The organism is Streptomyces sp. NPDC057939 (assembly GCF_042887545.1).
In the GTDB taxonomy this organism is placed as follows: Bacteria; Actinomycetota; Actinomycetes; order Streptomycetales; family Streptomycetaceae; genus Streptomyces.
On the sequence record NZ_JBHVPG010000038.1, the window covers coordinates 1 to 54,595 of the forward strand.

Annotated in this window: 55 protein-coding genes and 1 tRNA gene (1 of these 56 cut by a window edge); 28 read left to right on the forward strand and 28 right to left on the reverse strand. The window is 71.9% G+C overall.

From position 1 onward, the window contains the following. Window positions 1–172: 172 nt before the first annotated feature. On the reverse strand, window positions 173–1,735 hold the full coding sequence (locus ACFVS6_RS30650) for a GAF domain-containing protein (RefSeq protein WP_389708933.1): 1,563 nt from the start codon (window positions 1,733–1,735) through the stop codon (window positions 173–175). After that, window positions 1,732–2,769, reverse strand: a complete 1,038-nt coding sequence (locus ACFVS6_RS30655; protein WP_385572292.1) for a rod shape-determining protein — start codon at window positions 2,767–2,769, stop codon at window positions 1,732–1,734. The genes ACFVS6_RS30650 and ACFVS6_RS30655 overlap by 4 nt, the downstream gene beginning before the upstream one ends. A 219-nt stretch (window positions 2,770–2,988) precedes the next feature. Between ACFVS6_RS30655 and ACFVS6_RS30660 the strand changes: the two genes are divergently transcribed. After that, on the forward strand, window positions 2,989–3,693 hold the full coding sequence (locus tag ACFVS6_RS30660) for an esterase/lipase family protein (protein ID WP_389708935.1): 705 nt from the start codon (window positions 2,989–2,991) through the stop codon (window positions 3,691–3,693). A 134-nt stretch (window positions 3,694–3,827) separates the two neighbouring features. On the opposite strand, the gene ACFVS6_RS30665 is transcribed toward ACFVS6_RS30660, so the two are convergent. Continuing rightward, window positions 3,828–4,424 carry a hypothetical protein gene (locus tag ACFVS6_RS30665; RefSeq protein WP_389708937.1) on the reverse strand — a complete coding sequence of 199 codons (597 nt, stop codon included), beginning with the start codon at window positions 4,422–4,424 and terminating at the stop codon, window positions 3,828–3,830. A 78-nt stretch (window positions 4,425–4,502) separates the two neighbouring features. Between ACFVS6_RS30665 and ACFVS6_RS30670 the strand changes: the two genes are divergently transcribed. Then, window positions 4,503–5,246, forward strand: coding sequence for a hypothetical protein (locus ACFVS6_RS30670; RefSeq protein ID WP_389708939.1), 744 nt, complete (start codon window positions 4,503–4,505; stop codon window positions 5,244–5,246). Between the two features lie 12 nt (window positions 5,247–5,258). On the opposite strand, the gene ACFVS6_RS30675 is transcribed toward ACFVS6_RS30670, so the two are convergent. Then, window positions 5,259–5,681, reverse strand: a complete 423-nt coding sequence (locus ACFVS6_RS30675) for a MarR family winged helix-turn-helix transcriptional regulator (protein ID WP_389708941.1) — start codon at window positions 5,679–5,681, stop codon at window positions 5,259–5,261. Window positions 5,682–5,797: 116 nt separating this feature from the next. Between ACFVS6_RS30675 and ACFVS6_RS30680 the strand changes: the two genes are divergently transcribed. From ACFVS6_RS30680 to ACFVS6_RS30690, 3 genes are all read left to right on the forward strand, one after another. Beyond that, the gene (locus tag ACFVS6_RS30680) at window positions 5,798–6,820 is read left to right on the forward strand and encodes an NADP-dependent oxidoreductase (protein ID WP_389708943.1); all 1,023 of its coding nucleotides are present in this window, start codon (window positions 5,798–5,800) and stop codon (window positions 6,818–6,820) included. A 65-nt stretch (window positions 6,821–6,885) separates the two neighbouring features. Beyond that, a complete protein-coding gene (locus tag ACFVS6_RS30685) occupies window positions 6,886–7,308 on the forward strand; it encodes an organic hydroperoxide resistance protein (RefSeq protein WP_383999646.1) in 423 nt (140 codons plus the stop codon). A gap of 68 nt (window positions 7,309–7,376) precedes the next feature. Beyond that, on the forward strand, window positions 7,377–8,213 hold the full coding sequence (locus tag ACFVS6_RS30690) for an EI24 domain-containing protein (RefSeq protein WP_389708945.1): 837 nt from the start codon (window positions 7,377–7,379) through the stop codon (window positions 8,211–8,213). A gap of 35 nt (window positions 8,214–8,248) precedes the next feature. Here the strand turns inward: ACFVS6_RS30690 and ACFVS6_RS30695 are convergent, their stop codons facing one another. Next, a complete protein-coding gene (locus ACFVS6_RS30695) occupies window positions 8,249–9,148 on the reverse strand; it encodes an NAD(P)-dependent oxidoreductase (protein ID WP_389708947.1) in 900 nt (299 codons plus the stop codon). A gap of 96 nt (window positions 9,149–9,244) precedes the next feature. Between ACFVS6_RS30695 and ACFVS6_RS30700 the strand changes: the two genes are divergently transcribed. Then, window positions 9,245–9,601 (forward strand): winged helix-turn-helix transcriptional regulator, encoded by a 357-nt coding sequence (locus tag ACFVS6_RS30700; RefSeq protein WP_389708949.1) that lies wholly within the window; start codon window positions 9,245–9,247, stop codon window positions 9,599–9,601. A 122-nt stretch (window positions 9,602–9,723) separates the two neighbouring features. Here ACFVS6_RS30700 and ACFVS6_RS30705 read toward each other — a convergent pair whose 3' ends face one another. From ACFVS6_RS30705 to ACFVS6_RS30715, 3 genes are all read right to left on the reverse strand, one after another. Next, window positions 9,724–10,461 (reverse strand): carbon-nitrogen hydrolase family protein, encoded by a 738-nt coding sequence (locus ACFVS6_RS30705; protein ID WP_389708951.1) that lies wholly within the window; start codon window positions 10,459–10,461, stop codon window positions 9,724–9,726. Next, a complete protein-coding gene (locus ACFVS6_RS30710) occupies window positions 10,458–11,393 on the reverse strand; it encodes an endonuclease/exonuclease/phosphatase family protein (RefSeq protein WP_389708953.1) in 936 nt (311 codons plus the stop codon). Before ACFVS6_RS30710 ends, ACFVS6_RS30705 begins: the two co-directional genes overlap by 4 nt. 61 nt (window positions 11,394–11,454) lie before the next feature. Beyond that, window positions 11,455–12,036 carry a TetR/AcrR family transcriptional regulator gene (locus ACFVS6_RS30715; RefSeq protein WP_389708955.1) on the reverse strand — a complete coding sequence of 194 codons (582 nt, stop codon included), beginning with the start codon at window positions 12,034–12,036 and terminating at the stop codon, window positions 11,455–11,457. Between the two features lie 152 nt (window positions 12,037–12,188). Here ACFVS6_RS30715 and ACFVS6_RS30720 point away from each other — a divergent pair, with 152 nt between their 5' ends. Further along, complete coding sequence (locus ACFVS6_RS30720) at window positions 12,189–14,678, forward strand: glycoside hydrolase family 3 protein (protein WP_389708956.1); 2,490 nt, start codon at window positions 12,189–12,191, stop codon at window positions 14,676–14,678. 210 nt (window positions 14,679–14,888) lie between these two features. Here ACFVS6_RS30720 and ACFVS6_RS30725 read toward each other — a convergent pair whose 3' ends face one another. Then, window positions 14,889–15,791 carry an SGNH/GDSL hydrolase family protein gene (locus tag ACFVS6_RS30725; RefSeq protein WP_389708958.1) on the reverse strand — a complete coding sequence of 301 codons (903 nt, stop codon included), beginning with the start codon at window positions 15,789–15,791 and terminating at the stop codon, window positions 14,889–14,891. 248 nt (window positions 15,792–16,039) lie between these two features. Between ACFVS6_RS30725 and ACFVS6_RS30730 the strand changes: the two genes are divergently transcribed. Continuing rightward, window positions 16,040–16,534: a DUF3145 domain-containing protein gene (locus ACFVS6_RS30730; protein WP_281206281.1), complete on the forward strand. Its 495-nt coding sequence runs from the start codon at window positions 16,040–16,042 to the stop codon at window positions 16,532–16,534. Window positions 16,535–16,617: 83 nt separating this feature from the next. On the opposite strand, the gene fabF is transcribed toward ACFVS6_RS30730, so the two are convergent. The 5 genes from fabF to ACFVS6_RS30755 form a co-directional block, all read right to left on the reverse strand. Continuing rightward, window positions 16,618–17,883, reverse strand: a complete 1,266-nt coding sequence (gene fabF / locus ACFVS6_RS30735; RefSeq protein ID WP_389708961.1) for a beta-ketoacyl-ACP synthase II — start codon at window positions 17,881–17,883, stop codon at window positions 16,618–16,620. A gap of 80 nt (window positions 17,884–17,963) precedes the next feature. Next, entirely contained in the window at window positions 17,964–18,212 is a 249-nt protein-coding gene (locus ACFVS6_RS30740) for an acyl carrier protein (protein ID WP_281206279.1), read from the reverse strand. A gap of 55 nt (window positions 18,213–18,267) precedes the next feature. After that, a complete protein-coding gene (locus ACFVS6_RS30745; RefSeq protein ID WP_389708963.1) occupies window positions 18,268–19,272 on the reverse strand; it encodes a ketoacyl-ACP synthase III in 1,005 nt (334 codons plus the stop codon). A gap of 19 nt (window positions 19,273–19,291) precedes the next feature. Further along, complete coding sequence (locus ACFVS6_RS30750; RefSeq protein ID WP_383999671.1) at window positions 19,292–20,209, reverse strand: ACP S-malonyltransferase; 918 nt, start codon at window positions 20,207–20,209, stop codon at window positions 19,292–19,294. Window positions 20,210–20,298: 89 nt separating this feature from the next. After that, the gene (locus tag ACFVS6_RS30755) at window positions 20,299–21,510 is read right to left on the reverse strand and encodes a CdaR family transcriptional regulator (protein ID WP_281206276.1); all 1,212 of its coding nucleotides are present in this window, start codon (window positions 21,508–21,510) and stop codon (window positions 20,299–20,301) included. Window positions 21,511–21,591: 81 nt separating this feature from the next. Between ACFVS6_RS30755 and ACFVS6_RS30760 the strand changes: the two genes are divergently transcribed. Beyond that, the gene (locus ACFVS6_RS30760; protein ID WP_389708965.1) at window positions 21,592–22,251 is read left to right on the forward strand and encodes a pirin family protein; all 660 of its coding nucleotides are present in this window, start codon (window positions 21,592–21,594) and stop codon (window positions 22,249–22,251) included. A gap of 34 nt (window positions 22,252–22,285) precedes the next feature. Here the strand turns inward: ACFVS6_RS30760 and ACFVS6_RS30765 are convergent, their stop codons facing one another. Continuing rightward, window positions 22,286–23,101: a serine hydrolase domain-containing protein gene (locus ACFVS6_RS30765; protein ID WP_389709062.1), complete on the reverse strand. Its 816-nt coding sequence runs from the start codon at window positions 23,099–23,101 to the stop codon at window positions 22,286–22,288. 96 nt (window positions 23,102–23,197) lie between these two features. Between ACFVS6_RS30765 and ACFVS6_RS30770 the strand changes: the two genes are divergently transcribed. Together ACFVS6_RS30770 and ACFVS6_RS30775 are read left to right on the forward strand one after the other, a co-directional pair. Continuing rightward, the gene (locus tag ACFVS6_RS30770; RefSeq protein ID WP_389708967.1) at window positions 23,198–23,590 is read left to right on the forward strand and encodes a MerR family transcriptional regulator; all 393 of its coding nucleotides are present in this window, start codon (window positions 23,198–23,200) and stop codon (window positions 23,588–23,590) included. Beyond that, the gene (locus ACFVS6_RS30775; RefSeq protein WP_389708969.1) at window positions 23,587–24,627 is read left to right on the forward strand and encodes an aldo/keto reductase; all 1,041 of its coding nucleotides are present in this window, start codon (window positions 23,587–23,589) and stop codon (window positions 24,625–24,627) included. Before ACFVS6_RS30770 ends, ACFVS6_RS30775 begins: the two co-directional genes overlap by 4 nt. A gap of 61 nt (window positions 24,628–24,688) precedes the next feature. On the opposite strand, the gene ACFVS6_RS30780 is transcribed toward ACFVS6_RS30775, so the two are convergent. The 3 genes from ACFVS6_RS30780 to ACFVS6_RS30790 form a co-directional block, all read right to left on the reverse strand. Then, the gene (locus ACFVS6_RS30780) at window positions 24,689–25,534 is read right to left on the reverse strand and encodes a DUF4429 domain-containing protein (RefSeq protein ID WP_389708971.1); all 846 of its coding nucleotides are present in this window, start codon (window positions 25,532–25,534) and stop codon (window positions 24,689–24,691) included. Window positions 25,535–25,632: 98 nt separating this feature from the next. Beyond that, window positions 25,633–26,772 (reverse strand): alpha/beta hydrolase, encoded by a 1,140-nt coding sequence (locus ACFVS6_RS30785; RefSeq protein WP_389709064.1) that lies wholly within the window; start codon window positions 26,770–26,772, stop codon window positions 25,633–25,635. Between the two features lie 284 nt (window positions 26,773–27,056). Further along, complete coding sequence (locus tag ACFVS6_RS30790; RefSeq protein WP_389708973.1) at window positions 27,057–27,734, reverse strand: TetR/AcrR family transcriptional regulator; 678 nt, start codon at window positions 27,732–27,734, stop codon at window positions 27,057–27,059. Between the two features lie 118 nt (window positions 27,735–27,852). Here ACFVS6_RS30790 and ACFVS6_RS30795 point away from each other — a divergent pair, with 118 nt between their 5' ends. Together ACFVS6_RS30795 and ACFVS6_RS30800 are read left to right on the forward strand one after the other, a co-directional pair. Beyond that, window positions 27,853–29,460: an MFS transporter gene (locus tag ACFVS6_RS30795; protein ID WP_389708975.1), complete on the forward strand. Its 1,608-nt coding sequence runs from the start codon at window positions 27,853–27,855 to the stop codon at window positions 29,458–29,460. Between the two features lie 200 nt (window positions 29,461–29,660). Then, a complete protein-coding gene (locus ACFVS6_RS30800; RefSeq protein ID WP_389708977.1) occupies window positions 29,661–30,053 on the forward strand; it encodes a peptidase inhibitor family I36 protein in 393 nt (130 codons plus the stop codon). Here ACFVS6_RS30800 and ACFVS6_RS30805 read toward each other — a convergent pair. After that, window positions 30,034–30,861: a potassium channel family protein gene (locus ACFVS6_RS30805; RefSeq protein ID WP_389708979.1), complete on the reverse strand. Its 828-nt coding sequence runs from the start codon at window positions 30,859–30,861 to the stop codon at window positions 30,034–30,036. The genes ACFVS6_RS30800 and ACFVS6_RS30805 overlap by 20 nt on opposite strands. An 85-nt stretch (window positions 30,862–30,946) precedes the next feature. Beyond that, window positions 30,947–33,694, reverse strand: a complete 2,748-nt coding sequence (gene aceE, locus ACFVS6_RS30810; protein ID WP_389708981.1) for a pyruvate dehydrogenase (acetyl-transferring), homodimeric type — start codon at window positions 33,692–33,694, stop codon at window positions 30,947–30,949. Window positions 33,695–34,120: 426 nt separating this feature from the next. On the opposite strand from aceE, the gene ACFVS6_RS30815 reads away from it, so the two are divergent. From ACFVS6_RS30815 to ACFVS6_RS30840, 6 genes are all read left to right on the forward strand, one after another. After that, window positions 34,121–34,546 carry a DUF3052 domain-containing protein gene (locus tag ACFVS6_RS30815; RefSeq protein ID WP_281206266.1) on the forward strand — a complete coding sequence of 142 codons (426 nt, stop codon included), beginning with the start codon at window positions 34,121–34,123 and terminating at the stop codon, window positions 34,544–34,546. A 209-nt stretch (window positions 34,547–34,755) separates the two neighbouring features. Further along, window positions 34,756–35,214 (forward strand): peroxiredoxin, encoded by a 459-nt coding sequence (locus ACFVS6_RS30820; protein WP_385572275.1) that lies wholly within the window; start codon window positions 34,756–34,758, stop codon window positions 35,212–35,214. A gap of 126 nt (window positions 35,215–35,340) precedes the next feature. Then, entirely contained in the window at window positions 35,341–35,916 is a 576-nt protein-coding gene (locus ACFVS6_RS30825) for a TerD family protein (protein ID WP_281206264.1), read from the forward strand. A 95-nt stretch (window positions 35,917–36,011) separates the two neighbouring features. Beyond that, window positions 36,012–36,587 (forward strand): TerD family protein, encoded by a 576-nt coding sequence (locus ACFVS6_RS30830; protein WP_362878215.1) that lies wholly within the window; start codon window positions 36,012–36,014, stop codon window positions 36,585–36,587. Window positions 36,588–36,612: 25 nt separating this feature from the next. Next, on the forward strand, window positions 36,613–37,731 hold the full coding sequence (locus ACFVS6_RS30835; protein WP_389708984.1) for a DUF475 domain-containing protein: 1,119 nt from the start codon (window positions 36,613–36,615) through the stop codon (window positions 37,729–37,731). A gap of 126 nt (window positions 37,732–37,857) precedes the next feature. Beyond that, the gene (locus ACFVS6_RS30840) at window positions 37,858–38,598 is read left to right on the forward strand and encodes a Tellurium resistance (RefSeq protein ID WP_389708986.1); all 741 of its coding nucleotides are present in this window, start codon (window positions 37,858–37,860) and stop codon (window positions 38,596–38,598) included. Window positions 38,599–38,686: 88 nt separating this feature from the next. Here ACFVS6_RS30840 and ACFVS6_RS30845 read toward each other — a convergent pair whose 3' ends face one another. Next, window positions 38,687–39,478: a TerD family protein gene (locus ACFVS6_RS30845; protein WP_389708988.1), complete on the reverse strand. Its 792-nt coding sequence runs from the start codon at window positions 39,476–39,478 to the stop codon at window positions 38,687–38,689. 194 nt (window positions 39,479–39,672) lie between these two features. Between ACFVS6_RS30845 and ACFVS6_RS30850 the strand changes: the two genes are divergently transcribed. Genes ACFVS6_RS30850 through ACFVS6_RS30865 form a run of 4 tightly spaced genes read left to right on the forward strand, consistent with a single transcriptional unit; the run spans window position 39,673 to window position 45,033 of the window. Continuing rightward, window positions 39,673–40,848, forward strand: coding sequence for an HpcH/HpaI aldolase/citrate lyase family protein (locus tag ACFVS6_RS30850; protein ID WP_389708990.1), 1,176 nt, complete (start codon window positions 39,673–39,675; stop codon window positions 40,846–40,848). A 44-nt stretch (window positions 40,849–40,892) separates the two neighbouring features. Then, window positions 40,893–43,559, forward strand: coding sequence for a phosphoribosyltransferase (locus tag ACFVS6_RS30855; RefSeq protein WP_389709066.1), 2,667 nt, complete (start codon window positions 40,893–40,895; stop codon window positions 43,557–43,559). Next, complete coding sequence (locus tag ACFVS6_RS30860; protein ID WP_389708992.1) at window positions 43,556–44,377, forward strand: HAD family hydrolase; 822 nt, start codon at window positions 43,556–43,558, stop codon at window positions 44,375–44,377. Before ACFVS6_RS30855 ends, ACFVS6_RS30860 begins: the two co-directional genes overlap by 4 nt. Further along, window positions 44,374–45,033 (forward strand): O-methyltransferase, encoded by a 660-nt coding sequence (locus tag ACFVS6_RS30865; protein ID WP_389708994.1) that lies wholly within the window; start codon window positions 44,374–44,376, stop codon window positions 45,031–45,033. Before ACFVS6_RS30860 ends, ACFVS6_RS30865 begins: the two co-directional genes overlap by 4 nt. A 210-nt stretch (window positions 45,034–45,243) precedes the next feature. Here ACFVS6_RS30865 and ACFVS6_RS30870 read toward each other — a convergent pair whose 3' ends face one another. The 3 genes from ACFVS6_RS30870 to ACFVS6_RS30880 form a co-directional block, all read right to left on the reverse strand. Then, a complete protein-coding gene (locus tag ACFVS6_RS30870; RefSeq protein WP_389708996.1) occupies window positions 45,244–45,468 on the reverse strand; it encodes a zinc ribbon domain-containing protein in 225 nt (74 codons plus the stop codon). An 85-nt stretch (window positions 45,469–45,553) separates the two neighbouring features. Beyond that, a complete protein-coding gene (locus ACFVS6_RS30875) occupies window positions 45,554–46,105 on the reverse strand; it encodes a DUF4383 domain-containing protein (protein WP_389708998.1) in 552 nt (183 codons plus the stop codon). Between the two features lie 498 nt (window positions 46,106–46,603). Further along, complete coding sequence (locus ACFVS6_RS30880; RefSeq protein WP_389709000.1) at window positions 46,604–47,848, reverse strand: hypothetical protein; 1,245 nt, start codon at window positions 47,846–47,848, stop codon at window positions 46,604–46,606. Window positions 47,849–47,953: 105 nt separating this feature from the next. Between ACFVS6_RS30880 and ACFVS6_RS30885 the strand changes: the two genes are divergently transcribed. The 3 genes from ACFVS6_RS30885 (at window position 47,954) to ACFVS6_RS30895 (ending at window position 50,132) form a co-directional block, all read left to right on the forward strand. Further along, a tRNA-Val gene (locus ACFVS6_RS30885) sits at window positions 47,954–48,028 on the forward strand. Between the two features lie 346 nt (window positions 48,029–48,374). Beyond that, a complete protein-coding gene (locus tag ACFVS6_RS30890) occupies window positions 48,375–49,397 on the forward strand; it encodes an HNH endonuclease (protein WP_389709002.1) in 1,023 nt (340 codons plus the stop codon). Window positions 49,398–49,805: 408 nt separating this feature from the next. Beyond that, window positions 49,806–50,132: a GYD domain-containing protein gene (locus ACFVS6_RS30895; RefSeq protein ID WP_389709004.1), complete on the forward strand. Its 327-nt coding sequence runs from the start codon at window positions 49,806–49,808 to the stop codon at window positions 50,130–50,132. A 685-nt stretch (window positions 50,133–50,817) separates the two neighbouring features. Here the strand turns inward: ACFVS6_RS30895 and ACFVS6_RS30900 are convergent. Further along, a complete protein-coding gene (locus ACFVS6_RS30900) occupies window positions 50,818–50,892 on the reverse strand; it encodes a 50S ribosomal protein bL37 (protein ID WP_100661309.1) in 75 nt (24 codons plus the stop codon). Window positions 50,893–51,003: 111 nt separating this feature from the next. On the opposite strand from ACFVS6_RS30900, the gene ACFVS6_RS30905 reads away from it, so the two are divergent. Beyond that, window positions 51,004–51,669, forward strand: coding sequence for a hypothetical protein (locus ACFVS6_RS30905; protein WP_389709006.1), 666 nt, complete (start codon window positions 51,004–51,006; stop codon window positions 51,667–51,669). Window positions 51,670–51,684: 15 nt separating this feature from the next. After that, the gene (locus tag ACFVS6_RS30910; protein ID WP_389709008.1) at window positions 51,685–51,924 is read left to right on the forward strand and encodes a DUF2277 domain-containing protein; all 240 of its coding nucleotides are present in this window, start codon (window positions 51,685–51,687) and stop codon (window positions 51,922–51,924) included. Between the two features lie 168 nt (window positions 51,925–52,092). Here ACFVS6_RS30910 and ACFVS6_RS30915 read toward each other — a convergent pair whose 3' ends face one another. The 3 genes from ACFVS6_RS30915 to ACFVS6_RS30925 all read right to left on the reverse strand — a co-directional run. Next, entirely contained in the window at window positions 52,093–52,587 is a 495-nt protein-coding gene (locus tag ACFVS6_RS30915; protein ID WP_389709011.1) for a hypothetical protein, read from the reverse strand. Between the two features lie 219 nt (window positions 52,588–52,806). Beyond that, complete coding sequence (locus tag ACFVS6_RS30920) at window positions 52,807–53,418, reverse strand: DedA family protein (RefSeq protein WP_389709012.1); 612 nt, start codon at window positions 53,416–53,418, stop codon at window positions 52,807–52,809. Between the two features lie 194 nt (window positions 53,419–53,612). Continuing rightward, on the reverse strand, window positions 53,613–54,595 hold the 3' portion of the coding sequence (locus ACFVS6_RS30925) for an alkaline phosphatase D family protein (RefSeq protein WP_389709014.1). Its footprint extends 679 nt past the window's final position; the window shows 983 of its 1,662 coding nt (coding positions 680–1,662); the start codon falls outside the window, past its right edge; the stop codon is at window positions 53,613–53,615.

The following is a 54,595-nucleotide window of genomic DNA, read 5'->3' on the forward strand; positions in this document are numbered from 1 at the left end:
CGTTGAGTATAAGAGACAGACCCAACCCCGGTCGAAGCCCCGCCCCACCCGCAGCCCCCGCACCGGCCGAAGCACCGCCCCACCCGCAGCCCCCGCACCGGCCGAAGCACCGCCCCACCCGCAGCCACCGACCCCCGCCGAAGCACCGACCCCGACCCCCGCCCGGCCAGGGCTAGAGCGGGGACTGCCACGTCAGCGTCGTGCCGCGGGTGCCGGAGTCCGTGCGGCCGTCGTCGGAGACGGTCAGGTGGACCCGGGTCGGGGTCGCGTCGATGCCGACCTCGATCGAGGTGACCCCGACCCGACGGTGCGCCGCGGCCAGCGCCCCGCGGAGGGCCGCGAGCAGATCCCCCGCCACCGGCTCCGGCAGCAACGCGTCCACCGCGCCCGCGAAGTGCACCGACGGCTGGAACCCCAGCAGCACCGCCGCCCCGCCGGTCTCCCGCAGGACCCGCCCCCGGAACGTCGTGGGGGCGTCGGTCGGCGGCTGTTGGAGGGCGAAGATGGCCGTCCGGACCTCCTGGATGGTGGAGTCCAGCTCGTCGACCGCGCGGCTCAGTTCCTCGCCGACGGTGTCCCCGGTCGGCGCGTTGGAGGAGCGCCGCCGCGTGCTCTCCAGCATCATCTCCGTCGCGAACAGCCGCTGGACGACCAGGTCGTGCAGGTCGCGCGCGATCCGGTCCCGGTCCTCGTAGACGGCGAGCTGCTCGCGGTCGTGCTGCGCGTCCGCGAGGACGAGCGCCAGCGCGGCCTGGGAGGCGAACTGCGAGGCCAGCAGCCGGTCCACGGCGTCGTACGGCGGCCCGCCCCGGGCCCTGGGCAGGGCCAGCGTCCCGATCAGCTGGCCGCCGCTCTGCAGCGGCAGCATCATGCTCGGGCCGAAGCGTTCCCGCACGTGGGTGGTCATCCGCGGGTCCGTCGCGGAGTCGTCGATGAACACCGGTTCCCCGCCGAGCAGTTGCTCCAGCACCGCCGAACCCGGCGCGATGGCCGTGCCGACCAGGTCCCCGGGGTCGCCGTGCGTGGAGGCTGCGACGATCTCCATGCCGCCCTCCGGGGTCGGCTGGAGCACCACCCCGGCCGCGGCGTCCGCCAGCAGCCGGGCCCGCTCGGCCACGCACATCAGGGCGTCGGCGGCCGGCCGGCCCGCCAGCAGGGTGGTCGTGACCGCGGCCGCGCCCTCGATCCAGCGTTCCCGCCGCCGCGCGGTCTCGTACAGCCGGGCGTTGCCGATCGCTATCCCCGCCTGCGAGGCCAGGACGCGCAGCAGCGCGACGTCCTCGTCGGTGAACGGGCCGCCGCCGCGCTTCTCCGTGAGGTACAGGTTCCCGAAGACCTCGGTGTGGACCCGGATCGGTACGCCGAGGAAGCCGTGCATCGGCGGGTGGCCGGGTGGGAAGCCCGCCGAGCGCGGGTCCTGCGCCAGGTCGTCCAGCAGCAGCGGTCGCGGGTCGGTGATCAGCGCCCCGAGCAGGCCGGCGCGGCCGTCGGGCAGCCGGCCGATCGCGGCCCGCTCGGCGTCGGTCAGGCCGACGGTGAACAGCTTGGTCAGCCGGACGCGCTCGGGGTCGACGACCCCGAGCGCGCCGTACCGGGCCGCGCACAGTTCGGCGGCGGACTCCACGATGTGCTGGAGGGTGGAGTGCAGTTCCAGCTCCGAGCCGACGCTGAGGACCGCTTCCAGCAGGACCGGGAGCCCGGCCGACTCGGTGGCGGGAGCCGTTTCCCCCGTCATCCGGCCAACGGGTTGAGAACCATGGGTGCGATCTTCCCTTCCAGCATCGCGCCGAGGCCGAGCACGGCGCACACGTCCGGCCGTTCCGCGATGGCGACGGGCATTCCGGTGGCGTCGCGCAGCATCTGGTCCAGGCCCGGCAGCAGGGCGCTGCCGCCCACCATCATGATCCCCCGGTCCGTCAGGTCCGCGACCAGGTCGGGCGGGCAGTCGCGGAGGACCTTGCCGATGCCGTCGATGACGGCGGTCAGCGGGGTGTGGATGGCGTCCCGGACCGCGGCGGTGTCCACCTGGACGGACCGGGCGAGTCCGGTGGCCACGTCGCGGCCGTGGATGAGGGTGGAGGTCGGGCCCTCGGGGGTGAGCCCGTTGCCGTGCAGGGCCAGCTGGAGCGGCCGGACGGCCTGGCTCGGCAGCATCAGCTCGTGTGCGTGGCGCAGGTGCTGGACCACGGCGTGGTCGATGGCCTCGCCGCCGATGGGGATCCGCTGGGCGGTGACGATCGAGCCGAGCGAAAGGACCGCCACCTGGGTGGCCGCCGCCCCGCACACCATGATCATCGTCGCGGTCGGCTGCTCCACGGGCAGGCCGCAGCCGACGGCCGCCGCGATCAGGGTGTCGACGAGTTCGACGCGGCGGGCGCCGAGTCCGACGAGGGTCTCGACGGTGGCCCGCTGGGCCAGCGGGTCCGCGTCGTGCGGGGTGCAGGCGGCGGCGCGCAGCCGGGGCTTGCGGCGCAGTGCGCGGCGCAGCTTCTCGCCGAGCAGGTGACGCAGCATCCGCTGGGCCATCTCGATGTCGACGACGGTGCCGCCGGAGACGGGGCGGACGACGCGGATGTAGTCGGGCGTACGGCCCGTCATCCGTTCGGCGAAGGTGCCGACGGCGATGAGCGCGCCGGTCCGGGTGTTGACGGCGGCGACGCTGGGCTCGTCGACGACCAGTCCGGCGCCCTTCACGTACACGCGGGTCCTGGCGGCTCCCAGGTCGACGGCGACGTGGCAGCGGCGCAACTGCTCAAGACTGACGGTCACGGCAGATCCTCCCGAGAGCACTGACGCAAAGGACCGACGGGTGCCGGTCGCAATTCATATCTTCTCGGGTAAATGGGGTATGGCGCCCGTTGAGATGCTCCGGGCGGGGTGGGTCACGTGGGTCCGGAGGTGCTGCACGGGGGTGGATTTCTGTACCGACAGGCACCACGATGCGCGCACGTCCGCGCTACTGGCGCGTAACAAGGTAAAGGGGACCCGATGCTGACGCCCCGCCAGACGATCCTGGCGCTCCTGGCGCTCTGCGCCGCCCTGCTCGCGCCCCTGCCGGCCCACGCGGCCACCGGCACCCCCGCCGGTCCGCCCGCCGCCGTCCGCAATCCGGTGGTCCTCGTCCACGGTTACAACGCCGACCCGGGCGTCTGGGGCTCCCTCAGGGAGGACCTGAGGGCCGACGGGTACACCGACTCGGAGCTCTTCTCGTGGGGTTACGACACCCACCAGTCCGTCAACGAGGTCCTCTCCGGACGGCTCGCCGCCTACGTCGACCAGGTCCGCCGTCAGACCGGCGCCGCCCGGGTCGACATCGTCGGCCACTCCTTCGGATCCCTCGTCAGCCGCTGGTACGTCAAGTACGGGGGCGGCGGCGCGAGCGTCGGGCGCTGGGTCTCGCTGGCCGGCCCCAACCACGGCACCTCCACCGCCTGGGCCTGCGCGCTGTGGGACCAGGCGTGCCGGGACATGACCCCCGGCTCCTACGTCGTGAAGAACCTGGCCGCCGGGGACGAGACCCCGGGGGACGTGCGCTACGCGACCTTCTGGTCGGAGTGCGACGAGATCGTCAACCCCGACAGCAGCGTCCCGCTCACCGGCGCGGTGAACACGCCGGTCGGCTGCCTCGACCACAACGAGCTGCTCGGCGACGACGCCACCTCGGCGGGGGTCCGCGCCTTCCTCGCCTCCTGAACCCGCCCCGCCGCTCCCGACGCCCCTCCCTCGTCCGGTGTCGGCCCCGCGTGCCTTCGACCGGGCGTCCGGTGCCGGCTCCGACCCGCGCGACCTCTCGACCGTCCCCGGCCCCCCGGTCCGTCCCCGCCCCCTCAGTACGTCCCCGGCGCCCCGCCTTCGGTGACCCGCTGGAGCAGTCCGTACGTGAACTCCGCCACGCGGGGCCGCCCCGACGCCGTGAACGCCAGCCGCCACCGCGTCGGGGCGGTGCCCTCCATGGGGCGCACCGGGGCGAAGGCCCGCGCGACCTCGTCCACCGTCGCCGACCAGGGCCGCAGGTCGTCGGCCGTCTCCAGGACGGGCCCCGGCGCTCCCGGGGCCCGGACCAGCCACTCGTTCCACACCGCCCCGTCCGGCGCGGCCAGCACCTCGAAGCGCAGCTCGGGCCAGAGCGGGAGCGGCCACAGCAGCGCCTCGCACTCCAGGGCGCCGATGGTCCGCCGGTCCACGGACTCCGGGGGGCCGAGCACCGACCGGTAGCGGGTCAGGGCGCCGCGGGAGCGGGGCGAGCGGACCATGGCCTGCCAGCGCTTGTTCGCCTCGCGCTGCTCGGCGAGGCCGGCGCCCATGCGCAGCCGGGCCTCCTCGGCGAGGTCGGGTTGGAAGTCCGCCATCCTGCGCAGCAGGACCAGCTGGAATGCGGCCGGGCCGAAGGCGGCACGGGCGCCGGGACGCGGGTTCGCAGTCATGGAGGCAAAGATTCCACACAGGATCCTTACGAACCCGCGATGCGGAAGTCGCGTTCGACCACGTAGCCTGCGGGCGCCATGGACTACTGCCACGCCTGTCGGAGGCACCTCAACGGCGCACTCGCGTGCGCCGGCTGCGGAACTCCGGCCGCCCACCTGATACCCGCCGCGCCGACCGCGGGGGCAGTGCCCCCTGCCGTGCCGCCCGGCTCCGCCCCACCTGCCGCGCTGTCGGAGGTGTACGCCGACTCGCTCGTGGTGCTGTCCGGCCCGGACGGGGGCAGGGCCGGTGCCCGTCGGCGGGCCGGCGGTCGACGCCGGACCCGGCGGACCGTGCTGTCCGTGGGTCTCGGACTGGCACTCGCGGCCGGCGGTTCGATCGCCGTGGCCCGGATCGTCACCGAGGACGAAGGGGTGGACCGGGCCGGCCAGGTCGTCATGAAGGACGACGCGGAGCCGCAGCAGGCGGTGCCGGCCCCGGCCCTGACCAGCGGCGCGGCCCCCTCGGCCCGGGCGGGCGGGGGCGCCGGGACGGCGAAGGCCACCGCCGGCGCGACGAAGTCGGCGGGCCCCACGGGTTCGCCGAGCGCGTCCGTGTCCCCGTCGGGCGCGGAAACCTCCGCCTCCGCGAAGCCGGAGCCCTCGCAGAGCAGCGCCGGGGGCGGGACGTCCGTACGTCCTTCGAAGCCGGCGCAGCCCGCGCCGAGCACCTCCGCGACCTCGAAGCCGCCGCAGCCCACGCCCACGAAGACCAAGCCGGGCAAGCCGACCCCGAAGCCGACGCCCACCGAGGACGACGACTGCTGGTTCCTCTGCTGGTGAGCCGCCGGGCGGTCAGCCCAGCATCCTCCTGAGCAGGTCCCGCAGCGCCGTGCGCTCGTCCGGCGACAGTCCGGAGAGGGGCTCGCGGGCGAAGTCCAGGGACTCGCGCAGCCGCTCCGCCGTCCGCAGGCCCTCCTCCGTCGGCGCGGCCAGCTTCACCCGCCGGTCGGCCGGGTCCGGGCGGCGTTCGACCAGGCCGCGCGTCTCCAGCCGGTCGATGATGCCGGTCACGTTGGACGGCTCGCAGCGCAGCTTCTGCGCTATGCGCCGCATGGGCAGCGGCTCCACCGACAGCAGCGCCAGCACCCGGGCCTGGGCCCCGGTGAGCTGGTGGCGCGCGGCGGCGTCCTCGTACTCCATGTGGTAGCGGGCCACGACGTCGCCGATGAGCTCGACGACCTCAAGGGTCACTGGGTCTGTGCGACGACTGGGCATGGCAACAGCGTACCCATTTACTTGACAACATGAAATATCCAGCTGCATGGTTGTTTCATGTGGTGAAGCACTTCCGGTGCGACACCGTCCCACCCCCAGGTCATCAGGAGCGCCCCATGTCCGAGATCCCTGCCGTCAGCCGCGAATGGCACCTCGTCCGCCGCCCGCAGGGCTGGCCCGTCGCCGAGGACTTCGCCCTGCGCGAGGTACCGGTGTCCGCCGAGCCCGCCCCCGGCCGGGTCCTGGTCCGCAACCTCCACATGTCCGTCGACCCCTACATGCGGGGTCGGATGAACGACACCAAGTCCTACGTTCCGCCCTTCCAGCTCGACGAGCCGATGCAGGGCGGTGCGGTCGGCGAGGTCGTCGCCTCCGCCGCCGAGGGCTTCGAGGTCGGCGACCACGTCCTGCACCACCTGGGCTGGCGCGAGTACGCGGACGTCGACGCGAAGTACGCCACCAAGGTCGACGCCTCGATCGCCCCCCTCTCCGCCTACCTCGGCGTCCTCGGCATGCCGGGTCTGACCGCCTACGCGGGCCTCTTCGAGGTCGCCTCCTTCAAGGAGGGCGACGCCGTCTTCGTGTCCGGCGCGGCCGGTGCCGTCGGCGGTCTCGTCGGCCAGTTCGCGAAGATCAAGGGCGCCTCCCGGGTGATCGGCTCCGCCGGCTCGGACGAGAAGGTGACGCTCCTCACGGAGAAGTACGGCTTCGACGCCGCCTTCAACTACAAGAACGGCCCCGTCGCCGAGCAGCTGCGCGCGGCCGCCCCCGAAGGCATCGACGTCTACTTCGACAACGTCGGCGGGGACCACCTGGAAGCGGCGATCTCCTCCCTGAACGTCCACGGCCGCGCCACCCTCTGCGGAGCCATCGCCGGGTACAACGACACCGAGCCCGCACCGGGCCCGCGCAACCTGATGATGGTCATCGGCAAGCGGCTGCGGCTCCAGGGCATCCTCGTCGGGGACCACGCCGGCCTGCAGCAGCAGTTCGTCCAGGACGTGGCCGGTTGGCTGAACTCCGGCGAGCTCCGCTACGACGAGACGGTCGTCGAGGGCGTCGAGAACGCGACCTCGGCCTTCCTCGGAATGCTCCGCGGCGAGAACACCGGAAAGATGATCGTTTCCTTCACCGGTTAGGCTCACTGCACACCGTCGTGATCGTGGGCGCGCATCACGGCGATTCATCCGGAGGATTTGCTTTCATGTCCATCACCCAGTCCGACGTCAAGTACACCGCCGTGGCCACCGCCGAGAACGGCCGTGACGGTCGCGTCGCCACCAGCGACGGCAAGCTCGACGTCGTCGTGAACCCGCCGAAGGAGCTCGGTGGCAACGGCGAGGGCACCAACCCCGAGCAGCTGTTCGCCGCCGGCTACAGCGCCTGCTTCCAGGGTGCCCTCGGTGTCGTCGCGAAGAACGAGAACGCCGACATCTCCGGCTCCACCGTCACCGCCGAGGTCGGCATCGGCAAGAACGACGACGGCTTCGGCCTGATCGTCAAGATCTCCGCCGTGATCCCGAACGTGGACGCCGCCACCGCCAAGGACCTCATCGAGAAGGCCCACCAGGTCTGCCCGTACTCCAAGGCGACCCGCGGCAACATCACGGTCGAGCTGGCCGTCTGATCCCCGCCGAACGCAGCGAAGGCCGCACCCCTCCGGGAGGGGTGCGGCCTTCGCCGTAAACTGGCCCCATGCGTGATCTTGCGGGGGGCTTCCGGTACTTGCTGGCCGGACAGCGATGGGTGTTCGGACACGGCCGCTGGCTGGGCTTCGGCCTGCTGCCGGGCCTCGTCGCGCTGGTGCTGTACATCGGCGCGCTGATCGGGCTGTTCCACGGCGCCGACGACTTCACCGCCTGGGCGACGCCCTTCGCCTCGGACTGGTCCTCGCCGTGGCTCGACATCTTCCGGGGCACCCTGACCGCACTGGTCTTCGCCCTCGGGCTGTTCCTCGCGGTCATCACCTTCACCGCGGTGACCCTGCTCGTCGGCCAGCCCTTCTACGAGTCCCTCTCCGAGCAGGTCGACCGGACCGAGGGCGGCGAGGTCCCCGAGTCGGGGCGCTCCCTGTGGGAGGACCTGTGGATCTCCGCCCGGGACAGCCTGCGGCTGCTCCTGCGCGTGGCCCTCTTCGGCATCCTGCTGTTCGCCCTCGGGTTCGTTCCGGTGCTCGGTCAGACCGTCGTCCCGGCGATCGGCTTCTGCGTCTCCGGCTTCTTCCTCACCCAGGAGCTCACCTCCGTCGCCCTCCAGCGCCGCCGTGTGGACCTCGACGAGCAGCTGACCCTGCTGCGCGGGCGCCGCGCGCTGGCCCTCGGCTTCGGGGTGCCCCTGGTCCTGTCGTTCCTCGTCCCGTTCGTCGCCGTCTTCCTGATGCCGGGAGCGGTGGCCGGGGCGACCCTGATGGCCCGCGAACTCGTCGGCGCCGACGAGGAGACCGAGCCGGGTCGGGAGCCCGGCGGGAAGGGCGGGCCCGACCAGGCACCCCCGGTCCCCGGCTTCGGCCCGCCGCCCTCCTCGTACGCGTAGCCCCCTCGCAGGCGCGGCCCGGGGACCGCGTCCCGCTACGCCGCCCCGCGCCGCAGCAGGGTGAGGGCCCCGGTCGTGTCCTCGCCCGCGTGGGCGGCCGGGTCGGCGGTCAGCCGCTCCCGCATCAGGTCCAGGTACGGCGTGATCAACTCGGCGCTGACGCCCTGCTCGGCGGCGGTGGTCAGCAGGGTCGCACTGGCCGCGACCTGCATGGCCAGGTTGGACTCCACCCCGGAGGTGAAGTCCCGCGAGGTCAGCCGCTCGGCGACGTTCCCGACGAAGAACCCCATCGCGCCCAACCACTCGGACAGCAGCGGGGACAGGCTCGCGGGGGCGATGTCCTCGCCCTCGATCAGGGCGTAGGCGTGCGAGATCCCCGCGAACAGTCCGTACATCGCGCTGAGCAGCGCCACGTCGTGCAGGGCCGCGTGCCCCGGGTCCTCGCCGACGAAGCGGGCCCCGGCCGGGACCTCCAGGGCGTTCCGGTGGGTGTCGAAGAGGGCGCGCGAGCCGCTGTAGAAGACGTACCCGCCGGCCTCCGGGCCACCGATCATCGACGGCGTTCCCATGATCCCGGCGTCCACGAAGCGGGCGCCGCGGGCCTGCGCCCAGGCGGCCCGCGCCCGGCCCTCGGCGGGCGTGCCGGTGGTGAGGTTGACCAGGTCCTTGCCGGTCAGGTCGACGCCGTCGAGGGTGGCGTCGATGGACTTGTCGTCCAGCAGGCAGAGCACGATCAGGTCGCTCGCGGCCACCGCTCGGGCGGGCTCCGCGGCGACGAGGGCACCCTCGGGGGCCAGGGCGGCGGCCTTGGCGGCGGTGCGGTTCCAGACGGTGAGCGGATGCCCGGCGGCGAGCCAGGCGCGGGCGAGGACGGTTCCCATGGCGCCGAGGCCGAGGAGGGTGAGCGGGGTCTTCGTCGTGTGCGTGTCGGTCATGCCGTTTAGCCTGGTGGCAGGCGGTGAACCGCTCAAGTACGCACTTCGGGGTGGGTGGTTACCCCGAAGTGAGCGAGCAGGTGGGAGGGGTGCGCGATGGCGCTGACACGCAGGCCCGGAGCGGATCATTGCGGGATCGCCGCGGCGATGTCGGTGATCGACGGCAAGTGGAAGGTCTCGCTCCTATGGGAGTTGGACCAGCATCCGGGACGGCGGTTCGGCGAGCTGCGCCGACTGGTCCCGGGCGTCTCGGAGAAGGTCCTCGCCGCGCAACTGCGCGAGCTGGAGGCGGACGGGATCGTCCACCGCGAGGTGTACGAGGAGGTCCCGCCCCGGGTGGAGTACTCGCTGACCCCGCTCGGCCAGGAGCTGAACACGGCCCTGGAGGCGCTGGGCGCCTGGGGCACCCGCCACCTCCTGCCGGCCCCCGCGGTGGCGGCGGTCCCGGGCTGACCGCGGTCCGACGCCCGGGGCCGACCGCCGGGACGCGCCCTCCGGGACGGGGTCTCCCGTCCCGGAGGGCCCGGTCGGGGCACCGTCGGGCGGTGGTGCGGGCGGGCTCCGGGGCGGGGACCTCAGACGGTGTCGGGGGCGGGCTCCTCGGCGGGGACCTCCGCCGTCACCACGCCCTCCTCCGTGGCGCCCGCCTCGGCCAGCAGCGCTCCGCCCGGGGCCCAGACGGCCGAGCGGCCGCAGCCGGTCCACCGCCCGGCCGGGCCGACGTGATTGGCGAGGACCACGTACAGGCCGTGGTCCCGCGCGATGCCCGGGTACACGGTGGCCCGCTCGACGATCCCGTCGCCCGAGCCGTACAGGGTGCTCGCCAGGTGGACCCGGCAGCCGTCGGCCGCCGCCCGGCCGGTCAGATCCGGGAAGTGGTTGTCGTAGCAGACGCCCAACGAGAAGCGGATGCCGCCCAGTTCGAAGCGCCCGTCACCCGAGCCGGGTCGGAAGGCGTCGTGCTCCTGCTGGTAGAGGTGCTGCTTCGCGTACGTGGTCAGGAGCGCGCCGTCCGCGCCGTACACCAGCGTCGCGATGAGGGGGCGGCCCCCGTCGACGGCGGGCAGCGCGACGTTGACCGCGGTCGCGATGCCCGCGGAGCGCAGCGGGTCCAGACGCGGATCGTCGGCGGCGGTCCACAGCCCCGGATCGGCGGCGAGCGCCTCCAGTTCGTAGCCGGTGAGCGTGAACTCCGGGAACACCACCAACTCGGCGCCCCCTTCCCGGGCGGAGACGGCGAGAGCGGCGGCCCGGGCGGCGTTGGCGACGACGTCCGCGGGGACGCAGCTCAGTTGCGCCGCGGCGATCCTCACGCGCCCGCCCCGCCCGCCTCGACCGGCTGCGGAACGTACCGCGCCTCCAAGGACTCGATCACCACGTGGTGGTCGGAGAACGGCGAGTCGGTCACCGTGCAGCCGCGCCTGACCTCGCTGCTGAACAGGTAGTCGATCTTCGCGCCGGATCCGTGCGTGGCCCGTCCGGTGCGCGAGGTGCCGCTCTGGTCGCATTCCCGGTAGCCGCCGTCCAGTTCGGGGCGGGCGGTGTAGAGGCCGGCGGGCCACACCCAGGCGTCCTTGGGGTTCGTGGAGTCGGGGGAGAGGGCGTTGAAGTCCCCGCCGAAGACCGTGCCCGGGAAGGTGTTCACGATCGCCTTGATCTCCTTGAGCTGGTCGTCCCGGTAGTCCCAGGTCGGCTGCTCCGGGTTGCTGCCCAGGGGCGAGAGGTGGACGTTGCACAGGCGGACCTTCAGCTCCGCCGACGTCGCGCACTGGAAGGGCCGCTGCTGGCCGACGTACGGCTGCGTCGTCGGGTACTCCCGGGCGTCCGTCATCTGCCCCTTGAGGACGATCGCGGTGCCGATGCGGTCGGCCCGCCCGTTGTCCTCGCCGCAGCGGCTGTTCCACTTGCCCGAGGCGCCCTGGGACCACTGGTACGGCGCGAAGCTCTTGGTCCAGCCCGGGCCCAACTGGGCCATCAGGGCGGTGAGATCGTCCTCGCAGACCTCCTGGAGCAGCGCGGCCCGCACGTCCTTGTCCCGGATCTGCTCCTTCACCACGTCGATCTTCTGCTGTGGCGTTCCGGTGCCCCCGCAGTGCCAGGTGGCGCGCTGCGAGCCGCAGATGTTCCAGGACATGACCTGGAACGGCGTGGTCGCGGCCGTGGCCGACGGCGCCCCCAGGCCGGTGGCGAGCAGCAGGGTGGTCAGTACCCCCGCGCCCCTCTTCAGTGCTCCGGACGTGCTCATGAAAACTCCCCGTTCTCGGACGACTTCGTCGCCGATCAAGGTATCCGCCCGTCCGACCAGGTCAGTTGGCGGGCTCCGGCCCCCGCAACAGGGTCAGGAAGGAGCGGAACGCGGCGGGCATGTCCACCGATTCGGGGGCCAGCAGCCACTGGTACTGGAGGCCGTCCATGACCGCCGTCAGCAGCGGGGCCGCTTCCTCCGGGGTCAGGCCCGAGGGCAGCCGCTCCCCGAACTCGGTGCGCAGCACCGCCGCCATCTCGCCGCGCACCTGGGCGTAGCGCTCGGTGAAGAACTCCCGGGCCGGGTGGCCGTCGGTCACGCTCTCGCCCAGCAGGGCGGAGAAGGTCTGCACGATGCCCGGCCGCATGGCGTTGTACTCGACGAGGGATTCCAGCAGGTCCAGCCGCCACGCGCCGCCCGCGACCCGCGAGCCGCCCCCGGTGTCCCAGCGGTCGCGTTCCTCCAGCACCGCCACGAGCAGGGACTCCTTGGTCGGGAAGTAGTGCAGCAGCCCCTGTTGGGTCAGGCCCACGCGCTCGGCGACCGCACCCAGGGCGGCGCCCCGGTACCCCCGCTCCGCGATCACCTCGACCGCCGCGCGGACGATCTCGCCGCGCCGCTCCTCGCTCCGCGCCCTGGCCATCGTCGGCACCCCTTCCATTTTCGCCCGCCAGCAGGACCGTACGGCATTCGAACGTCACGAATGCATCACGAACCCTACCGTTCACCAGGGAACGGGTCCACGATGGGGCCACCCCACCCTCACCGCACCGCACTCAACGAGGAGGCACGGCCGTGACCGATGCTGCGCAGAACGGCGACCAGACCCGGGACGAGACCCGCGACGCGAGCGGGGACCGGATCCGCGAGGAGGCCGTGGAGGCGGCGCTCGGCAAGTTGGACCTCGACACGAAGGCCCGCCTGCTGGCCGGTCAGGACATGTGGTCCCTGCCCGCCCTCCCCGAGATCGGCCTGAGCTCGCTGATCATGTCCGACGGCCCCATCGGCGTCCGCGGCGTGCGGTGGACCGCCGACGACCCGTCGATCGCCCTGCCCTCGCCGACGGCCCTGGCCGCGTCCTGGGACCCCGCCCTGGCCCGCCGGGCGGGCCGGCTCCTCGCCCAGGAGGCCCGCCGCAAGGGCGTCCACGTCCTGCTGGCGCCCACCGTCAACCTGCACCGCTCGCCGCTCGGCGGCCGCCACTTCGAGTGCTACTCCGAGGACCCGTACCTGACCGGGGAGATCGGCAGCGGCTACGTCAACGGCGTCCAGGACGGCGGGGTCGGCACCACCGTCAAGCACTTCGTCGGCAACGACGCGGAGACCGAGCGCTTCACCGTCGACTGCGTCATCGCCCCGCGCCCGCTGCGCGAGCTGTACCTGGCGCCGTTCGAGGCCATCGTGGCCAACGCCCACCCGTGGGGGATCATGACCTCCTACAACCGCATCAACGGCACCTCGATGACCGAGAACCAGTACCTGGTGAACGAGGTCCTGCGCGACGAGTGGGGCTTCGACGGGTACAACGTCTCCGACTGGATGGCGGCCCGCTCCACCACCGGCGACATCCTCGGCGGCCTCGACGTGGCCATGCCCGGCCCCGACACCGTCTACGGGCCCGCCCTCGCCGGGGCCGTCCGGGCCGGCGAGGTCCCCGAGTCCGCCGTGGACGCCGCCGTCCGCAACGTGCTGCGGCTCGCCGCCCGCGTCGGCGTCCTTGAGGGCGCCCCGCCCGCCGTCACCGAGGTGCCGGACCCCGTGGACGGGCAGGCCCTGGCCCGGGAGATCGCGACCCGCGGCTTCGTCCTCGTGCGCAACGAGGGCGGCGTGCTGCCGCTCGCGGCGGGCGAGGGCCGCACGGTCGCCCTGCTCGGCGCCGCCGCCCGCGACGCGCGCATCCTCGGCGGCGGCAGCGCCACCGTGTTCCCCGAGCGGCTGATCCCGCCGCTCGACGGCCTCACCGCGGCCCTCCCGGAGGGAGCACTGACCTTCGCGGTCGGCGCCGACCCGAGCGAGGAACTCGTCCCCGCCGACAAGGGCTTCACCCTGCGGGCCGTGTGCCGCGACGCCTCCGGCGCCGTCCTCGGCGAGGGCAGCCTGCCGAGCGGCCAGGTCCAGTGGATCGGCGACGACCTGCCCGCGGGCGTCTCCTACGCGACCATGGCGACCATCGAGGTCACCGGCACCTTCGTGCCGCGCGAGAGCGGCGAGCACGCCTTCGGCACCCGGGGCCTCGGCGCCTTCGCCCTCGCCGTCGACGGAACGGTCCTGTGGGAGGGCGTCCAGGAGCTGGGCAACGAGGCCGACCCCTTCGAGGCCTTCTTCGGCGCGCCCAGCGAGCGCGGCCGGATCCACCTCACGGAGGGCCGGCCCGTGGAGGTGGCGCTGACCTACCGGGTACCCGACATGGGGGCGCTGTCGCTCAAGGCGATCATGTTCTCGCTGCTCCACATCGGGCCGCGGCGGGACGCCGACGAGCTGATCGCCGAGGCCGTGGAAGCCGCCCGGGGCGCCGACACCGCCATCGTGGTCGTCGCCACCACCGAGCGGGTCGAGTCCGAGGGCTTCGACCGCGAGGACCTCACGCTGCCGGGCCGCCAGGACGACCTCGTGCGCGCCGTCGCCGCCGTGAACCCGAACACCGTGGTCGTGGTCAACGCGGGCTCCCCGGTGGAGCTGCCCTGGCGCGAGGAGGTCGCCGCCGTCCTGCTGACCTGGTTCCCCGGGCAGGAGGGTGGGGCCGCGCTGGCCGACGTGCTCCTCGGGGACGCCGAGCCCGGCGGCCGCCTGCCCACCACCTGGCCCGCCACCCTCGCCGACGCGCCCGTCACGGAGGTGATCCCCGACGGGGGGACCCTGGAGTACGCGGAGGGGCTCCTCATCGGCTACCGCGCCTACGAGGCCCGCTCGGTCGTCCCCGCCTACCCCTTCGGGCACGGGCTCGGCTACACGGACTGGGCGTACGAGTCCCTGCACGTCGACCCCGAGGCCGTCCGGGTCCGGCTCACCAACACCGGCGGTCGGCCGGGCCGCGAGGTCGTCCAGATCTACCTGGAGCCCGTCGCCGACGGCGTGGAGCGCCCCGCCGGCCGGCTGGCCGCCTTCGCGGGCGTCGAGGCCGGGCCCGGGGAGAGCGTCGAGGTGGAGATCGCGCTGCCCGCCCGCGCCTTCGAGATCTGGGACGAGGAGGCCCGCGGTTGGCGGCGGATCGGCGGCGGCTACGAGGTCCGCGCGAGCCACTCGTACACCGACACGCGGCTGACGGCCACGCTCGACCTGCCGTGATCGGCCGGCGCGCGCTCGGCCGGCGGGCGGATCGCCGCCGTGTGGTCCGCCGCCGTGTGGTCCGTCGTCACATGATCTGACGACCCGACGCGGAGCACCGCGCGAACCGCCGCGCGACACGCCGGAGGGCCGGATGGCCTGAAGTCGACCCTCGCGCGGCCCCGGAACGGACCGGAGGCGGGACCTGACACCCGCCTCCGGTCCTTCGCGTCAACGCGGCGGCTCGGCCGCCGTCACCTGCCGGTGCGCCAGTTCGGCGAGCCGCGCCTGACCGTTCTTGCCCGGGTGGAACCAGTCCCAGTGGCTCAACTGATCAGCCGCGAACGGGTACTGGAACACGGCGCCGCCGTCGTAGCGGCACAGCGCGTCCTTCCCGCACACCTCGCGCAGCACCTCGTTGTACTCGACCACCCGCGCCCGCACCTGCTCCCGGCGGGCCGTGGCCCCCGCGGTCGCCGACAGCGGTTCGGCCAGCATGGACTGACAGATGCCCAGCTTCCAGATCTGCCGGACCATCGGGCTGTCCTTGCCCTGCTCCCACAGCCGCTGGAGGTCGGGCACGGAGGACACGTACACCTGGGAGGAGGGGGACGCCGCCCGCAGCTCCTTGAGGGCCTTGTCGAACCCGTCTCGGAACTCCGCCACCGGAGTCATCGACGAAGCCGTCGGCCGGCAGGCGTCGTTCGAGCCCACCATCACCGTGACCAGGTCGGGCTTGTTCGCGGCCGCCGCGGTCAGCTGCGCCGACAGGTCCGCCATCCGGGAGCCGGTCACCGCGTGGTTCCAGCTGCGCGCGGGCGCCTGCGCCTCGCCGAGCAGCCGGGTGGCGAGGGAGTGGACCAGGGGATCGTTGCCGGTCGCCCAGGAGGCCTCCGGGCAGTCCGCCAGCACCGAACAGGCGTCGAACCCGCGGGTGATGGAATCGCCGACGGCGGCGATCGAGGTGGGGGCGGTGTTCCAGCGCGGCGCGGCGGCGGCCTGCGCCCCCCGCTCGCCCCCGTCCGCCGGACCGCTCTCATCACATGCCGTGACGGACGCGGCCAGGACGGCCACCGCCACGCCCGCGCCCGCGAGGGCGCGGCGCGCGCGGCGGCGCGGAGCGGTGGTGCGCATGGGGTGGTCCTCCCTCGTCGCCCCTTGTCCTTCAGGGGCGTCCTGCTGAGTGAATGCTCTGTGTTTACCGGCCTCGGAGCGACCGTACGTCACACCATGACCCCTGGCGCACGGTAGCTTTTTCCCGTGGCGTTTCGGCCGCCACTGCCGATGCGCAATGTCAAATAATTTCCGTTACATTACATCACGTCACATACTGTCCGTTTTCTGGAGTTTATTCCCGACCTCGTCCCACACTGGAGGTCCCGGTGACGACACGTGGAGTTCTGTACGTGCATTCCGCACCGCGCGCGCTCTGCCCGCATGTGGAATGGGCTGTAGCGGGCGTGCTCGGGGTGCGGGTGAACCTCGACTGGATCCGTCAGCCCGCCTCCCCCGGCACCTGGAGAGCCGAGTTCTCCTGGCAGGCCGAGGCGGGCACCGCCTCGAAACTCGCCTCCGCACTGCGCGGCTGGCACCTGCTCCGCTTCGAAGTGACCGCCGAACCCTGCCCGACCGCCGAGGGTGAGCGCTACAGCTCCACGCCGGAACTCGGCATCTTCCACGCCGTCACCGGCATGCACGGCGACATCCTGATCCCCGAGGACCGGCTGCGCGCCGCCCTCGCCCGGTCCGTGCGCGGCGAGACCAACCTGGAAGCCGAGATCGCCAAGCTCCTCGGGAAGCCCTGGGACGACGAACTGGAACCCTTCCGGTACGCCGGTGAGGGTGCCCCGGTCCGCTGGCTCCACCAAGTCGTCTGACACCGCCGCCGACGAGGCGGGTACGCGAAGGGCCCCGCCCGGCAGAAGCCGGACGGGGCCCTTCGCGTCGTACGGGACTCCGGTCAGACCGAGCGGAACGCGAGCGTCACGTTGTGGCCGCCGAAGCCGAAGGAGTTGTTGATCGCCGAGATCGGGCCGTCGACGGGCAGCTTGCGCGGCTCGCCGCGCACGATGTCCGCGTCGATGTCGTCGTCCAGCTCGGTGACGTTGATCGTCGGCGGGGCGATCCGGTGGTACAGCGCCAGGACGGTCGCGACCGTCTCGATGCCGCCCGCGCCACCCAGCAGGTGACCGGTCATCGACTTGGTCGCGGAGATCGCGATGTGGTCGAGGTCGTCGCCCAGGACCTTGCGCAGGGCCTTCAGCTCGGCCGTGTCGCCCTGCGGGGTCGACGTGGCGTGCGCGTTCAGGTGCACCAGCTCGGACGGGTCCAGGTTGGTGTTGTCGAGCAGGTTCTGCACCGCCGCCGCCACGCCGCGGCCCGTGGGCTCCGGCTGCGCGATGTGGTGGCTGTCCGCGGACAGGCCCTGGCCCAGCACCTCGCAGTAGACGCGGGCGCCGCGCTTCGCGGCGTGCTCCGCGGACTCCAGCACCACGACGCCCGCGCCCTCGCCGAGGACGAAGCCGTCACGGCCCTTGTCGTACGGACGGGAGGCGCCGGTCGGGTCCTCGTTGTTCTTCGACATCGCCATCATGTTGGCGAACGCGGCGATGGGCAGCGGGTGGATCGCCGCCTCCGTGCCGCCCGCGACGACCACGTCGGCACGGCCCGTACGGATCATCTCGACGGCGTAGCCGATGGCCTCGGCGCCCGACGCGCACGCGCTGACCGGGGTGTGCACACCGGCGCGGGCGTTGACCTCAAGACCGACGTTGGCCGACGGGCCGTTCGGCATGAGCATGGGGACGGTGTGCGGGGAGACCCGGCGCACACCCTTTTCCTTCAGTACGTCGTACTGGTCGAGCAGGGTGGTGACGCCGCCGATGCCGGAGGCGATCACGGTGCCCAGACGCTCGGGAACGATCGAGTCGTCCTCGCCCGCCGGAGCGGTGTAGCCGGCGTCGGCCCAGGCCTCACGGGCGGCGATGACGGCGAACTGCGCCGAACGGTCGAGCTTGCGGGCCAGGGGGCGGGGCAGTACCTCGCTCGGATCCACGGCTGCCTGCGCGGCGATGCGGACCGGGAGTTCGGCGAACCGCTCGCCCTCCAGGGGCGTGACACCGGACCGGCCGGCGAGCAGGCCTTCCCAGGTCGAAGCGCTGTCGCCACCCAGCGGAGTGGTTGCGCCGATACCGGTGACGACCACGGTGCGATTGGTCGGGCTCACAGGAATTCTTTCTCCACGTCTCAGGGGGTGCTGAATTGTCACGGCGCCACCGCCAGGTGGCGACAAACGCTCGGCAGGCTTTAGGCCTGGTTCTTCAGGATGTAGTCCGCGGCGTCGCCGACCGTCTTGAGGTTCTTGACGTCCTCGTCCGGGATCTTGACGTCGAAGCGCTCTTCGGCGGCGACGACGACCTCGACCATGGACAGGGAGTCGACGTCCAGGTCGTCGGTGAAGGACTTGTCGAGCTGGACGTCCTCCTGCGGGATACCGGCGATCTCGTTGACGATCTCGGCGAGACCTTCGACGATCTCTTCCTGGGTGGCGGCCATGTGGCGCTCCTTCTATAGCTGAATGGGTTGATCAGGGGCGGAACGGATTCCGACCCTAGGGGAGGGTAACGACCGTCGCGGCGTAGACGAGTCCCGCCCCGAAGCCGATGACGAGCGCGGTGTCGCCGCTCTTCGCCGCTCCGGTCGCCAGGAGCCGCTCCATAGCGAGCGGAATCGAGGCGGCCGACGTGTTGCCGGTGGTTTCCACGTCACGGGCGACCGTGACGTGTTCCGGCAGCTTCAGAGTCTTCACCATCGAGTCGATGATCCGCATGTTCGCCTGGTGCGGAATGAAGACGTCCAGGTCTTCCGCGGTGATCCCGGCGGCGTCGAGCGCCTGCTGGGCCACCTTGGCCATCTCGAAGACGGCCCAGCGGAAGACCGCCTGACCCTCCTGCGTGATGGCCGGGAACTTCTCCCCGCCGCCCTTGCCGAGGTACTCGTCCCACGGCACGGTCTGCTTGATGGTCTCGGACTTGTCGCCCTCCGAACCCCACACCGTGGGGCCGATGGCCGGTTCGTCCGACGGACCCACCACCACGGCGCCCGCACCGTCACCGAACAGGAAGGCCGTCGCGCGGTCCTCCAGGTCGGTCAGGTCCGAGAGCCGCTCCACGCCGATGACGAGGACGTACTGGGCGGATCCCTCGACCACCATGCCCTTGGCGAGGGTCAGGCCGTAGCCGAAACCGGCACAGCCCGCGGAGATGTCGAACGCGGCGGGCTTCACAGCACCGACGCGGTGCGCGATCTCCGTCGCCACGGCCGGCGTCTGCTTGAAGTGCGAGACCGTCGAGACGATCACGGCGCCGATCTGCTCCGGAGCGATCCCGGCATCGGCCAGCGCCTTCCCGGACGCCTCCACCGACATCTGGGCGACCGTCTCGTGCGGGCCGGCCCAGTGCCGCGTGGCGATGCCGGACCGGGACCGGATCCACTCGTCGGACGAGTCGATCGTCTCCAGGATGACCTCGTTGGGCACCACACGGGTCGGACGGTAGCCGCCGACACCCAGGATGCGGGCGTACGGGGAGCCCTTGGCCGGCTTGATCTTGGACATGCTGTGTGGGCTCCTTCTCTCAGGCCGCGTGCTCGGCGAGGAGCGCCGCGGCCTTTTCGAGATCGTCCGGCGTCTTCAGGGCCACGCTCGGCACACCCTTGAGGGCGCGCTTGGCGAGACCCGTCAGCGTGCCACCGGGGCACAGCTCGACGATCCCGGAAACGCCCAGCGAGGCGAACGTCTCCATGCACAGGTCCCAGCGGACCGGGTTCGCGACCTGGCCGACCAGGCGGGCGACGACGTCGGCGCCCGAATCGATGACGAGGCCGTCCCTGTTCGACACGTACTTCAGGACCGGGTCGGCCGGCGTGAGGGCCTGGGCGGCCTTCTCCAGCTCGGCGACCGCGGGGGCCATGTGGTGCGTGTGGAATGCGCCCGCGACCTTGAGGGCGACGACCTTCATGGAGCCTTCGGGCTTCTCGTCCACCAGGGCGGCGATCTGCTCGACGGTACCGGCGGCCACGATCTGGCCCGCTCCGTTGATGTTGGCCGGGGTCAACCCCAGCTTCTCCAGATGTGCGACCACCACGTCCTGGTCGCCGCCGAGGACGGCGGCCATGCCGGTCTCGGTGACGGCGGCCGCGTCGGCCATGCCCAGACCGCGGGTCCGGACGAACGACAGCGCGTCCGCGTCGGACAGTACGCCCGCGACCGCGGCCGCGGTGATCTCGCCGACGCTGTGGCCCGCCACGGCACCGAAGGCCGAGGACGCGCCGAGCGCGGAAGCGGACAGCAGACCCGCTGCGACGAGCAGCGGCTGTGCCACGGCCGTGTCGCGGATCTCGTCCGCGTCGGCCTTCGTGCCGTAGTGGGCAAGGTCGAGCCCGATGGCGTCCGACCAGCCGGCGACGCGGTCTGCGGCACCGGGGAGTTCGAGCCAGGGAGTCAGGAAGCCGGGCGTCTGAGCGCCTTGGCCTGGAGCGACGAGTACGAGCACCCTCACACTCTCTCTTGTGGATGGTCCCCGCCGCCCGTGGGGACAGGGACGAAGAACCGTCGGGGTAATTGTTGATGTCCGACAAAAGTCTAGGACTGCGGATCCCCGTCGGCCAGACGCCCCAGGATCAGGGCGATTCGCAGTGTGAACGCCGAGCGGACATCGGACGGTGACCATCCGGTGACGTCGGTCACACGTCGGAGCCGGTAGCGCACCGTGTTGGGGTGCACGAACAGCATCCGCGCGGCCCCCTCCAGGCTGCTCGCCTGCTCCAGATAGACGCTCAGCGTCTCCAGGAGGGCGGAGCCCGCCTCCTCCAGCGGTCTGTAGATCTCCTCCACCAGCTGCTCCCTGGCCGAGGGATCCGACGCGATCGCGCGTTCCGGCAGGAGATCGTCCGCCAGGACCGGTCGAGGAGCGTCCTGCCACGCCGTGCAGGCCTTCAGGCCGGCCGCCGCAGCCTGGGCGGACTTCGTCGCGTTCAACAGGTCCGGGACCACCGGCCCCGCCACCACCGCACCGGCCGCGAACGGCCCGATCAGCGACTTCGCCACCTGCATCGGGTTGTCGCTGCCACCCGCGATCACCACGAGACGGTCGCCGAGCACCCCGGTGAGCACCTGCAACTTGTGGTGGCGGGCCGCACGCCGGATCGCCTCGACCGTCAGCTCGCTGTCACCGTCCGGCGCGGTGCCCAGCACCACGCACACGTGCTCCGGCGAGTTCCAGCCGAGCGCGGCGGCCCGGGACAGGGCGCCCTCGTCCGCCTCGCCCGACAGCACGGCGTTCACGACGAGGGACTCCAGACGGGCGTCCCACGCCCCGCGCGCCTCGGCGGCCTGCGCGTACACCTGGGCGGTCGCGAAGGCGATCTCCCGGGCGTACACCAGCAGGGCCTCGCGCAGGATCGACTCGTCGCCGGGGGCCGCGACCTCGTCGATCGCGGTCTCCATGACCTCGATCGTCGTCCGCACCATCTCGACGGTCTGACGCAAGGTGATCGCCCGGGTCAGCTCCCGCGGAGCCGTCCCGAACACGTCGGTGGAGATCGCCTGCGGCGTCTCGGGGTGCCGGAACCACTCCGTGAACGCGGCGATGCCGGCCTGGGCCACCAGACCGATCCACGAGCGGTTCTCCGGCGGCATCGCCCGGTACCACGGAAGGGTCTCGTCCATGCGCGCGATGGCGTTGGCGGCGAGCCGGCCGGACGACTTCTCCAGCCGGCGCAGCGTCGCGGCGTGCGGATGGGCCGGATGCGCGGGACGGGTGTCGGGTGACTGCTCACGTTCGGGTTGGGGCACGGGACAAGACTGCCTTATCAGCGCCCCGGCGCGGACTCCGGTCCCGCGCCCCGTCCCACCCCTCGGGCTACGGTGGCCCCCATGATTGATGTACGCCGAGCCGCCGACCGGTACGCCGGAGGGGATCCGGGCGCCGGGATCACCACCGGGCACGCCTTCTCCTTCGGGTCCTTCTACGACCCGGACAACATCCGCTTCGGCCCGGTGCTCGCCTGCAACGAGGAGCGCCTCGCGCCCGGCGCGGGTTTCGACGAGCACCCCCACAGCAACACCGAGATCGTCACCTGGGTGATCGAGGGCGAGCTCACGCACCGGGACGGCGTCACCGGCGACACGGGCCTGGTGCGGCCCGGTGACGTACAGCGGCTCGGCGCCGCTTCCGGGGCCCGGCACGTGGAGCGCAACGACGGGGCCGCACCGCTGAGGTTCGTGCAGACGTGGCTGGCGCCGCTCACCGCCGGCGGGGAACCCTCGTACGAGCTGGTGCGCGGCCTGGCGGACGGCACCCCGTACGAGGTACCGGCGGCCGGGGCGGTGCTGCACGTCCGGCGGCCGGCCGCGGGCCAGCGGGTACCCGTACCGGACGCGGAGCGGGTCTACCTGCACGTCGTACGGGGGGACCTGCGCCTCGACGGGGAGGAGCTGGGCCCCGGGGACTCGGCGCGGATCACCGCCGAGAAGGGCCTGGAGGTCACCGCGGGCTCCCCGGGGGAGCTGCTGATCTGGGAGCTGCCGCTGTGACGGCGCGGACCTGACGAGGTGAGAAGGGGACGGCCTAGCCGCGCAGCTCGGCGAGGACCGCGTCGGTGAACGGGGTCCAGGCCTCCGCGGCCCACGGGCCGAAGGCGCGGTCCGTCAGCGCGACGCACGCGGCGCGGGCGTCCGGGTCCACCCACAGGAAGGTGCCGGACTGGCCGAAGTGGCCGAAGGTGCGCGGCGAGGAGTGCAGGCCGGTCCAGTGCGGGGACTTGCCGTCGCGGATCTCCAGGCCGAGGCCCCAGTCGTTGGGCGACTGGTGCCCGTAGCCGGGCAGGACGCCCTTGAGGCCGGGGTGGACCACGGAGGTGGCCTCGGCGACCGTGCGCACGTCCAGCAGGCGCGGTGCCTGGAGCTCGGCGGCGAAGCGCACCAGATCGGAGACGGTGGAGACGCCGTCCTTCGCGGGCGAGCCCTCCAGGGCGGAGGAGGTCATGCCCAGCGGCTCGAACACGGCCTGGTGCAGGTACTCGGCGAAGGGGATCCCCGTCGCCTTCGCGATGTGATCGCCGAGCAGCTCGAAACCGGCGTTGGAGTACAGCCGGCGCTGTCCGGGCGGGGCCATCACGCGGTGTTCGTCGAAGGCCAGTCCGCTGGTGTGCGCGAGGAGGTGACGGACCGTCGACCCCTCGGGACCGGCCGGCTCGGCCAGCTCGATCGCGCCCTCCTCATACGCGACGAGGGCGGCGTACGCGGTGAGCGGCTTGGTGACCGAGGCGAGCGGGAAGCGCCGGTCGAGGGGCCCGTGCGAGCCGGCGAGGCCGCCGTCGGCGCGCACGACCGCGGCCGCGGCGGTCGGTACCGGCCAGGTGTCGATGATCCGCAGGCTGTCCATGCCGCTACCGGTCCCCGTGCTCGCCGTGCTCTCCGCGCTGTCCATGCGGCCGAGCCTACTTGCTTGGAGTGCACTCCAAGGTTTTAGCGTGGGGGCATGAGCCTGACGCAGACGCGGTACACGATCAGCGAGGTCGAGGCCCGGACGGGTCTGACCCAGCACACGCTGCGCTGGTACGAGCGGATCGGTCTGATGCCGCACGTGGACCGCTCCCACTCGGGGCAGCGTCGGTTCAGCGAGCGGGACCTCGACTGGCTGTCCTTCGTGGGCAAGCTGCGGGCCACCGGCATGTCGGTGGCGGACATGGTCCGGTACGCGGAACTGGTCCGCGAGGGCGAGCACACCGTCGAGCAGCGCCGTGAGCTGCTGGAACGCACCCGTACCGAGGTGCGGTCGCGGATCACGGAGCTGACGGACGCCCTCGCCGTACTGGATTTCAAGATCGGGATGTACGAGATGAGAACGATCGCGGGGAAGGCGGGGTCATGACGCGGAACCAGTACGAACACGAGCGGCACTTCACCATCGAGCGGACCGAACTGGGCAAGGGCGGCCCGGTCGTCGGCGTCCAGGGCCTGGGCTGCATGGGCATGAGCGAGTTCTACGGGGACACCGACGAGGCGGCGGCCCGGGCGACCCTCGACGCGGCGCTGGACGCCGGCGTCACGCTCTTCGACACGGCGGACGTCTACGGGCGCGGCGCCAACGAGGAGTTCCTCGCGCCCTTCGTGGCCGCGCACCGGGACCGGATCACCCTCGCCACGAAGTTCGGCATCGAGCGCACCGACGCCCCCCATTACCGGGGCGTCCGCAACGACCGGGCGTACGTCCGCCGGGCCGTCGAGGACAGCCTGGGGCGGCTCGGCACGGACGTGATCGACCTCTACTACATGCACCGCCGGGACCCGGCCGTGCCGCTCGCCGAATCGGTGGGCGCCATGGCCGATCTGGTGCGGGAGGGGAAGGTGCGTCACCTGGGGCTCAGCGAGGTCACGGGGGCGGAGCTGCGCGAGGCGTACGCCGTGCATCCCATCGCGGCGCTCCAGTCGGAGTGGTCGCTGTTCAGCCGGGACGTCGAGCGCAGCGCGGTGGGCGCGGCGGCGGAGCTGGGGGTGGCCTTCGTCCCGTACTCCCCGCTGGGGCGCGGCTTCCTGACGGGCGCCTTCGCGGACGCCTCGGTGGAGCTGTCGGCCGGGGACTACCGCCGGTACCAGCCGCGGTTCACCGGCGACAACGCCCGGACGAACGCGGAGCTGCTGGCCCCGGTCCGCCGGATCGCGACGGCGCACGGCGTCACGCCGGCGCAGGTCGCGCTGGCGTGGGTGCAGCAACGGGCGGCGGTGCACGGTCTGACGGTGGTCCCGATCCCGGGGACGCGGCGGCCCGGTCGGGTCGTGGAGAACGCGGCGGCGACCCGGATCACGCTGACCCCGCAGGAGCTGGCCCTGTTGGAGCCGGTCGCGGCGGGCGTCGCGGGCGACCGCTACCCGGACATGAGCTCCACCTCGGCGGCCCGCGAGGCCTGACCCCGCGCCGCCCCGAGCCGCGGAGCCGCCGAGCGAGGAGCCGCCGGCGGCGGGGCCCCGATCAGGAGGGCGTGAAGCGCGCGCGGAGCGCCGAGTACTCGGCGTCCGTGAGGAGGCCCGCTCCGTGGAGTTCCGTCAGGTGGCGCAGGCGGTCGTCCTCGGAGGGGCCGGCCGACGGGACGGAGGCGACGGGGGTGCGTGCGCCCAGGGCCGCGAGGACGGCCGCGGCGAAGGGCAGCGATTCGTGGACGGCTCCGTAGCCGACGCCGAAGACGGCGGCCGCGAGGTCGTGGTCGGGTCGGGCGTCGGTCGTGGTGTCGCGCGGGACGAGCCGCAGGTGGCCGCCGCCCGGGCGGTCGGGGGAGGTCCACTCGACGCCGGTGACGGAGGTCAACGGGTAGCGCTGGTCGCCGGCCTTCCATTTGGTGCTGGTCGCGCCGGTGCGGGACCACTGGAAGGTCACGGTGGTCCCGTCGAAGCCCACGCGGGCGTCGTAGGCCTTGAGTTGGAGAGGCGGCTCGGGCACGTCGACGAGGAACCGGTCGGCGGGTCGGTCGGCGTCCGGGTCGAGGCGTGCGCGGAGGGCGTGCGCGAAGGCGTCGGCGTCGGCCGCCCGGTCGCGGGGCAGGACGAGGCGGTAGGGGTCGCAGGCGTCCTTGAGCTGCCCGGCGGCCGCTTCCATCAGCGGATCGGCGCCGGGCCGCGGTTCGGCGCGCAGGATCACCGTGTCTCTTCGGCCTGCGGTCACGTTCGCCCCGGACAGCGCTTCGAGGGGGATCCTGCGCGGGCCCAGCGCGTGCCAGAGCCGTGGCGTCCGCATCCCCCGTGCGAAGCGGATGAGCACCGAGTCCGAGTCGAACTCCCAGACGGCATGATTTCCGGCCAGTACGTCACCCATGCGGCACATCGTAAAGGGACGCGGCCCCGCGCGTCTGCCTTGCCGGGGGGCCAGCTTTTTCCGGGGTTCTGCCGGTGAGGGGCGGGACGGGTGCTCGTCCCTCCCCGTCAGTCACCCTCCGTGCCGGAAATTCCGCGGCGGCAGTCGTCACCGTCGCCCACACAGGCGACGGAACCGAATGCGCCGGTTCCGATCCGGGCGAAGTTGTCGAGCGAGGTGGTACCTGGCTCGAAATAGCCGGTGTGGCTCTTGGCGCCCGCCGAGGACAGCACCCGCGCGCCGAACTCCGGGGAGACCGGGTCCGCCCCGTGCCCCAGCCCGCCGAGCTCCAGGTGCGGTACGTCCTCGATCCAGTCGCCCTCGTCGCGCATGGCCCACACCCGGGCGTTCGTGTGCAGCTCGGTGACGTTCCCGGCGCGCATGCCGGGGCTGCCGGCGACCACCACGTCCGTCACCCGGCGGGGCAGCTCGTGGGCGGCGACCCCGCACACCACGGACCCGTAGCTGTGGCAGAACAGGGCCACCCCGGCGTCGCCGGGCAGGGCGGCGGCCAGGGACCGCAGGCGGGCGGCGCCCTGGACGGCGAGCCGGCCCGTGGCGGCGTCCACGCCGACGCCGGTGGGCGCGGTGTAGCCGGCCCAGGCGATGACGGCGGTCGCGCTGTCGGGCGCCGCCGCGCGCTCGGCCTCGTACAGGGAACGGGCCATGCCGGCGGGGGCGGTGAGACGGCGCTGGGTGCGTTCGAAGGTGACGGCGTCGGTGTCCACGCCGGGCACGATCACCGAGACCCGGCGGGCCCGGTCGAGGTCGCCGAAGACCTCGGCGACGAGGCCGCCGCCGGTGGGGTCGAAGGTGAGGATCTGGCGGCCCGGGTCGGCGAGCGACGCGAAGCGGTGCGCGCGCCGGAGGGCCGTGGCCCGGTCGGCCGGGGTGAGGGCGACGTCGTGGGCGCGCTCCTGCTCGATGCCCTCGGCCCGTTCCAGGGAGATGCGGTTGGCCTCGTAGCGCAGGTGGGCGGGGGTCCCGTCGAGGTTGCCGACGACGAGGGGGTAGCCGGTGGTGAGCCGGGCCCGCTGAGCCCCGTCCAGGCCTGCGAAGAAGCGGGCCACCGTCCGTACGGGCGCGTCCGCGGGCGGTACGGCCCGGCCGTCGATCCGGGCCACGGCCCACGCGGCGAGCGCGGCGGCCCGCGGCGGGGTGCCCGCCTCGGGGCGGTGCACGGCGGTCCAGCCGGTGGTGGCGAGCATGACGAGGACGACCGCGAGCGCGAGCAGGGTGCGCAGGGCGGCGACGGGGCGCGCGGGTACCGCGGCGGCGGTGGAGGGGGCGGGGCCGGACAGTTTCACTGGAGTCAGACTAAAAGACCGCCGGAGCCCCCGGCGCGCCAGGTGATGGGGCTCACGGCCGGTCGTCGCCGTCCGGCGGAGCGTTCCGCGACGGAGAGTCGCGGTCCCTCGACCGGGGTCGCGGGGCCGACGCCCGCCCGTCGGGGACGGTTCCCGGGGGCGGCCGCCGGAGGCCGTCGGCCCGCTCAGCCGGGGTCGGCGGGGGTGCGGCGCCAGTCCGCGGCGAGCGCCGGGCCGATCTGGTCGAGGTAGGCCTCGGTCATCCGCCGGATGGCGTCCACGCTGGCGTCCTCGCCCTGGCCCCACAGCCGCCCGGTGACGCGCATCACGCCGCAGAAGGCGGCGACGGCCACCCGGGGCCGGGGATCGGCGTCCACGTCGAGGCCCTCGCGGCCGGCGATCAGCCGGGCGATCTCCTCCTCCAGCTCGGTGGAGCGCCGCAGGTGGACGGCGAGCAGCGCGGGAGTGGACTCGATCAGCTGGTAGCCGCGCATGTACAGGTCCACGGGGACCACCTCGGAGATGGCCTCCTCGACGGTGTCCCAGGCGGCGAGGACCGCGCGGTGCATCGCCGTGAGGGGTCCCTCGGCGGCGGGCCGGGCCCGCAGTTCGGCCACGAAGTGCGACTCGACCAGGTCCTGGACGGCGAAGGCGACCTCCTCCTTGTTCGCGAAGTAGCGGAAGAAGGTGCGCTGGGAGACGTCGACGGCGGCGGTGATCTCGTCGACCGTGGTCCGTTCGTAGCCCTGGGAGATGAAGAGGAGGAGCGCGGCGCGCAGCAGCGCGTCCCGGGTGCGCCGCTTCTTGCGCTCGCGCAGTCCGGCCGCTGCCGGGGCGGCCGGCGCGGGCCGCAGATCGGTCATCACCTCGGGGGTCCCTTCTGACGCAGAGTGAGCGGTCAGGGTACCTGTGACCCACGCGACAAAGATGGCCCCGTTGAGCCGTTTGTGAAGTGTCAGTCGCTGTCACTAGCCTGTTCGCATGACTAGTCAGATCACCGTCCACGACCAGGTGCCGGGCAAGGAACCCGCCCCGGCGCAGGACCGGTCCGGGCTTCGCGGCCATCCGTGGCTCACTCTGTTCGCCGTGGCGATCGGCGTCATGATGGTCACCCTGGACGGCACGATCGTCGCCGTCGCCAACCCCGAGATCCAGAAGGACCTGGGCGCCAGCCTCGCCGAGGTCCAGTGGATAACCAACGGCTACCTGCTGGCCCTCGCGGTCTCCCTGATCACCGCGGGGAAGCTCGGCGACCGCTTCGGGCACCGCCAGACCTTCCTCATCGGCATCGCCGGCTTCGCGGTCTCCTCGGCCGCGATCGGCCTGTCGACCGGTGTGGGCCTCGTCATCGGCTTCCGCGTCGCGCAGGGCCTCTTCGGCGCCCTGCTGATGCCCGCCGCCCTCGGCCTGCTCCGCGCCACCTTCCCCGCCGAGAAGCTCAACATGGCCATCGGCATCTGGGGCATGGTGATCGGCGCCTCGACCGCCGCCGGACCCATCGTCGGAGGCCTGCTCGTCGAGCACGTGAGCTGGCAGTCCGTCTTCTTCATCAACGTGCCCGTCGGCATCGTCGCGCTGGCCTTCGGCCTGTTCATCCTGCTCGACCACCGGGCCGAGAACGCGCCGCGCTCCTTCGACCTCCCCGGCATCGTGCTGCTGTCGGTCGCGATGTTCTCCCTGATCTGGGCGCTGATCAAGGCCGCCGAGTGGGGTTGGGGCGACTCGAAGACCCTGCTGTTCCTCGCCGCGTCCGTGATCTGCTTCGTGCTCTTCACCGTGTGGGAGTCGAAGGTCTCCGAGCCGCTGATCCCCCTGGGCATGTTCCGCTCGCTGCCGCTGTCCGCGGGCACGGTCCTCATGGTCCTGATGGCCTTCGCCTTCATGGGCGGCCTGTTCTTCGTCACCTTCTACCTGCAGAACGTGCACGGCATGAGTCCGGTCGACAGCGGCCTGCACCTGCTGCCGCTGACCGGCATGATGATCATCGGCTCGCCGTTGGCGGGCGCCGCCATCACCAAGGTCGGCCCGCGCGTGCCGCTCGTCGCCGGGATGGTCGCCACCGCCGCCGCCTGCTTCGGGATGGCGCGGCTCACCCCCGACACGGGCACCCTCACCATGTCCCTGTGGTTCGCCCTCCTCGGCCTCGGCCTCGCCCCGGTGATGGTCGGCGCCACCGAGGTCATCGTCGGCAACGCCCCGCTGGAGCTCTCCGGCGTGGCCGGCGGGCTCCAGCAGGCCGCCATGCAGGTCGGCGGCAGCCTCGGCACCGCCGTCCTCGGAGCGGTCATGGCTGCCGAGGTCGGTGACACGTTCGGGGACAAGTGGGCGGCGGCGCAGCTGCCGCCGCTCGCCCCCGCGGACCTCGAACTCGCCGAGAAGGGCGTCCAGGTCGGCCTCGCGCCCGTCCCGGAGGGCGCTCCCGAGCAGGTCGCCCAGGCCATCAGTGCCGTCGCGCACGACACCTTCGTGTCCGGCATGAGCACGGCGTTCACCGTCGCCGGGGTGGTCGCGGTCCTCGCCGCGGTCGTCGCCTGCTTCACCAAGCGCGGCGCCAACGCCGAGGCGGGGGCGGGCGCGGCCCACATCTGACGGACCCCACCCGCCGTTACGGCCGGGTCAACCCCGCGCGTACGACAGCCCCGCCGGACGGTTCCGGCGGGGCTGTCGCCTATCCGGGTGGACCCGCCCGCGGCCCCTTCCGTACCGGCGTCTTCGCAGGTCAGCGTGGTGGCGACGAAGTCCTCGGAAACGGTCCGGGGGCTGCGCGTCCACCAAGGAGCTGATCCGTCATGCGTACGTGGAGCACCGCACGCGTCACCGCACTCGCCGCCACCGTCCTGGCCGCCACCGCCTTCGTCCCGGGGACGGCCGGCCGCGCACACGCCGCCGGCCCGCCGCCGTACGCGGCCTGCGCCACGGGCCAGCTGTGCCTGTGGGCCAAACCGGACTTCAAGGGAGCCCGGCAGAGCCACGAACTGAGCACCCTGGACGTCAACAGCTGCACCGCCGTGCCGGCCGGCACCACCGCCCAGTCCCTCGTCAACCGGACCGGCCGCCCCGTGACCACCTACCAGTCGGCCGAGTGCGCCGAGACCGGGGAGTTCCAGACCTACCCGGGCGACGGCGTCCTGCTGCCCCAGTCGCCCTACCAGGTACGGGCGTTCAAGGTCTGGGAAGGGTAGACCCGGCCGGCACCGCGGCGCTCTCCGACGTCCGCGACGGCGGTACGTCACCCCCGCCGGCCGCGCCGGCCGGCGGGGCCGGCGCGCAAGGGCCCAGCCGGGCGACCTCGGCGCGCAGCGCCCGCACCTCGTCCTGGAGTTCGCGCACGGCCGCCAGCTGGAGCCGCTCCACCTGATCGTCGCGCTCGAAGCGGGCGATGAACCAGGCGGCGATGTTGGCGGTCACCACACCGAGCAGGGCGATCCCCGACAGCATCAGCCCCACGGCCAGCACCCGGCCGAGCCCGGTCGTGGGGGAGTGGTCGCCGTAACCCACCGTCGTCATGGTGGTGAAGGACCACCACACCGCGTCGCCCAGGTTCTTGATGTTGCCCTCGGGGGCGTCCCGCTCCACGCTCAGCACGGCCAGCGACCCGAACATCAGCAGGCCCACCACCGAGCCGGCCACGTACGTCGTCAGCTGGACCTGCGGCGCCATCCGCGCCCGCCGGCCCACCAGCATCAACGTCGACACCAGCCGCAGCAGCCGCAGCGGCTGGATCAGCGGCAGCAGCACCGCCGCGAGGTCGAGCCAGTGCGTCCGGACGAAGGCCTTCCGGGCCGGTGACAGGCCGAGCCGCACCAGGTAGTCGGCGGCGAACGCCGCCCACACCACCCACTCGGTGATCGTGCACAGCCGGTGCACGCGGTCCTCGGCGTCCGGGACCACGATCGGAACGGCGTACGCGACGGCGAACGCCACGGCCAGGAAGAGCAGCGGGGTCTGGCTCCGCCGCTCCCACAGCAGCAGGCGGGAGGTTTCCTTCATGACGGGCATCGTAGGGACCGGGCACGACGACGACGGCCCCCGGGGGAGTCCCCGGGGGCCGTCGCCTCACCTCACCGACCGGCCGTCAGGCGTCGCCGCCCGCGGCACCCGGGTCGGCGGCCGCCACGTCCAGGAGCTGGTAGCGGTCGATCGCCTGCTTCAGCACCGAACGGTCGATCTTGTTCTCCTTGGCCAGCTCGGTCAGCACCGAGAGGACCACCGACTGCGCGTCGATGTGGAAGAAGCGCCGCGCCGCGCCCCGGGTGTCCGCGAAACCGAAGCCGTCCGCGCCCAGCGAGGTGTACGGCCCCGGCACCCACCGCGAGATCTGGTCCGGCACCGCGCGCATCCAGTCCGAGACCGCCACGAACGGCCCCTCGGCACCCGACAGCTTCCGCGTCACGTACGGGACGCGCTGCTCCTCCTCCGGGTGGAGCAGGTTGTGCTCCTCCACCGCGACGGCCTCGCGGCGCAGCTCGTTCCAGGAGGTCGCCGACCAGACGTCCGCCTTCACGCCCCACTCGGCGCCCAGGATCCGCTGCGCCTCCAGGGCCCACGGCACGGCCACGCCCGAGGCCATGATCTGCGCCCCGATCGTCCCGGAGGAGCCCCGCGACACCCGGTGGATGCCCTTGAGGATCCCGTCGACGTCCACGTCCGCCGGCTCGGCCGGGTGCTGGATCGGCTCGTTGTAGACGGTCAGGTAGTAGAAGACGTCCTCGCCGGGCTCGTTCGTCTCGGTCGGCCCGTACATGCGCCGCAGACCGTCCTTGACGATGTGCGCGATCTCGTACCCGTACGCCGGGTCGTACGCGACGCAACCCGGGTTGGTCGACGCCAGCAGCTGGGAGTGACCGTCGGCGTGCTGGAGGCCCTCACCCGTGAGGGTGGTCCGGCCGGCGGTCGCGCCCAGCACGAAACCGCGCGCCAGCTGGTCCGCCATCTGCCAGAACTGGTCACCGGTGCGCTGGAAACCGAACATCGAGTAGAAGACGTAGACCGGGATCAGCGGCTCGCCGTGCGTCGCGTACGCGGAACCCGCGGCGATCAGCGACGCCGTGCAGCCGGCCTCCGAGATGCCGTCGTGCAGCATCTGGCCGGTCGGCGACTCCTTGTACGCCAGCAGCAGCTCGCGGTCGACCGCCTCGTACTGCTGCCCCAGCGGGTTGTAGATCTTGGCGCTCGGGAAGAACGCGTCCATGCCGAAGGTGCGGTACTCGTCGGGCGCGATCAGCACGAAGCGCTTGCCGATCTCCTTGTCCCGCATCAGGTCCTTCAGGATGCGGACGAAGGCCATCGTCGTGGCGATCGACTGCTGCCCGGAGCCCTTCTTCGCGGCCGCGTAGGTCTTCTCGTCCGGCAGCTGGAGGGGCTTGGCGCGCACCACGCGGGTCGGCACGTAACCGCCGTGCGCGCTGCGCTGGTCGTGCATGTACTGGATCTCCGGGGAGTTGCGGCCCGGGTGGTAGTACGGCGGGGCGCCGCCCTCCAGCTGCTTGTCCGTGACCGGGATGTGCAGCCGGTCACGGAAGCGCTTGAGGTCGTCGACCGTCAGCTTCTTCATCTGGTGGGTGGCGTTGCGGCCCTCGAAGTTCGGGCCCAGCGTCCAACCCTTGACCGTCTGCGCCAGGATCACCGTCGGCTGGCCCTTGTGGGCCTTGGCCGCCGCGTAGGCCGCGTAGACCTTCTTGTGGTCGTGACCACCGCGGCCCAGGTGCTGGATCTGCTGGTCGCTCATGTTCTCGACCATCGCGCGGAGCCGCTGGTCACCGCCGAAGAAGTGCTCGCGGATGTACGCGCCGGACTCCGTCGCGTACGTCTGGAACTGACCGTCCGGCGTCGAGTTCATCTTGTTGACCAGGATGCCGTCGCGGTCCTGGGCCAGCAGCGGGTCCCAGGACCGGTCCCAGATCAGCTTGATGACGTTCCAGCCGGCACCCCGGAAGATCGACTCCAGCTCCTGGATGATCTTCCCGTTGCCGCGCACCGGACCGTCGAGGCGCTGCAGGTTGCAGTTGACGACGAAGGTCAGGTTGTCCAGGCCCTCGCGGGCGGCGATCGACAGCTGGCCGAGCGACTCCGGCTCGTCCATCTCGCCGTCGCCCAGGTACGCCCACACGTGGGACTTGGAGGTGTCCGCGATCCCGCGCGCCTCCATGTACCGGTTCATCCGCGCCTGGTAGATCGCACCGAGCGGACCGAGACCCATGGAGACCGTCGGGAACTCCCAGAAGTCCGGCATCAGCCGCGGGTGCGGATAGCTGGACAGGCCATACGGGGCCTTCGACTTCTCCTGCCGGAACGCGTCGAGCTGCTGCTCGGAGAGCCGGTCCAGGAGGTAGGCGCGCGCGTAGATGCCCGGGGAGGCATGGCCCTGGAAGAAGATCTGGTCGCCGCCGTCGCCCTCGTCCTTGCCCCGGAAGAAGTGGTTGAAGCCCACGTCGTAGAGGGAGGCGGAGGAGGCGAAGGTGGCGATGTGCCCGCCGACGCCGATCCCGGGACGCTGGGCGCGCGACACCATGACGGCCGCGTTCCACCGGGTGGCGTTGAGGACCTTGCGCTCGATCTCCTCGTTGCCGGGGAAGAACGGCTCGTCCTTGGTGGCGATGGTGTTGACGTAGTCCGAGCTGCGCATCTCCGGCACGGCCACGCGCTTCTCGCGGGCCCGCTCGATCAGCCGCAGCATCAGGTAACGGGCACGCTCACGGCCCCGCTCGTCGACTGCGGCGTCCAGGGAGTCGAGCCACTCCTGCGTCTCCTCCGGATCGAAGTCCGGGACCTGACTCGGCAGGCCGCCAATGATGATCGGATTGCGATCGGATGCGGAAGCCACGCTGTTCCTTCGCTGTCGGGGGAGTCGTGCCTTGGGTCGCCGCCTCCCATGGTCTTACGCTCGACCGAAATCTTCACCTCTACCACTGGGTAACACCTGGAGCGGCGAAGGAGCGGACAAGCGGGCAGGTCCACCTCGCAACCTTACGCCCAGGTCGATCATCGGGTTCGTAAGGTCGTTCGTCCCTCAAACAGGTAGGAAAGTCCTCCTGCGATGCCGAATGAGCTGGAATGGTGTGGGATGAATCACCAGGGGCGTATGAGGGAAGCCTGAAAGTTGCGGCGAGACGGCCGCAATCGTCACCGTTTCGACGGTCTCGGCGGCCGGGTACTTGCGCGATCCGCCGCGCCCGTGTGGACTACGCCCAATGCTGCGCGTACGCGCGCCGCCGAAAGACATTCACCGAACATGAGCAGGAGGCACACCGTGAGCGCGACCGCGGACCACGCGGAGAGCCCGGTCACTCGACTTGGCTTCCAGTCCGAACAGGTGGTCCAGGAGATCGGCTACGACGACGACGTCGATCAGGATTTCCGTGACGCCGTTGAGAAGCACGTCAGCGAACTCGTCGATGAGGATTACGACGACGAGGTCGACGCCGTGATCCTCTGGTTCCGGGAAGAGGACGGTGACCTGACGGATGCGCTGGTCGATGCCATCGAACTGGTCGATGAGAACTCCGTCGTCCTGCTGCTGACCCCCAAGACGGGCCGTGACGGCTTCGTGCAGGCCAGCGACATCAGCGAGGCCGTCGAGACCGCCGGCCTGTCCCAGGCGAAGCCCGTCAAGGTGGGCGACGACTGGACGGCCGTCAAGCTGACGACCCCGAAGGCCGCCGCCAAGAAGCGCTGAGCCGACCCCCCCGCAGACGAGCGGACCCGCCCCGCCGACCCGGATCACCCCGAGGTCGGCGGGGCGCGGTCGTTTTCGGGGGCGCACGCGCCCGCCCGGACGGGCCGGTCACCCCATAGGCTGACCCCCGGGACCGGCGGGCTCTCACCCGAACGGTCCAAAGCGCACGTGCGGGAATGCAGGAATGCAGAAACGAAGGGATACGAGAGATGGCCATCGAGGTCGGCGACAAGGCTCCGGACTTCGAGCTCAAGGACAACCACGGTGCCACCGTGCGGCTCTCCGACTTCCGGGGCGAGAAGGCAGTGGTGCTGCTCTTCTACCCGTTCGCCTTCACCGGCGTCTGCACCGGCGAACTGTGCGAGCTGCGCGACCGCCTGCCCCGCTTCCAGAACGACGAGGTCCAGCTCCTCGCCGTCTCGAACGACTCCGTGCCGACCCTGAGGGTCTTCGGCGAGCAGGAGAACCTCGACTACCCCCTGCTGTCCGACTTCTGGCCGCACGGGGAGACCTCCCGCGCCTACGGGGTCTTCGACGAGGACAAGGGCTGTGCCGTCCGCGGCACCTTCATCATCGACAAGGACGGCGTCGTGCGGTGGACCGTGGTCAACGGACTGCCCGACGCGCGTGACCTGAACGAGTACATCAAGGCCCTCGACAGCCTCTGATGCCCTCGGGCAGATTCCGTACCAAAACCGTGTACGAACGGGAACCCGTCACTAGGATCAGAACGTTGATCCGGTAGCAACCGCACGACGGGGCCCCGCCCCAGACACATACCCAATGGAGGACCCGTGGGAGTCAGCCTCAGCAAGGGCGGCAACGTCTCGCTGACCAAGGCCGCGCCTAACCTGACGGCGGTCATCGTCGGTCTGGGCTGGGATGCTCGCACCACCACCGGTGTCGACTTCGACCTCGACGCCAGCGCGATCCTGACCAACGACCAGGGCAAGGTCGCCAGCGACTCGAACTTCGTGTTCTTCAACAACCTGAAGAGCCCGGACGGCTCGGTCGAGCACACCGGTGACAACACCACCGGTGAGGGCGAGGGCGACGACGAGGCCATCAAGGTCAACCTCGCCGGCGTACCCGCCGATGTCGCCAAGATCGTCTTCCCCGTCTCGATCTACGAGGCCGAGGGTCGGCAGCAGAGCTTCGGTCAGGTCCGCAACGCGTACATCCGCGTCGTGAACCAGGCCGACAACACCGAGCTCGCCCGCTACGACCTCTCCGAGGACGCCTCGACCGAGACCGCCATGGTCTTCGGCGAGCTCTACCGCAACGGCGCGGAGTGGAAGTTCCGTGCCATCGGCCAGGGTTACGCCTCGGGCCTGCGCGGCATCGCGCAGGACTTCGGCGTCAACGTCTGAGCCAACAGCAGTCAGTCAGTCCGGCGCCGTGCACTGTGTGTACGGCGCCGGACCGGCTTTGCCACCACATCACGTCGTCCGGGGAGGACCACATCATGGGCGTCACACTCGCCAAGGGGGGCAACGTATCCCTGTCCAAGGCCGCACCGAACCTGACCCGGGTTCTGGTGGGACTGGGATGGGACGCGCGCTCGACCACGGGGGCCGACTTCGACCTCGATGCCAGCGCGCTGCTGTGCAACAGCGGCCGGGTGCTCGGGGACGCGTACTTCATCTTCTACAACAACCTCAAGAGCCCTGAGGGCTCCGTCGAGCACACCGGCGACAACCTCACGGGCGAGGGCGAGGGCGACGACGAGTCGATCATCATCGACCTCACCAAGGTTCCGGCCAACGTGGACAAGATCGTCTTCCCGGTGTCGATCCACGACGCGGACGCCCGCCGGCAGAGCTTCGGCCAGATCAGCAACGCGTTCATCCGCGTCGTCAACATGGCGGACGACCAGGAGTTGGCCCGCTACGACCTGACCGAGGACGCCTCCTCCGAGACCGCGATGATCTTCGGCGAGGTCTACCGGTACGGCGGCGAATGGAAGTTCAGGGCCGTAGGGCAGGGGTACGCGTCGGGCCTGCGCGGCATCGCTCTAGACTTCGGGGTCAACGTTTCGTAAAGCCGTACAAGACGATGGGGTGCCAGTGGTTCTCAAAACCTTCGGCTGGTCGTTCGCAATCACTGCGCTCGGTCTGGTCGCAGCTGTGTTCTACGGGGGGTGGCAGGCCTTCGGAATCGTGGCGATCCTGTCGATCATGGAGATCTCGCTGTCGTTCGACAACGCGGTGGTCAATGCCGGAATCCTGAAGAAGATGAATGCCTTCTGGCAGAAGATCTTCCTCACGATCGGCATCCTGATCGCCGTGTTCGGCATGCGCCTGGTCTTCCCCGTCGTCATCGTCGCGATCAGCGCCAAGATCGGGCCGATCGAGGCGGTCGACCTCGCACTGTCCGACAAGGACCAGTACCAGCAACTCGTCACGGACGCCCACCCGTCCATCGCCGCCTTCGGCGGCATGTTCCTCCTGATGATCTTCCTCGACTTCATTTTCGAGGACCGTGACATCAAGTGGCTCGCCTGGCTGGAGCGTCCGCTCGCCAAGCTCGGCAAGATCGACATGCTGTCCGCGTGCATCGCGCTGATCATCCTCGCCGTCACGGCGATGACCTTCGCCACCAACGCCCACCAGCACGGCGGCGCACACGTCGACAAGGCGCAGACCGTCCTGATCTCCGGGGTCCTCGGTCTGATCACCTACATGATCGTGGGCGGTCTCTCCGGCTACTTCGAGAACAAGTTGGAGGAGGAGGAGGAAGCCGAGCACGAGGCGGAGGAAGAGGCCAAGCGCACCGGCAAGCCCGTCTCGGCCGTGGCCATGGCCGGCAAGGCCGCCTTCTTCATGTTCCTCTACCTCGAAGTCCTCGACGCCTCCTTCTCCTTCGACGGGGTCATCGGCGCCTTCGCCATCACCAACGACATCGTGCTGATGGCCCTCGGCCTCGGCGTCGGTGCCATGTACGTCCGTTCGCTGACGGTCTACCTGGTCCGCCAGGGCACCCTCGACGACTACGTCTACCTGGAGCACGGCGCCCACTACGCCATCGGCGCGCTGGCCGTCATCCTGCTCATCACCATCCAGTACGAGATCAACGAGTTCATCACCGGCCTCGTCGGTGTCGTGCTCATCGGCTGGTCCTTCTGGTCCTCCGTGCGCCGCAACAAGCGCCTGGAACTGGAGGAGGGTGCCGCAGCCGAGGCATGACCCCGGTGACAATGCGGAACGCTCCTGTTGCGGGGCGGCCGGTCGGGTCCACGGACCCGGCGGGCCGCCCCGCTTCCGTACGTGTGAGGGGTTCGTACTCGTGATGAAGCAGGGGGGCAGGGGACCATGGGGTTCTTCGACGGGATCAGGGGCGCGCGTGCCATGGGGTTCGATTCGGGGCACGCCTCGTCGAACGCCATCGAACTGACGAAACGACATCCGACGGTGTCGCTCACCAAGCAGCAGGCGGTCCACGGCAACCTGCGCGTCAACCTCTCCTGGCGGATGCGCACCTCCGACTTCGGCGGCCGCTCCGGACAGAGCGGGCAACTGCTGCGGCACCCGTTCAAGCTGTTCAAGCCCGACATGGTGCAGGCCCACACCCAGGGCATGGTCAACGTCGACCTCGACATGGGTTGTCTGTACGAGCTGACCGACGGCACCCGCGGCGCGGTGCAGCCGCTCGGGAACCTCCTCGGCGACCTCAACGATCCGCCGTACGTGAAGCTCAGCGGCGACGACCGGTTCGGCTCGGCCTCGGGAGAGACGCTCTACATCAACCTCGACCACGCCGAGGACATCAAGCGGCTGCTGGTCTTCGTCTACATCTACGACCAGACCCCGGCCTTCGACCGGACGCACGCCCTGGTCACCCTCTACCCGGTCACCGGGCCGAGGATCGAGATCCCGCTGGAGGAACGGCATCCGCAGGCACGCTCCTGCGCCGTCCTGTCCGTGGAGAACGTCAAGGGCGAGCTGATCGTCCGCCGTGAGGTGAAGTTCGTCTACGGGTTCCAGGCCGAGCTGGACCGCCTCTACGGCTGGGGGCTCCAGTGGGGGCGGGGGTACAAGAGCACCAAGAGCTGACGGGCCGACCCGGGCCGCACCCCGCACCCGCCGGCCCCGTGAGCGGGGCCGCGGGAGGCGGGGCGGGGGCGTGGGGCGACGGGCCGCGTCAGCGGCGGATGAACTGGGGGCCCTGCACCGGCAGCCGGAACGACGGGTCGCCGCCCGGGGTCGGCACCGGGGCCGGGGACACCGGCTGCGGGTACCCGTACGCCGGCTGGACCGCGGGCGGGGCCTGCGTCGGCGGGGCCGGGACCGGCGGGCGCATGGCGGCCGTCTGCTCCGCGGTGGGCCCGGTGCCCGCCGCGGAGGCGCCCTCGGCCGCCGGGGACTCCTCGGAGCCCCCCTCGGCGGCGTTCTCGTCCACGGAGATCCCGTGGTCGGTCGCCAGCCCGACCAGTCCGTCGGAGTAGCCCTCGCCGAGCGCGCGGAACTTCCAGCCGTCGCCCCTGCGGTACAGCTCGCCGCAGATCAGCGCGGTCTCGGCGCCCGTCTCCGGCCGCACGTCGAAGTGGGCCAGCGGTTCGGGGCCGGCGCTCGCCGTCGCGTCGTAGAGCAGGATCCGCAGGTCGTGGACCCGCTGGAAGGGGACGTCCTCGGCCGAGGCCACCACCAGGATCCGGTCCACCGCGGCGGGGACGGCGCGCAGGTCGGCCTGGACGGCGTCCGTGAATCCGTCGCCCAGCTGCTTCTTGCCCAGCCGCCACACGGCCCCCGAAGGGTGCCGGGGCTGGTTGTAGAACACGAAGTCCTCGTCCGAGCGCACACGCCCGTCCGCGCCCACGAGCAGCGCCGAGGCGTCCACGTCCGGCACCTCGGGCCCCGTGGACCAGCGCAACACCGCCCGGACCGCGACGGCGGCCACCGGGATGTTCGAGCCCTTCTGCATCGTGTGCGTCATGCCCGTCATCCTGCCCTCCCGGGCACGACCGGGACAATGCGGCCCCCCGTAGGGCCTTGTACCGAACGTGCGAGCTGGGCATGGTGCGAGAGGGTTACCTGAACTTCATGTGCTTGAGGAACTCTTGACTCATATTCGTACGTACTATTACCGGCCACGCCAGTCGGGCCGCCGAGGCAGTACGGGGGAAGCACATGCGTCACTTCGGGCACATTTCGCCCAGCGTCCGGAAGGAGCTCTTCCACCAGGAACCCGCGGAATTCACTCTGGCGTCCCCCGCCCGCACGCTGGCCGCCGCGCTCGGAGCCACCCTCTACAGCCCCGCCACCCGCCCGAACCTGGCCGCCGACATCCGCAAGCAGGCCGGCCTAGGAGTCGTCTCGATGGTCCTCTGCCTGGAGGATTCCATCAGTGACTCCGACGTCGTCGACGGCGAGGAGAACCTCGTCCGACAGTTCGCGGAGCTCGACGCGCAGGGCCCGGACGCGGCGGAACTGCCGCTCCTGTTCATCCGCATCCGCACGCCCGAACAGATCTCCGATCTCGTACGGCGCCTCGGCGGCTCGGTGCGAAACCTGGCCGGATTCGTGCTTCCCAAGTTCACGGAGAGCCGTGGCACGGCCTTCCTCGACGCCGTCATCGAGGCGCAGGCCGTAGCCGGGCTGCCCCACCTGTATGCCATGCCGGTACTGGAATCCCCGGAGCTCCTCCACCTGGAAACCCGTGTCGAGGCCCTCGCGGGCATCTCGCGCACCGTCAACCGCTACCGCGAACACGTCCTGGCGCTGCGCCTCGGCGTGACCGACTTCTGCTCCGCGTACGGGCTGCGCCGCACCCCGGACATGACCGCGTACGACGTCCAGATCGTGGCCGGCGTGATCGCCGACGTGGTCAACGTCCTCAGCCGCGCCGACGGGACCGGCTTCACCGTCACCGGCCCGGTCTGGGAGTACTTCCGCAGCCAGCAGCGACTCTTCAAGCCGCAGCTGCGCCGCAGCCCCTTCCTGGAGGAGGGCGTGGAGGACCTGCGCACCACGCTGATCGAACACGACCTCGACGGACTCCTCCGCGAGATCGAACTCGACCGGGCCAACGGGCTGACCGGCAAGACCTGCATCCACCCCGCGCACGTCACCCCCGTGCACGCATTGTCGGTGGTCTCGCACGAGGAGTTCAGCGACGCCCAGGACATCCTGCGCCCCGAACGCGGAGGCGGCGGGGTGCTGCGATCGGCTTATACGAACAAAATGAACGAAGTGAAGCCGCACCGGGCCTGGGCCGAGCGCACCATGCAGCGCGCCGAGGCCTTCGGTGTGGCGAGGGAGGAGGTCGGCTTCGTCGACCTCCTCACGGCCGGGCTCCAGGTGTGAGCGGGCCGGTGACGACGGAGTTTCCTACGGAGAAGGGCAAGACGATCGACGAGGTGTGGTCGGGAACCTGGGTCGCGGACCGGCTGGGCGTAGCCCTGGAAGCGGGCGGCGACCCGGCGCAGCCACCGCTGGAGGAGCTGCTCGGGCTCGCCCTGCGCCGCAACCCCAAGCGCGCGCACCTGCTGGTGTCGCAGGTGCTCGGCAAGCACGTCCCGCAGTCCCCGTCGGTGGTCCACTCCGCCGGGTACGGGCTCGGCGAGCGGGTACGGGAGCTCCTCGGCGCCGAGGCGGCCGCCTCCGCGGTGGTCCTCGGGTACGCCGAGACCGCGACCGGCCTCGGACACTGCGTCGCCGACGGCCTGGGCACGGCCCCCTACCTGCACTCCACCCGCCGCCCCGTACCGGGCGTCGAGCCCGCGGGCGGCTTCGAGGAGGCGCACTCGCACGCCACCTCGCACCTGCTGCTCCCCGAGGACCCGCGGCTGCTCGCCGGCAGCGGGCCCCTCGTCCTCGTCGACGACGAGTTCTCCACCGGCAACACGGTCCTGAACACCATCCGCGACCTGCACGCCCGCCACCCCCGCCCGCACTACGTGGTCGTGGCCCTCGTGGACATGCGCTCGGCGGCGGACCGCGACCGGCTGACCGACTTCGCCGCCGAGCTCGGCGCCCGCGTCGACCTGATCTCCCTGGCGGCCGGCACGGTCTCCCTCCCGGAGGGGGTCCTGGCCAAGGGACAGGCCCTCGTCGAGCGGTACGAGAGCGCGGGGGAGGGGGGCAGGCCGGGTGCGGGTGCGGGTGGTGCCGGTGGTGCTGCCGGTGCTGGTGCTGGTGCTGGTGCTGGTGCTGGTGCCGGTGCCGGTGCTGCTGCTGGTGTCGGTGTGCCGGCCGCCGGCGCTGTGGCTCCCGTCGCCCCCGTCGCGCGGGTCGTGCTCGGCTGGCCCGACGGGGTCCCCGACGGGGGGCGCCACGGCTTCACCCCCGCGCACCGCGCAGCCCTGGAGGCGGCCCTTCCGGGGCTCGCCCGCCGGCTCGCCGACGCGCTGGGCGCGAACCCCGGGCGGGTCCTCGTACTCGGCAACGAGGAGCTGATGTACGCGCCGCTGCGGCTCGCCCTGGCCCTGGAGCAGTCGGGGGCGGCGGCCGAGGTGCGGTTCTCCACCACGACCCGCTCGCCCGTGCTGGCCGTCGACGACCCCGGCTACGCCATTCGCACCCGGCTGGTCTTCCCCGCCCACGACGCCCCGGCGGACGGGCCCGGCGACCGGTACGCCTACAACGTCGCCCGCACCGACGGGACCGCCTTCGACACCGTCGTCGCCGTCGTCGACTCGGCCGGCGACACCCCCGAGCTGGGCACCGGCCTGCTCGCCGCCCTCGCCCCGCACACCGGGCGGGTCCTGCTGGCCGTCGTACCGTCGTACGTACCGCCGTCCGGCGCGGTGGCGCCCCAGGCGTCCCCGTCCCGGGTGTCGTCGTCCCACGCACCGTCGTCCGAAGCGCCGTCGTCCCACGCGCCGTCGTCCCACGCATCCGACCGGCGGGAGCCGACCATGTCCGAGCCGATCCTCCTCCCCGAGCCGCTGCGCGGCCCGGCCTTCTCCTCGTACGCGGCGGCGGACGTCGGCTGGCTGCTCCAGGACCTCTCCGGGGTGGAGCTGGAGGCCCCCACCGAGGAGCGGGAGGAGGCCATCCAGGCGGGCGGCGCGCACTACGCCGAGTCCCTGCCGGTCGAGTACCAGCCCTCCGAGGGTTACCAGGAGCTCTACCGCAGCGCCCTGGCCACCTCCGCGACCCGAATAGCCCGGGCGGTCGGGACCGTCACCGAGACCGTGCTCGCCGAACGCTCGCCCTCCCCGGTACTGGTCTCCCTCGCCCGCGCGGGCACCCCCGTCGGCGTGCTGATGCGCCGCTGGGCCCAAGCCCGGCACGGCCTGGACCTGCCGCACTACGCCGTCTCCATCGTGCGCGGCCGCGGCATCGACGCCAACGCGCTGCGCTGGCTGGCCGCGCACCACGACCCCGCCGACGTCGTCTTCGTGGACGGCTGGACCGGCAAGGGCGCCATCACCCGGGAGCTGAAGGACGCCCTCGCCGCGTTCCCGGGCTTCGACCCGGAGATCGTCGTCCTCGCCGACCCGGGCTCCTGCGTGCGCACCTACGGCACCCGCGAGGACTTCCTGATCCCCTCGGCCTGCCTGAACTCCACCGTCTCCGGACTGGTCTCGCGTACGGTGCTGAGGTCCGACCTGGTCGGACCCGCCGACTTCCACGGCGCGAAGTTCTACCGCGAACTCGCCGGAGCCGATGTCTCCGTCGGCTTCGTCGACGCCGTCGCGGCCCGCTTCGACGCCGTGGCGGACGCCGTCGACGACGAGGTCAAGGAGCTGCTCGCGGCCGACCGCACCCCCACCTGGGTGGGCTGGGCGGCAGTCGAGCGGATCAGCGAGGAGTACGGCATCCACGACGTGAACCTGGTCAAGCCCGGCGTCGGCGAGACGACGCGGGTGCTGCTGCGCCGCGTGCCGTGGAAGATCCTCGCCCAGCGCGGAGCCGGCGCCGACCTGGACCACGTACGTCTGCTCGCGGAGCAGCGCGGGGTGCCGGTCGAGGAGGTCGACGGACTGCCCTACACGTGCGTAGGACTCATCCACCCCCGATTCACTCGCGGCGCCACGGGCGCCGACGGAAAGGCCGTGTCCGCCAAGTGACTGTCCTCGTAGCCAGTGACCTCGACCGTACGCTCATCTACTCGACGGCCGCCCTCGGCCTGACCATGCCCGACCCGGTGGCCCCGCGGCTGCTGTGCGTCGAGGTGCACGAGAGCAAGCCGCTGTCGTTCATGACGGAAACGGCGGCCGCCCTGCTGGCGGAGCTGACCGAGAACCCCGCGGCGGTCTTCGTCCCCACGACGACGCGGACCCGCAAGCAGTACCAGCGGATCCGCTTCCCCGGCCGCCCGGCCCCGTACGCGATCTGCGCCAATGGCGGCCAGCTGCTCGTGGACGGCGTCCCCGACCGGGACTGGCGACGGTCGGTCGCCGGACGCCTCGCGCAGGAGTGCGCCCCGCTGGAGGAGGTCCACCAGCACCTCCTCGCGGTGTCGGACCCGGCGTGGCTGCGCAAGGCGAGGATCGCCGAGGACCTGTTCGCCTACCTGGTCGTCGAGCGGGCCCTGGTCCCCGAGGAGTGGCTGAAGTCCCTCACCGAGTGGGCCGAGGCGCGCGGCTGGGGGGTCTCCCTCCAGGGCCGCAAGATCTACGCCGTCCCGCGGCCCCTCACCAAGAGCGCGGCGATGGCCGAGGTGGCCCGCCGCACGGGAGCGACCACGACCCTCGCCGCGGGCGATTCCCTCCTGGACGCCGACCTGCTGCTCGCGGCGGACCGGGGCTGGCGGCCCGGACACGGCGAGCTGGCCGACGCGGGGTGGACGGCGCCGTCGGTGACCGCCCTGGCGACGGCCGGTGTGCTGGCGGGTGAGGAAATCATCCGCGCGTTCGGCGGGACGGTTGCGACACTGACCGCATGACCAAGGGCAACAGCACCAAGATCACTGACGAGCTCTACCAGTACGTCCTGGCGCACAACCCCCCGCTGGACGCCGTCCAGCGGGGGCTGGTCGCCACGACCCACGAGAAGTTCCCGCAGTCGGCGGGCATGCAGTCCGCGGAGGAACAGGGGCCGCTGCTGGCCTTCCTGGTCCGGCTGACGGGAGCCCGGCACGTCGTGGAGGTGGGCACCTTCACCGGCTTCTCCGCCCTGTCCATGGCCCAGGCGCTCCCGGCCGACGGCCGCCTCATCGCCTGCGACGTGTCGGAGGAGTGGACGGCGTACGGTCGCGAGGCCTGGGAGGCGGCGGGCGTCGCCGACCGCATCGAGCTGCGCATCGCCCCCGCGCTCGACACGCTCCGCGCGATGCCGGAGCAGGAGCACATCGACCTGGCATACGTGGACGCGGACAAGCAGAGCCAGATCCTCTACTGGGAGGAACTCGTCCCGAGGCTCCGCCCGGGCGGCCTGATCGTCACGGACAACACCCTGTTCCACGGGACCGTCCTCGACGAGTCCCCCGACAGCCGGGGCGCGAGCGTCCACGCCTTCAACGAGCACGTCGCGGCCGACTCCCGGATGGAATCCGTCCTGCTGGCGATCTCGGACGGGCTGACGCTGTCGCGCAAGCGGTAGTCGTGGCTGCGGTGGTGGCGTTGGTGGTGCCGTTGGCGGTGCCGTTGGCGTAGAGGTGGCTGGTGCCCTGTCCGGGTTCGGACCCGGACAGGGGTGTCGGAGGCGGGCAGGGCCCTGGGGTCGGGATCCGGGTCGGGCGTCGGGATCCGGGTCGGGGCCGGAGTCGGATTCGGGGTCGGATTCGAGGTCGGCAGAGGTGGGCGGCGCGGGTCAGCCGCAGGCGCCGCCACCGCAGCAGCCGCCCCCACCGCCGCCCATCGCGGGCGCGGGTGCGGCGGAGCCGCCGCTCGTCCCGCCGACGGCGACGGCCGACAGCAGCTTGACGGTGTCGGCGTGACCGGCGGGGCAGTCGGCGGGAGCGGACGACTCGGCCATGGGACGGCTGACCTCGAAGGTGTCGTCGCAGGTCCGGCAGCGGTACTCGTAACGGGGCATGCCGACCAGGCTATGCGGCCGAACGGCATCCCGGTATCCCCGAGCCCCGGACACACCGCCGACGGCGCCGGGCCGACCGTCGGGGCTACGGGTCGAGCCCCCGCCGGGCCGCCGCACGCGCCTCCCGCGCCGCCTGTTCGGGGTGCCGGGCGCGCCAGTACGGATTGTCGTGCGGCAGGGCGCTGCCCACCCGCCCGTACATCCCGAACCACATCAGCATCACGCCGACGACGAAGCTGAACAACACGTTCGGAATCTTGAAGGCCAGGAAGTTCAACCCGGTGTCCAGCAGCGCGAGGTTCACGAACCCGCTCGCGATGAACAGCAGGCCGAGCACGATGTTCAGGGTCGACGCGAAGTTCCCGCCCACCACCATCCCGGCGAGGAGCAGCAGCCCGACCAGGATGGACAGCACGCTGAGCGCGCCGTTCGTATTGAGCCCCGCGACGGTGTCCCCGCCGGTGTCGAAGAACCCGATCCGGTCGATCAACCCCAGGACCCCGAACACCACCAACAGCAGCCCGGTCAGCCCCGCCCCCACCCGGTACACCTTGCTCAGCTTGTGGTCGACGGGGAGGTGCTCGTTCAGCCGGGCCCCCACCGGCCGGGGAATGCGCGGCGCCGCGTGCGAAACCATCACGGCCTCCTCTGCCTCGGGCCGTACGTCCCTCCAGCATCCGCCGCCCGGGGGCGGGGGACAACCGGGAGGAGGGCCGGGCGCGGGGGCGGGGCGGGACCGCCGCCTCTGCGGGACGCCCTACGGCTTCGGCCATGCTGCGCCCGCTCCCGCGGGGCCCGGCGAAGCCGGAGGCGGGCCCGTTTCCGGGGTGGGTCGTCGGCCGGCCGGCCGGCTGTGGGCCGTCGGCTTCGGGCTGCCGGGCTCGGTTCATTCCGGGCAGGGGCTTGCCGGGGGACGGCGTTCCACGGTTCGGGGATGTTCCCGTTGATCGTCCGGTGCCGGTTTTGCCGGGCTGGGCCACCGGGCTCGGTGATTCGGCTCGGGCCCACTGGGGACGACCTGCAACTCCGCCACGCCGCGCCCGCTCACGCCAGGCTCGGCGAAGCCGGAGACGGGCCCGCTTGCCGAGGGGTGTCCTGTCGGCGGCCGGGCGGCCTTCGGCGTCGGGCTGCCGGGTCAGGCGTGGCCGCGTTCCGCCCGGATGTCGTTCACGACCCGGTTCACCGAGGTCCGTACGTCCTCCATCTCCTGGAGGAACGCCCAGTAGTCCGGATGCCGCCCCTCCAGGCCGGTGAGGGCCCGCTCGACCCGCGCCACCGACTCGTCCAGCGGGCGGGCGTGCCGGGGATCGGGCACGCTGCGGCCCGCCATCGCCAGGCGCTGCGCGTCCCGGATCGCGAACCGCGTCCGTTGCACCTCCGCCTGCGGATCCCGCGCCACCGCCTCCAGCCGGTCCAGCCGGTCCTGCGCCGCCGACACCGCCTCGTCCGTGGCGTCCAGGGAACCCCGAACCGCCTCGATGGCCGCCGTCACGTCCGCCCAGCGCTGTTCGTCCCGCGCCCGGCCGGCCTCCGCCAGCCGCTCCTCGGCCCGCGCGACGTCCCGTACCGCCTCGTCCGGCACCTGCTGGAGGTCCTGCCAGCACGCCGCGCTGAACCGCCGCCTCAGCTCGCTGAGCACCGGATCCACCCGGTCCGCACGGTTCCGCAGCGCCTGGGCCCGGGTCCGCAGGCTGACCAGCCGCCGGTCGATCTCCGCCGCGCGCTCCGGGAGCCGCTCCGCCTCGGCCCGTACGCCCTCCGCGTCACGCAGGATCCGGTCGGCCCGCTGCACGGTCTCCTGCACCCCGTGCTGCGCCGCCCCCTGATTCAGCTTCGTCAGCTCCGGACCCAGCGCCGCGAGCCGCGCCGCCAGGTCATCGGCCCGCATGCCCTTGGCGCGCACCGAGTCCAGCGCGTCACTCGCCGCGAGCAACGCCGCCCTGGCCCGCTCCCGGGCCGGAGCCACCCGGGCCAACTGAGTCTCCGCCTTGTCCAGCAGCGGCTGCAGCCCCTGCGCGAACCGCTCCAGCTCCCCCTGGACCCGCACCAGCTCGTCCCGCGCCCGCGTCAGCTGCTCCCGCGCCTGCGCGGCGACGGACCCCTCAAGATCGACCCGGTCCAGGTCGTGCGCATCCACCGCCTCGATGTACACCTGGCTCACCTGGTCGATGCGCACCCCCAGCGCGGCGAACCCCTCGGTCGCCCGCCGCGCCGCCGGAGACCCGTCCGCCGCGGCGATGGTCTCGATCGAGATCCACAGATCCCGCTGCGCCGTGTCCAGCTCGTAGAACGCGGCCGCCGCGGCATCCTTCGCCGCCTGCGCGTCCGCCCGCCGACTCTCGTCCCGCCCGCCGAACCACCGCCGGGATGCCGTCGTCACAATCCCTCTCCCGTGCCCCGTTCGCCATGCCCCGGTCCATTCTCCCCCACCGGAACGGGTTTGCGTGGGGGGTGCGCCCGCCATGTAGGCTGTCCACTCATCCACGGGTGCGTAGCTCAGGGGTAGAGCGCTGCTCTTACAAAGCAGATGTCGGCGGTTCGAAACCGTCCGCGCCCACCAGCACAAAGGCCCCCCGCCGATCATGGCGGGGGGCCTTTGATGGTTGAAAGTGACGGCAACGCCTACCCGGGCGGCATCCGAATGCCCGCGGCCCGGTTGACCGTCTCGCTCCGTGTCGCGAGCCGTGCAGACGCTCGACGGCGACCTGTGAGTAGCCCGCAGTGGTGCTGCGTGCGAGTCGCACCGTGTCTGGCCGGCCCCGCGTTCGGTGAGCCGGTTCCGGAGCTGACCGGGTGCCTCGCTACGGCCTCACCATGCAGCCCGCGCCGCGAGGAACGTGTCCGTCAGACAGCCCGCGGTGTGGTGCAGATGAACGGCTGTCAGCAGCTGCTCGTAGTCTCGTGCCATGGGCCAGGAAGCGATCACACGGGAGGCCGTGCTCAAGGCAGTTGCCGAGCACGATGAGATGGGACGTGAAGCGTTCTTGTCGATGTACGGCTTCGGGGAGGCGCGCTCGTACGTCCTCGTCCACGAAGGTCGGGAGTACGACTCGAAGGCGATTGCCGGGGTGGCGCACAAGTGGGATCAGGGTCGCGCCCTGAAGCCTGGAGAGTTCAGCGGGGGAAAGGACCATGCAGCAGCTTGGCTGAAGCGTCTCGGCTTTCAGGTCAAGGCTGTGAAGAACCCCGACTGGGTACGGGACGAGGTCATCCTGGCCTGCCAGTTGGTCATGGTGAACGGTTGGAAGCGGCTGTTCGCCGAAGACCCCAGGGTCACGGCGCTCTCCGAGCTGCTCCAGCGCGTTCCCATCCACCCGGAAGCTGACCGCGGCGAGAAGTTCAGAAGTCCTGACAGCGTGGCTCGGAAGACCGTCGATATTGCCAGCCGGCACCCCGATTACGTGGGCAAGGCCACGAATGGTGGCGCCCTCGACCGTGCCGTCCTCCGTGAGTTCCTCGACCATTCGGAGCGGATGGACAAGACCGCGGTTCTTCTTCGACAAGGCCTCGAAGCGGGTTCGTTGCAGGAACTCGTGCTTGCGGAGGAAGAAGAGATCGACGACGACTTCAGCGCGCCCGAAGGCCGCTTGCTCTACCGTCGGCATCGGGCGCGTGAGCGTAGTAGGGCGTTGCGCAGAAAGAAGATCGATTCTGTGGTGGGTCGCGGGATGAGTCTGGCGTGCGAGGCCTGCGACTTCGACTACGAGGAGGTCTATGGGGAGCGCGGCAAGGACTACATCGAGGTGCACCACGTAGTGCCCCTTCATGAAGCCGGTGAAGGGATTACCCGGCTGGCTGATCTGGCTCTCATCTGCGCGAGCTGCCACAGGATGATTCACCGGCGGGCGCCTTGGCCCACACCGGCACAGCTGAAGGAGATCGTGCAGACACGGCGGCTGGCGCGCGGCACAGCGAACGGTCATGCATAGGGCTGCACGGTGAATGTGGGCGGATCACACCGCACGATCGGAAGGCCCTCAACCCGTATCGGTTGGGGGCCCTCCGTGGATTTGCTCAAGGCTGTCAGGCCTGCGGAGCCCGGGTTCGCAACATCCCGTCCTTGTGTCCGATCGCCTCGCGCCGCGTCTCCTCCGACACGTGCATGTAAGACGTTCATCATGACGGTGATCGGCGGGTGTCCGAGTCTCCACGGTCACTTGTGTGGGTACCTCGGCCGCGAGGGGCAGGGTGGCGGATCCGGGCCGGGCGTCGTGCAGGGGTGGGGGAGGTTGCGGTGGCGTTCGGGGCGGGGTCCGGCCGTTCGGGGGACATGCGGGGTTCGGCGGCGGGTGTCCGGGCTGTCGGGGCATTCCTTGAGGGAACGGAAGGGAGACGTCGTGCCGCTCTATCTGTCGCGGTTCAGCTATGCGCCCGAGACCTGGGCGCGGTTGGCCGGGCATCCCGAGGACCGGTCGGAGGCCGCCCGGTCGTACATCGAGTCCGTCGGCGGGAAGCTCCACGGCTTTTGGTACGCCTTCGGTACTCATGACGGCTACAACCTTTGGGAGGCGCCGGACAACGTGTCCATGGCCGCTGTCGCCCTGGCGATCAGAGGGGGCGGCGCGCTCAGCTCGTTCGAGACGACGGTCCTCCTGACCGTCGACGAGACGTTGGATGCCCTGCGCACGGCCGAAGGGATCCGGTACCGGGCTCCAGGGGCTTAGGCCCAGTTGGTGGGGGCCTTGGGGTTCGGTCGGGTCGGTGGTGCGTGGGGGCGTCGGGTGGACTTGGCCGGGCGGGTTCGCTCGTGGGAGGAGGGCGAGGTCCGGGTGCGCGTGCCCGTCGCCGAGCCCGTCGATGCCGATGCCGAGGTCGCTTGTCAGTCGGGTCGGCTTCGAGTCGTGGAGGCAACTCGGATCGGCCCGGAAAGCGCACGGCTTGCTGAGTTGGGCTTCGGTGACCGGGAGGTCCCTCTTCGCGTGGTGGTTGAGCAGGACGGCGCTGCCGTCGACGGCCATCAGTGTTCGGCCTTGCAATCTCGGGGAACCGCTCTGTCGAGGGGGCCAGGCCGGTGGTGAGGGTCTCGTGCTGTGCCGCGCGGAGGCAGTGATCGTACGCCTCCTGCGTGCGCGTGCCGAGCTGTTCATGGGCAGGACGGGCTCTCGCGTGCGCTTCCATGAGGCAGGCCGGGATGGTTTGGGCCGGTAGTTCCGCCGCGCCGCTGAACGTCCTCCTGGCTCGGAGCGGCAACGAAGTCGGCATGCGTCGCCCTATGGCTGCGTCGCTCGGAACGCCGAGCCGCGTCCTCCCCACGGCGTGGGCGACGGGTGGGGGTGCGGGGGGCGGCTCGCCCGGGGGCGTGGCGGTGGACGAGAAGGCCCCCCGTCGGTCTCGGCGGGGGGCTCGGGGTCAGGCGTTGGGGCGCTTGCCGTGGTTGGCCTTCTTCTTCTTGCGGGCGCGTCGCTTGTTTCCTCGCTTGGCCATGGAGCGTCTCCTCATCACGGACAATTCGGGCGTTCGTCAGTCTAGGTCGGGGTGTGGTGGCCCGCATCAGGGGCGTGTGGGTTTCCCGCGCCGGAGCGCGGGGATCCCCCGGTGGGGGTGGTGCGAGTGACCGGTGTGGAGGAGTGGCTCTGGGTGATCGGCGCGGGCGTGCTGTTGGTCGCCGCGCTGGTGGTGTTCGGGCGGCTGGACGCCGACCGGTTCGAGCGGCGGCGGGATCGTGAGCGGGCGCGGCTGATGGCCTCGCTGGGCGCGGAATCCGAGAGCGGCGAGCAGCCGCGCTTGCGCGACCCGCGCTTCATCGACGCCGGGGCGAGCCGGTCGGGGCCTGCCGAACTGGGTGACCGGCGGGACGACTTCACGCCGATCCTCGTCGAGTACTACGCCTACGGGCTGACCCAGGCCCGCAGCAGCTTCGCGACCAGCCAACTGTTCGCCGCGGTCGGAGCGGCCGTCCTGCTCTTCGGGGTCGGGCTGGCGGTCTGGAAGGCGGAGAGCTCGGGGGACGCGTACGTCGGGGTGGTGACGAGCTCCGTCGGGCTGGTCGTCACGCTGGTCGGGCAGCTGTTCCACCGGCGGGCGGACATCGCCCTGCGGCACATGGCCGCGCAGACCGCCTCCCTCCGCGAGGACCGGCGGGCCGCGGAGAGCACGCAGCAGGCGATCGGCCTGCTGGAGGAGGTGGCCGATCCGGAGCTGAGGGCTCGGCTCCAGGCTGGGTTGATCATGAAACTGTCCGGGGCCGAGCTGCCGCGGTAGCGCCATAGTGGAGGTATGTGCCGCTCCATTAAGACCCTGCGCCCGCCCGCCATCCCCGAGAAGGCCACCGAGGAGGAGATTCGCGCGGCCGCGCTCCAGTACGTACGGAAGGTGTCCGGGTTCCGGGCGCCCGCCGCGCACAACCGAGAGGTGTTCGACGCCGCCGTGGACGCCGTCGCGGAGGCGACGAGGCTGCTGCTCGACGGGGTTCACGTACGGGGCCGGGCCGCCGCCGAGGCCACTGCCGACGCGTGACCGCCACCGCCCGGCCCTTGCCGGGCGGCCCGTCGCCGCCCTGGGGGCTGGGTAAGACTCGGGCCGGGCACGTCCCGGCCCGGGGGCGGTTCGCGTCGGGCGGGCGGGCGACGGACGGGGCGGGGCCGGTGTCGGCCCTGCGGGTGTTCCTCCGCCGGTTGCGCCGGTTCAGCCGATGGACGCCGAGCGGCGGCGCAGGACCCACACGCCGGCGCCGAGTGCGCCTGCGGCGAGCGCCCCGCCGATGGCGATCTGCGCGCTGCTGATCGATCCGACGCTGCCTCCCAGGCCGCCGCGGGCGGCGCCGGAGGCGACCTGGAGGGCGACGGTGACGCGCTGGCCGCCCGCGCCGCCGCACTCGAAGGTGACGGGGTGCGAGCCGGCGACGGCGTCGCGGTAGACGGTGGCGGCGCCGAAGAGGTTGGTCGCCTCCAGGTTGCCCGGGGTCAGCGACACGTCGCCGAAGGCCCGGGAGGTCGCCCGGCCCGTCTTGGTGCCGCAGCCCTCGATGTTGAGGCTGACGCGGGCACCGGGGGCGACGGTCCCGGGGGAGACGGTGGCGAAGGGGGCGGCGGAGGCGAGTGTGGCCGGGACGACGGCCGCGACGGCGAGTGCCGCGGCGGCGACCCCTGCCAGGCGGTGCCGGTTGCGGGTGCGGGTCATGGAGAGAACTCCTCGGGCTCCTCGAAACGGCGCGGCCAGGGCACGGATGTGACGCGGATTCGGTTGCGCACCGTGCTCTGGACGCTAGAAGCCCTGCCGGGACGCGGCGATCCCTGCCGGGTGAACGGGTGACCGAGTGCCCCACACGGGCTACTCCCGCGCTGCCCGCGCCGGTCGGTTGGGTCGGTCGGGTTCGGGTGTTGGTGGGGTCGGGGTGTTCTACGTGGCCGGGGTCGGGGACTCCGGGGGGCGGCGGATGACGTAGGCCGCCAGGGAGCCCGCCGCGAACAGGGCGATGAGGGAAACCGCGCCGCCGAGCCAGGTCGTTCCGAGCCACTGTGTGCCGTAGTAGCCCAGGGCCACGCTGTAGCCGGCCCAGCTCATGCCCGCCAGTACCGACCAGGGCAGGAACTCCATCACCTTGCGCTGGGTCTTGCCGGCGCCCAGTGACACCACCGAGCGGCCCGCGGGGGCGAAGCGGGCGATCACCACCAGGGCGCCGCCGCCCCTGGCCAGGGCCGAGCCGAGGCGCTCGTGGGCCCGGGTCAGCCGGCGCGAACGGGCGATGGCCCGGTCCAGTCGGGCTCCGCCGCGCCGCGCCAGCCGGTAAGCGGCCATGTCGCCCAGTACGGAAGCGGTCGTGGCGATCACCAGCAGCGCCAGGATGTCCGGCACCTCGGCGGGAGCGCCCGCGGCCGCCGCGGCCGCCGCGGCCATGATCACCAGCATGCCGCTCGGCAGCACCGGGAGGAACACGTCGAGAACGACCGACACCGCCACCACGACATAGATCCATGGGCTCGCGGTCAGCGACCCCAGCGTCTCAAGCAAAGCGGAACTCCCCAGTCCGAAGCGCCGCGTCGTCGCGGGGAGCGGCAGGGGCGGCTTGACAGCCATACAGCGTACGCCCGGAGCCCGATCCGCGGAGCCGCGGGTCCTCGGCGGTGGCGGGGCTCGGGGCCGCCCCGGCCCGGGCCGGGCCCGGGCGCCGCAGTCCGTGCCCGTCGTACGGGAGGTGGTCGGTGTTACTCCGCATCGGTGAGTTCACGGTCCAGCACCGTCACCAGGCGAGCCCCCGACCGCCCCTTGCGGGTCTGGTCCAGTCGCAGTCGGGCGTCCCGGCCCGCCAGTGACAGCGTCATCAGCTGATTGCCGAACCACGGGCCGCCCGTACGCCGCCAGCTCAGCGGCGGCCGCCCCGTCCGGCCGTGGCGGGAGAAGCCCCTCCCCAGCCACCGGCCCACCCGCGACCAGCCCAGGCGGAAGCCCAGCTTCACGGCCGTGTGGATGGAGTTGTGCACCGGCGAACAGGTCAGCTGGAACACCCGCGAGGTGCTGGGTATTCGGGGCTCGGCCACGTACGCGTGGTGGACGTCCCCCGAGAGCACGCACACCGTCGACGGAGCTCGCGGGCCCGTCCCGACCTCCTCGATGAGATCGCTCAGTGCCTCGAACGAGCTCGGGAAGGCCGCCCAGTGCTCCAGATCGCTGCGCCGCCGCAGGTCCTCACCGATCCGCGCCCAACGGGGCCCCCGCTCGCCCCGGCACAGCGCGGCGTTCCACACCTCCGCGTCGTGGATGAGCGGGGGCATCAGCCATGGCAGCGAGGACCCGATCAGCAGGTGGTCGTACCCGCCGTGCCCGGCGAGCGCGTTCTCCCGGAGCCAGTTCTGCTCCGCCGGGTCGAGCATGGCCCGGCCGTCCTCGGCCAGTACCCGGGCGGCCCGGGTGTCGACCATCAGCAGCCGGGTCCGGCCGAAGTCCCGCCGGTAGCTCCAGCGGACCGAGGCCGGGTCGGCGTCCGCCCGCGCGGCGAACGTGCGCAGCACGTCCGTGCCGTCCGGGGTGTCCCGTACCGCCGCGTACAGCGGGTCGGCGGCGAGCTCGGCGGGGGAGAGGTTCCCGAGGTGCTGGTGCACCCAGTACGACATCAGGCCGCTGAGCACCCGCTCCGGCCACCAGGGCGTCGCGCGCATCTCCGCCAGCCACGCCGCGCTCGTGTTCCAGT

Coding starts and splice junctions, on each gene's coding strand:
- ACFVS6_RS30650 (WP_389708933.1), bottom strand. CDS start 1,735: ATGACGGGGGAAACGGCTCCCGCCACCGAGTCGGCCGGGCTCCCGGTC.
- ACFVS6_RS30660 (WP_389708935.1), top strand. CDS start 2,989: ATGCTGACGCCCCGCCAGACGATCCTGGCGCTCCTGGCGCTCTGCGCC.
- ACFVS6_RS30665 (WP_389708937.1), bottom strand. CDS start 4,424: ATGACTGCGAACCCGCGTCCCGGCGCCCGTGCCGCCTTCGGCCCGGCC.
- ACFVS6_RS30670 (WP_389708939.1), top strand. CDS start 4,503: ATGGACTACTGCCACGCCTGTCGGAGGCACCTCAACGGCGCACTCGCG.
- ACFVS6_RS30675 (WP_389708941.1), bottom strand. CDS start 5,681: ATGCCCAGTCGTCGCACAGACCCAGTGACCCTTGAGGTCGTCGAGCTC.
- ACFVS6_RS30680 (WP_389708943.1), top strand. CDS start 5,798: ATGTCCGAGATCCCTGCCGTCAGCCGCGAATGGCACCTCGTCCGCCGC.
- ACFVS6_RS30685 (WP_383999646.1), top strand. CDS start 6,886: ATGTCCATCACCCAGTCCGACGTCAAGTACACCGCCGTGGCCACCGCC.
- ACFVS6_RS30690 (WP_389708945.1), top strand. CDS start 7,377: ATGCGTGATCTTGCGGGGGGCTTCCGGTACTTGCTGGCCGGACAGCGA.
- ACFVS6_RS30695 (WP_389708947.1), bottom strand. CDS start 9,148: ATGACCGACACGCACACGACGAAGACCCCGCTCACCCTCCTCGGCCTC.
- ACFVS6_RS30700 (WP_389708949.1), top strand. CDS start 9,245: ATGGCGCTGACACGCAGGCCCGGAGCGGATCATTGCGGGATCGCCGCG.
- ACFVS6_RS30710 (WP_389708953.1), bottom strand. CDS start 11,393: ATGAGCACGTCCGGAGCACTGAAGAGGGGCGCGGGGGTACTGACCACC.
- ACFVS6_RS30715 (WP_389708955.1), bottom strand. CDS start 12,036: ATGGCCAGGGCGCGGAGCGAGGAGCGGCGCGGCGAGATCGTCCGCGCG.
- ACFVS6_RS30725 (WP_389708958.1), bottom strand. CDS start 15,791: ATGCGCACCACCGCTCCGCGCCGCCGCGCGCGCCGCGCCCTCGCGGGC.
- ACFVS6_RS30740 (WP_281206279.1), bottom strand. CDS start 18,212: ATGGCCGCCACCCAGGAAGAGATCGTCGAAGGTCTCGCCGAGATCGTC.
- ACFVS6_RS30745 (WP_389708963.1), bottom strand. CDS start 19,272: ATGTCCAAGATCAAGCCGGCCAAGGGCTCCCCGTACGCCCGCATCCTG.
- ACFVS6_RS30760 (WP_389708965.1), top strand. CDS start 21,592: ATGATTGATGTACGCCGAGCCGCCGACCGGTACGCCGGAGGGGATCCG.
- ACFVS6_RS30765 (WP_389709062.1), bottom strand. CDS start 23,101: ATGGACAGCCTGCGGATCATCGACACCTGGCCGGTACCGACCGCCGCG.
- ACFVS6_RS30770 (WP_389708967.1), top strand. CDS start 23,198: ATGAGCCTGACGCAGACGCGGTACACGATCAGCGAGGTCGAGGCCCGG.
- ACFVS6_RS30775 (WP_389708969.1), top strand. CDS start 23,587: ATGACGCGGAACCAGTACGAACACGAGCGGCACTTCACCATCGAGCGG.
- ACFVS6_RS30780 (WP_389708971.1), bottom strand. CDS start 25,534: ATGTGCCGCATGGGTGACGTACTGGCCGGAAATCATGCCGTCTGGGAG.
- ACFVS6_RS30785 (WP_389709064.1), bottom strand. CDS start 26,772: ATGCTCGCCACCACCGGCTGGACCGCCGTGCACCGCCCCGAGGCGGGC.
- ACFVS6_RS30790 (WP_389708973.1), bottom strand. CDS start 27,734: ATGACCGATCTGCGGCCCGCGCCGGCCGCCCCGGCAGCGGCCGGACTG.
- ACFVS6_RS30795 (WP_389708975.1), top strand. CDS start 27,853: ATGACTAGTCAGATCACCGTCCACGACCAGGTGCCGGGCAAGGAACCC.
- ACFVS6_RS30800 (WP_389708977.1), top strand. CDS start 29,661: ATGCGTACGTGGAGCACCGCACGCGTCACCGCACTCGCCGCCACCGTC.
- ACFVS6_RS30805 (WP_389708979.1), bottom strand. CDS start 30,861: ATGAAGGAAACCTCCCGCCTGCTGCTGTGGGAGCGGCGGAGCCAGACC.
- ACFVS6_RS30820 (WP_385572275.1), top strand. CDS start 34,756: ATGGCCATCGAGGTCGGCGACAAGGCTCCGGACTTCGAGCTCAAGGAC.
- ACFVS6_RS30830 (WP_362878215.1), top strand. CDS start 36,012: ATGGGCGTCACACTCGCCAAGGGGGGCAACGTATCCCTGTCCAAGGCC.
- ACFVS6_RS30840 (WP_389708986.1), top strand. CDS start 37,858: ATGGGGTTCTTCGACGGGATCAGGGGCGCGCGTGCCATGGGGTTCGAT.
- ACFVS6_RS30845 (WP_389708988.1), bottom strand. CDS start 39,478: ATGACGCACACGATGCAGAAGGGCTCGAACATCCCGGTGGCCGCCGTC.
- ACFVS6_RS30850 (WP_389708990.1), top strand. CDS start 39,673: ATGCGTCACTTCGGGCACATTTCGCCCAGCGTCCGGAAGGAGCTCTTC.
- ACFVS6_RS30865 (WP_389708994.1), top strand. CDS start 44,374: ATGACCAAGGGCAACAGCACCAAGATCACTGACGAGCTCTACCAGTAC.
- ACFVS6_RS30870 (WP_389708996.1), bottom strand. CDS start 45,468: ATGCCCCGTTACGAGTACCGCTGCCGGACCTGCGACGACACCTTCGAG.
- ACFVS6_RS30875 (WP_389708998.1), bottom strand. CDS start 46,105: ATGGTTTCGCACGCGGCGCCGCGCATTCCCCGGCCGGTGGGGGCCCGG.
- ACFVS6_RS30890 (WP_389709002.1), top strand. CDS start 48,375: ATGGGCCAGGAAGCGATCACACGGGAGGCCGTGCTCAAGGCAGTTGCC.
- ACFVS6_RS30910 (WP_389709008.1), top strand. CDS start 51,685: ATGTGCCGCTCCATTAAGACCCTGCGCCCGCCCGCCATCCCCGAGAAG.
- ACFVS6_RS30915 (WP_389709011.1), bottom strand. CDS start 52,587: ATGACCCGCACCCGCAACCGGCACCGCCTGGCAGGGGTCGCCGCCGCG.